The 57,671-nt window shown below is 36.1% G+C and carries 51 protein-coding genes (1 of these 51 running past the window's edge); 43 read left to right on the forward strand and 8 right to left on the reverse strand.

Annotation, left to right across the window (positions count from 1 at the left end; translation table 11 throughout):
• From BM157_RS13160 to BM157_RS00080, 14 genes are all read left to right on the forward strand, one after another.
• On the forward strand, window positions 1-162 hold a 162-nt coding region (locus BM157_RS13160; protein ID WP_456361685.1), incomplete at its 5' end, for a GDP-mannose 4,6-dehydratase.
• A gap of 77 nt (window positions 163-239) precedes the next feature.
• Window positions 240-1,178: a GDP-mannose 4,6-dehydratase gene (locus BM157_RS00020; RefSeq protein WP_090139433.1), complete on the forward strand. Its 939-nt coding sequence runs from the start codon at window positions 240-242 to the stop codon at window positions 1,176-1,178.
• Between the two features lie 52 nt (window positions 1,179-1,230).
• A complete protein-coding gene (gene rfbF / locus BM157_RS00025; protein ID WP_022502956.1) occupies window positions 1,231-2,007 on the forward strand; it encodes a glucose-1-phosphate cytidylyltransferase in 777 nt (258 codons plus the stop codon).
• 29 nt (window positions 2,008-2,036) lie between these two features.
• Window positions 2,037-3,086, forward strand: a complete 1,050-nt coding sequence (rfbG, locus tag BM157_RS00030; RefSeq protein WP_022502955.1) for a CDP-glucose 4,6-dehydratase — start codon at window positions 2,037-2,039, stop codon at window positions 3,084-3,086.
• 20 nt (window positions 3,087-3,106) lie between these two features.
• Entirely contained in the window at window positions 3,107-4,444 is a 1,338-nt protein-coding gene (gene rfbH, locus BM157_RS00035) for a lipopolysaccharide biosynthesis protein RfbH (RefSeq protein WP_022502954.1), read from the forward strand.
• A gap of 28 nt (window positions 4,445-4,472) precedes the next feature.
• Window positions 4,473-4,979: a GtrA family protein gene (locus BM157_RS00040; RefSeq protein WP_022502953.1), complete on the forward strand. Its 507-nt coding sequence runs from the start codon at window positions 4,473-4,475 to the stop codon at window positions 4,977-4,979.
• Window positions 4,980-5,008: 29 nt separating this feature from the next.
• Window positions 5,009-6,520, forward strand: coding sequence for an aldolase catalytic domain-containing protein (locus BM157_RS00045; RefSeq protein WP_022502952.1), 1,512 nt, complete (start codon window positions 5,009-5,011; stop codon window positions 6,518-6,520).
• 25 nt (window positions 6,521-6,545) lie between these two features.
• Window positions 6,546-7,196 carry an HAD hydrolase-like protein gene (locus BM157_RS00050; RefSeq protein ID WP_022502951.1) on the forward strand — a complete coding sequence of 217 codons (651 nt, stop codon included), beginning with the start codon at window positions 6,546-6,548 and terminating at the stop codon, window positions 7,194-7,196.
• Between the two features lie 34 nt (window positions 7,197-7,230).
• Complete coding sequence (locus tag BM157_RS00055) at window positions 7,231-9,048, forward strand: thiamine pyrophosphate-binding protein (protein ID WP_090139435.1); 1,818 nt, start codon at window positions 7,231-7,233, stop codon at window positions 9,046-9,048.
• Between the two features lie 115 nt (window positions 9,049-9,163).
• Window positions 9,164-10,084, forward strand: coding sequence for an NAD-dependent epimerase/dehydratase family protein (locus BM157_RS00060; RefSeq protein ID WP_022502949.1), 921 nt, complete (start codon window positions 9,164-9,166; stop codon window positions 10,082-10,084).
• 39 nt (window positions 10,085-10,123) lie between these two features.
• The gene (locus BM157_RS00065) at window positions 10,124-11,080 is read left to right on the forward strand and encodes a glycosyltransferase family 2 protein (RefSeq protein WP_022502948.1); all 957 of its coding nucleotides are present in this window, start codon (window positions 10,124-10,126) and stop codon (window positions 11,078-11,080) included.
• Between the two features lie 206 nt (window positions 11,081-11,286).
• Complete coding sequence (gene pap / locus BM157_RS00070; protein WP_055175622.1) at window positions 11,287-12,759, forward strand: polyphosphate:AMP phosphotransferase; 1,473 nt, start codon at window positions 11,287-11,289, stop codon at window positions 12,757-12,759.
• Window positions 12,760-13,119: 360 nt separating this feature from the next.
• Entirely contained in the window at window positions 13,120-14,340 is a 1,221-nt protein-coding gene (locus BM157_RS00075; RefSeq protein ID WP_090139437.1) for an aspartate aminotransferase family protein, read from the forward strand.
• A gap of 83 nt (window positions 14,341-14,423) precedes the next feature.
• Window positions 14,424-15,590 carry an iron-containing alcohol dehydrogenase gene (locus BM157_RS00080; RefSeq protein ID WP_318255692.1) on the forward strand — a complete coding sequence of 389 codons (1,167 nt, stop codon included), beginning with the start codon at window positions 14,424-14,426 and terminating at the stop codon, window positions 15,588-15,590.
• A gap of 157 nt (window positions 15,591-15,747) precedes the next feature.
• Here the strand turns inward: BM157_RS00080 and BM157_RS00085 are convergent, their stop codons facing one another.
• The 3 genes from BM157_RS00085 to BM157_RS00095 all read right to left on the reverse strand — a co-directional run bounded on the left by BM157_RS00085 (window position 15,748) and on the right by BM157_RS00095 (window position 18,339).
• Window positions 15,748-16,236, reverse strand: a complete 489-nt coding sequence (locus BM157_RS00085; protein ID WP_022502944.1) for a GNAT family protein — start codon at window positions 16,234-16,236, stop codon at window positions 15,748-15,750.
• Between the two features lie 26 nt (window positions 16,237-16,262).
• Window positions 16,263-17,357, reverse strand: coding sequence for a PTS transporter subunit IIC (locus tag BM157_RS00090; RefSeq protein ID WP_022502943.1), 1,095 nt, complete (start codon window positions 17,355-17,357; stop codon window positions 16,263-16,265).
• Window positions 17,358-17,463: 106 nt separating this feature from the next.
• The gene (locus BM157_RS00095) at window positions 17,464-18,339 is read right to left on the reverse strand and encodes a LysR family transcriptional regulator (protein WP_055175613.1); all 876 of its coding nucleotides are present in this window, start codon (window positions 18,337-18,339) and stop codon (window positions 17,464-17,466) included.
• Between the two features lie 309 nt (window positions 18,340-18,648).
• Between BM157_RS00095 and BM157_RS00100 the strand changes: the two genes are divergently transcribed.
• The 8 genes from BM157_RS00100 to BM157_RS00135 all read left to right on the forward strand — a co-directional run bounded on the left by BM157_RS00100 (window position 18,649) and on the right by BM157_RS00135 (window position 28,853).
• Window positions 18,649-19,914, forward strand: coding sequence for an SLC13 family permease (locus BM157_RS00100; protein ID WP_022502941.1), 1,266 nt, complete (start codon window positions 18,649-18,651; stop codon window positions 19,912-19,914).
• A 174-nt stretch (window positions 19,915-20,088) separates the two neighbouring features.
• Window positions 20,089-20,988 carry a L(+)-tartrate dehydratase subunit alpha gene (gene ttdA, locus BM157_RS00105; protein ID WP_090139439.1) on the forward strand — a complete coding sequence of 300 codons (900 nt, stop codon included), beginning with the start codon at window positions 20,089-20,091 and terminating at the stop codon, window positions 20,986-20,988.
• Window positions 20,988-21,614: a L(+)-tartrate dehydratase subunit beta gene (ttdB, locus tag BM157_RS00110; RefSeq protein ID WP_022502939.1), complete on the forward strand. Its 627-nt coding sequence runs from the start codon at window positions 20,988-20,990 to the stop codon at window positions 21,612-21,614. The genes ttdA and ttdB overlap by 1 nt, the downstream gene beginning before the upstream one ends.
• Window positions 21,615-22,071: 457 nt before the next feature.
• A complete protein-coding gene (locus BM157_RS00115; protein ID WP_090139441.1) occupies window positions 22,072-23,088 on the forward strand; it encodes an aromatic acid exporter family protein in 1,017 nt (338 codons plus the stop codon).
• 6 nt (window positions 23,089-23,094) lie between these two features.
• Complete coding sequence (locus tag BM157_RS00120) at window positions 23,095-23,805, forward strand: response regulator transcription factor (protein WP_090139443.1); 711 nt, start codon at window positions 23,095-23,097, stop codon at window positions 23,803-23,805.
• Window positions 23,790-25,013: a sensor histidine kinase gene (locus tag BM157_RS00125; RefSeq protein WP_090139444.1), complete on the forward strand. Its 1,224-nt coding sequence runs from the start codon at window positions 23,790-23,792 to the stop codon at window positions 25,011-25,013. Before BM157_RS00120 ends, BM157_RS00125 begins: the two co-directional genes overlap by 16 nt.
• A gap of 108 nt (window positions 25,014-25,121) precedes the next feature.
• Window positions 25,122-28,037 carry an ABC transporter permease gene (locus tag BM157_RS00130; protein ID WP_090139446.1) on the forward strand — a complete coding sequence of 972 codons (2,916 nt, stop codon included), beginning with the start codon at window positions 25,122-25,124 and terminating at the stop codon, window positions 28,035-28,037.
• Between the two features lie 150 nt (window positions 28,038-28,187).
• A complete protein-coding gene (locus BM157_RS00135; protein ID WP_022502935.1) occupies window positions 28,188-28,853 on the forward strand; it encodes an ABC transporter ATP-binding protein in 666 nt (221 codons plus the stop codon).
• Window positions 28,854-29,059: 206 nt separating this feature from the next.
• Here BM157_RS00135 and BM157_RS00140 read toward each other — a convergent pair whose 3' ends face one another.
• The gene (locus BM157_RS00140) at window positions 29,060-29,611 is read right to left on the reverse strand and encodes a prolyl-tRNA synthetase associated domain-containing protein (protein ID WP_090139448.1); all 552 of its coding nucleotides are present in this window, start codon (window positions 29,609-29,611) and stop codon (window positions 29,060-29,062) included.
• 264 nt (window positions 29,612-29,875) lie between these two features.
• Between BM157_RS00140 and BM157_RS00145 the strand changes: the two genes are divergently transcribed.
• Together BM157_RS00145 and BM157_RS00150 are read left to right on the forward strand one after the other, a co-directional pair.
• A complete protein-coding gene (locus BM157_RS00145) occupies window positions 29,876-30,193 on the forward strand; it encodes a type II toxin-antitoxin system RelB/DinJ family antitoxin (RefSeq protein ID WP_022502933.1) in 318 nt (105 codons plus the stop codon).
• Complete coding sequence (locus tag BM157_RS00150; protein ID WP_022502932.1) at window positions 30,190-30,525, forward strand: type II toxin-antitoxin system PemK/MazF family toxin; 336 nt, start codon at window positions 30,190-30,192, stop codon at window positions 30,523-30,525. The genes BM157_RS00145 and BM157_RS00150 overlap by 4 nt, the downstream gene beginning before the upstream one ends.
• A gap of 135 nt (window positions 30,526-30,660) precedes the next feature.
• Here the strand turns inward: BM157_RS00150 and BM157_RS00155 are convergent, their stop codons facing one another.
• The gene (locus tag BM157_RS00155; protein ID WP_318255694.1) at window positions 30,661-31,416 is read right to left on the reverse strand and encodes a phosphotransferase family protein; all 756 of its coding nucleotides are present in this window, start codon (window positions 31,414-31,416) and stop codon (window positions 30,661-30,663) included.
• A gap of 237 nt (window positions 31,417-31,653) precedes the next feature.
• Window positions 31,654-34,290: a bifunctional acetaldehyde-CoA/alcohol dehydrogenase gene (gene adhE, locus BM157_RS00160; RefSeq protein WP_090139451.1), complete on the reverse strand. Its 2,637-nt coding sequence runs from the start codon at window positions 34,288-34,290 to the stop codon at window positions 31,654-31,656.
• Window positions 34,291-34,606: 316 nt separating this feature from the next.
• On the opposite strand from adhE, the gene BM157_RS00165 reads away from it, so the two are divergent.
• The 9 genes from BM157_RS00165 (at window position 34,607) to BM157_RS00205 (ending at window position 44,326) form a co-directional block, all read left to right on the forward strand.
• On the forward strand, window positions 34,607-36,334 hold the full coding sequence (locus tag BM157_RS00165; RefSeq protein ID WP_090139453.1) for an ABC transporter ATP-binding protein: 1,728 nt from the start codon (window positions 34,607-34,609) through the stop codon (window positions 36,332-36,334).
• Entirely contained in the window at window positions 36,334-38,196 is a 1,863-nt protein-coding gene (locus tag BM157_RS00170) for an ABC transporter ATP-binding protein (RefSeq protein WP_090139455.1), read from the forward strand. The genes BM157_RS00165 and BM157_RS00170 overlap by 1 nt, the downstream gene beginning before the upstream one ends.
• A 97-nt stretch (window positions 38,197-38,293) precedes the next feature.
• A complete protein-coding gene (locus BM157_RS00175) occupies window positions 38,294-39,214 on the forward strand; it encodes an AAA family ATPase (RefSeq protein ID WP_022502928.1) in 921 nt (306 codons plus the stop codon).
• Window positions 39,214-40,968, forward strand: a complete 1,755-nt coding sequence (locus BM157_RS00180; RefSeq protein ID WP_090139456.1) for a vWA domain-containing protein — start codon at window positions 39,214-39,216, stop codon at window positions 40,966-40,968. Before BM157_RS00175 ends, BM157_RS00180 begins: the two co-directional genes overlap by 1 nt.
• 136 nt (window positions 40,969-41,104) lie before the next feature.
• Complete coding sequence (locus tag BM157_RS00185) at window positions 41,105-41,197, forward strand: zinc-ribbon domain-containing protein (protein WP_022502926.1); 93 nt, start codon at window positions 41,105-41,107, stop codon at window positions 41,195-41,197.
• A gap of 51 nt (window positions 41,198-41,248) precedes the next feature.
• Window positions 41,249-41,710 carry a MarR family winged helix-turn-helix transcriptional regulator gene (locus BM157_RS00190; RefSeq protein WP_022502925.1) on the forward strand — a complete coding sequence of 154 codons (462 nt, stop codon included), beginning with the start codon at window positions 41,249-41,251 and terminating at the stop codon, window positions 41,708-41,710.
• Window positions 41,711-41,933: 223 nt separating this feature from the next.
• The gene (locus BM157_RS00195) at window positions 41,934-42,335 is read left to right on the forward strand and encodes a GntR family transcriptional regulator (RefSeq protein ID WP_090139459.1); all 402 of its coding nucleotides are present in this window, start codon (window positions 41,934-41,936) and stop codon (window positions 42,333-42,335) included.
• A gap of 47 nt (window positions 42,336-42,382) precedes the next feature.
• A complete protein-coding gene (locus BM157_RS00200) occupies window positions 42,383-43,789 on the forward strand; it encodes a hypothetical protein (RefSeq protein WP_090139461.1) in 1,407 nt (468 codons plus the stop codon).
• A 195-nt stretch (window positions 43,790-43,984) separates the two neighbouring features.
• The gene (locus BM157_RS00205; RefSeq protein ID WP_022502922.1) at window positions 43,985-44,326 is read left to right on the forward strand and encodes a HEAT repeat domain-containing protein; all 342 of its coding nucleotides are present in this window, start codon (window positions 43,985-43,987) and stop codon (window positions 44,324-44,326) included.
• Window positions 44,327-44,574: 248 nt separating this feature from the next.
• Here the strand turns inward: BM157_RS00205 and BM157_RS00210 are convergent, their stop codons facing one another.
• The gene (locus BM157_RS00210) at window positions 44,575-45,375 is read right to left on the reverse strand and encodes an SDR family NAD(P)-dependent oxidoreductase (RefSeq protein ID WP_090139463.1); all 801 of its coding nucleotides are present in this window, start codon (window positions 45,373-45,375) and stop codon (window positions 44,575-44,577) included.
• A 674-nt stretch (window positions 45,376-46,049) separates the two neighbouring features.
• Here BM157_RS00210 and pflA point away from each other — a divergent pair.
• The 7 genes from pflA (at window position 46,050) to BM157_RS00245 (ending at window position 53,996) form a co-directional block, all read left to right on the forward strand.
• Window positions 46,050-46,808: a pyruvate formate-lyase-activating protein gene (gene pflA, locus BM157_RS00215; RefSeq protein ID WP_022502920.1), complete on the forward strand. Its 759-nt coding sequence runs from the start codon at window positions 46,050-46,052 to the stop codon at window positions 46,806-46,808.
• 10 nt (window positions 46,809-46,818) lie between these two features.
• Window positions 46,819-47,565, forward strand: coding sequence for a nickel pincer cofactor biosynthesis protein LarB (larB, locus tag BM157_RS00220; RefSeq protein ID WP_055175578.1), 747 nt, complete (start codon window positions 46,819-46,821; stop codon window positions 47,563-47,565).
• A 618-nt stretch (window positions 47,566-48,183) separates the two neighbouring features.
• Entirely contained in the window at window positions 48,184-49,098 is a 915-nt protein-coding gene (pfkB, locus tag BM157_RS00225; protein ID WP_022502918.1) for a 1-phosphofructokinase, read from the forward strand.
• Window positions 49,099-49,143: 45 nt separating this feature from the next.
• Window positions 49,144-51,099: a PTS fructose transporter subunit IIABC gene (locus BM157_RS00230; protein ID WP_055175576.1), complete on the forward strand. Its 1,956-nt coding sequence runs from the start codon at window positions 49,144-49,146 to the stop codon at window positions 51,097-51,099.
• Window positions 51,100-51,256: 157 nt separating this feature from the next.
• On the forward strand, window positions 51,257-51,514 hold the full coding sequence (locus BM157_RS00235; protein WP_022502916.1) for an HPr family phosphocarrier protein: 258 nt from the start codon (window positions 51,257-51,259) through the stop codon (window positions 51,512-51,514).
• Between the two features lie 77 nt (window positions 51,515-51,591).
• Entirely contained in the window at window positions 51,592-53,223 is a 1,632-nt protein-coding gene (gene ptsP, locus BM157_RS00240) for a phosphoenolpyruvate--protein phosphotransferase (protein ID WP_022502915.1), read from the forward strand.
• A 26-nt stretch (window positions 53,224-53,249) separates the two neighbouring features.
• Window positions 53,250-53,996: a DeoR/GlpR family DNA-binding transcription regulator gene (locus BM157_RS00245; RefSeq protein WP_022502914.1), complete on the forward strand. Its 747-nt coding sequence runs from the start codon at window positions 53,250-53,252 to the stop codon at window positions 53,994-53,996.
• Window positions 53,997-54,056: 60 nt separating this feature from the next.
• Here the strand turns inward: BM157_RS00245 and BM157_RS00250 are convergent, their stop codons facing one another.
• Window positions 54,057-54,440 carry a metal-dependent transcriptional regulator gene (locus BM157_RS00250; protein WP_022502913.1) on the reverse strand — a complete coding sequence of 128 codons (384 nt, stop codon included), beginning with the start codon at window positions 54,438-54,440 and terminating at the stop codon, window positions 54,057-54,059.
• A gap of 213 nt (window positions 54,441-54,653) precedes the next feature.
• Here BM157_RS00250 and add point away from each other — a divergent pair, with 213 nt between their 5' ends.
• The 3 genes in view from add to BM157_RS00265 are tightly spaced (at most 21 nt apart) and all read left to right on the forward strand, a layout consistent with a single transcriptional unit that may run on beyond the window.
• On the forward strand, window positions 54,654-55,742 hold the full coding sequence (add, locus tag BM157_RS00255; RefSeq protein WP_318255696.1) for an adenosine deaminase: 1,089 nt from the start codon (window positions 54,654-54,656) through the stop codon (window positions 55,740-55,742).
• Complete coding sequence (locus tag BM157_RS00260) at window positions 55,711-57,573, forward strand: hypothetical protein (RefSeq protein ID WP_318255697.1); 1,863 nt, start codon at window positions 55,711-55,713, stop codon at window positions 57,571-57,573. Before add ends, BM157_RS00260 begins: the two co-directional genes overlap by 32 nt.
• 21 nt (window positions 57,574-57,594) lie before the next feature.
• Window positions 57,595-57,671 carry the 5' end (the start) of an ATP-binding protein gene (locus BM157_RS00265; protein WP_022502910.1) on the forward strand. It continues 1,582 nt past the right edge of the window, so 77 of the gene's 1,659 nt are visible here — the first part of the coding sequence; it begins with the start codon at window positions 57,595-57,597; its stop codon lies off the right edge, out of view.

Consider the following 57,671-nt stretch of genomic DNA (forward strand, 5'->3'; position numbering starts at 1 on the left):
GACTTCTTCAGACCAGCAGAGGTTGAACTTCTTATTGGTAACCCAGCTAAGGCAGAAGCAAAGCTTGGCTGGAAGAGAGAGATTTCTTTCCAGGAATTAGTTGAGAGAATGGTTAAGAATGACCTTGAATTAGTAAAGAAAGAAGCAGAAGCTAATAACTAATAAATGTTAAATGTTACGAGGAGTCAGGGCAGAGATTCTGTCCTGACAATATTTGATTATCAGAAATGAGGTAATATATGAAAGCATTAGTAATTGGCGGAGGCGGTTTTGTCGGTCCATATCTTGTAAGACATCTTACTGATGATTGTGGATACGAGGTTACAGTTACTAAGACAGAGAAAGAACAGCTTGTTATGGATAATGCAGTTGTTAAGAATCTTGATATTCTTGACATTGGACAGATAGTAGAATTGCTTAAGGCTGAACAGCCTGATTATATATTTCATCTTGCTGCACAGTCATCAGTTGCATATTCGTGGAAGAATCCAACGCTTACAATTGATGTTAATATAAAAGGCTGTGTTAATCTTCTTGATGCTGTAAGACAGCTTGATAAAAAGCCAAGAGTACTTCTTATAGGTTCGGGTGAAGAATACGGACATATCAAAGAGGGTGAATGTCCGATTGTTGAAGATAATACAGTTCGTCCAGGCAATATATATGCCGCTACAAAGGCATGCCAGAATATGTTGGGAAAGATATATTCTGATGCTTATGGCCTTGATATAATGATGGTAAGGGCATTTAACCATATAGGTCCTAACCAGACACCTATGTTTGTTGTAGCTGATTTCTGCAAGCAGGTTGCAGATATTGAGAAAGGCAGACAGGAGCCAGTTATATATGTTGGTAATCTAAGTGCCAAGAGAGATTTTACAGATGTAAGAGATGTAGTAAAGGCCTATGCACTTCTTGTTGAACATGGCAGACGTGGAGAGACATATAATGTAGGAACTGGACACGCAATTGCAATCAGTCAGATACTTGATGAGATAGTAGCAATGTCTGATACAGCCATTGAGGTTAAGGTTGATGAGAATAAGCTACGCCCTGTAGATGTTCCAATTATAGAACCTGACATAGACAAGATTAAGAGTGAAGTCGGCTGGCAGCCGGTTATTTCATTAGAGCAGACTCTTAAAGAAACACTTGAGCATTGGAGAAGTGTGGATTGATGAAAAATATAAAAGAATATTAAATATACTTAAAAAAGACTGGAGGAACAGTATGAAGGTTGTATTATTAGCTGGTGGTTTCGGAACAAGAATAAGTGAAGAAAGCCAGTTTAAGCCAAAGCCAATGATTGAGATTGGCGGTAAGCCAATTCTTTGGCATATTATGAAAGAATATGAATATTATGGATTTAATGAATTTATTATATGTGCTGGTTATAAGCAGTATGTAATAAAGGAATGGTTCGCTGATTATTTCCTTCATAATAGTGATATTACATTTGACTTTACTAAAGGTTCTAATGATATGATAATCCACGAACAGCATTGTGAGCCTTGGAAGGTAACTGTAGTTGATACAGGACTTAATACTATGACAGGTGGAAGAATTAAGAGAGTACAGAAGTATGTAGGTAATGAACCTTTCCTTATGACTTATGGTGATGGCGTATGTGATGTTGATATATCAAAGCTTGTAGAGTTCCATAAGGAACACGGAAAGATTGCTACTCTTACATCAGTTATGCTTGAACAGCAGAAGGGTGTTCTTGATATTGGCGGAGATAATGCTGTTAAGTCTTTCAGAGAGAAGAGTGTTATGGATGGTGCACCAATCAATGCTGGTTATATGGTACTTAATCCTGAAATATTTGATTATATTGAAGGTGATAACACAGTATTTGAGAAAGATCCACTTGAGAAGCTTGCTAAGGAAGGACAACTTATGTCTTATATGCACAATGGCTTCTGGCAGTGTATGGATAACAAGAGAGAAATGGATATGCTTGAGAAGTATCTTAGCACAGGAACAGCTCCTTGGAAAAAATGGTAATTATTATCAGGAAGGGATAAGATATAAAGATGGATTTAAGTTTTTATAAAGGCAAAAAAGTTCTTGTTACAGGACATACAGGATTTAAGGGTTCTTGGCTTTGCAGAATTCTTGTAAAAGCAGGAGCAGAGGTTACAGGATATTCACTTGAAGCACCTACGGATCCTAATCTTTTTTCAATGGCAGACGTTGAGAACAATATTAATTCTGTTATAGGTGATATAAGAGATTTAGCACATTTAAAGGAAGTGTTTAAGGAAGTACAGCCTGAGATAGTATTACATCTTGCTGCACAGCCTATTGTAAGGGATTCATATAAAGACCCTGTATACACTTATGAAACTAATGTTATGGGTACAGTTAATATATGTGAATGTGTAAGACTTAACCCTTGTGTTAAATCATTCCTTAATGTAACTACTGATAAGGTATACCATAATAATGAATGGGCATGGGGTTATAGGGAAAATGAACCACTTGACGGATATGATCCATATTCTAACAGTAAATCCTGCTCAGAGCTTGTTACACACAGTTATATCAATTCATTCTTCAATGATATGGATGTATCTGTATCAACAGCAAGAGCTGGTAATGTAATCGGCGGCGGTGATTTTGCCAATGACAGAATTGTGCCAGATTGTGTAAGAGCAGCTATTAAGAAGGAAGATATAGTTGTACGTAACCCACATTCAACAAGACCATACCAGCACGTATTAGAACCACTTGCAGCTTATCTTATGATAGCTATGGAACAGTTCAAAGATAAGAAGTATGCTGATTTCTATAACGTAGGTCCAGATGAAAGCGATTGTATAACAACAGGAGTTCTTGTAGACACATTTTGTAATAAATGGGGCGAAGGACTTAAATGGGTTAACAAGTATGACGGAGGTCCACACGAGGCTAATTTCTTAAAGCTTGACTGCTCTAAGTTAAAGACAACATTTGGCTGGAAACCACGCTGGAACTTTGATACAGCTATTGAAAAGTCAGTTGAATGGTCAAAGGTATATGCGGCTAATGGCGATGTAGTTAAATGTATGGATATGCAGATAGACGAATTCTTTGCAGAATAATTAATTATGGAGGATAAATAATGTTTGATAATAAGAATGAATTAGAAGCAAGAGAAGAAATTCTTGCAATGGTAGATGAGTACTGCAAGAAGTATCATAACCAGAAACAGTACAAAGAGGGAGACAGAATATCATACGCAAGCCGTGTGTATGACAGCAAGGAAATGATGAATCTTGTTGATTCAGCACTTGAATTCTGGCTTACATCAGGACGTTATACAGATGAGTTTGAAAAGAAGCTCGGTGAATACCTTAATGTAAAGTATGTATCAGTTGTCAACTCAGGTTCATCAGCTAACCTTAACGCATTTATGGCACTTACATCACCACTTCTTGGTGAGAGAAGAATTAACAGAGGTGATGAGATTATCACTGTTGCTGCTGGTTTCCCAACTACAGTTACTCCAGCTATCCAGTATGGTGCAGTTCCTGTATTTGTAGACGTTACAATTCCACAGTACAATATTGATGTAACAAAGCTTGAAGAAGCATATTCAGATAAGACAAAAGCTGTTATGATTGCACATACACTTGGTAATCCATTTGATTTATCAGCAGTTAAGGAATTCTGTGATAAGCACAATCTCTGGTTAGTAGAAGATAACTGTGATGCACTTGGTTCAAAATATACAATTAATGGAGAAGAGAAGTTCACAGGTACAATCGGTGATATAGGAACAAGCAGCTTCTATCCTCCACACCATATGACAATGGGTGAAGGTGGTGCCGTATATACTAACAACCCACTTCTTAACAAGTGTATCCGTTCATTCAGAGACTGGGGACGTGACTGCGTATGTCCTTCTGGTAAGGATAATCTCTGTGGACACAGATTTGATAAGCAGTATGGCGAGCTTCCATTAGGATATGACCATAAGTATGTATATTCACATTTTGGTTATAATCTCAAGGCAACAGATATGCAGACAGCAGTAGGCTGTGCACAGCTTGAGAAGTTCCCTTCATTTGTTGAGAGAAGAAGACATAACTTTGACAGATTAAGAGCAGCACTTGCTGATATTGAAGATAAGGTAATTCTTCCAGTTCCTTGTGATAATTCAAGACCAAGCTGGTTTGGTTTCCTTATTACAGTAAGAGAAGGTCTTGACAGAAAGGCAATCGTAGAATATATCGAAAGCCACGGTGTCCAGACAAGAAACCTCTTTGCTGGTAACCTTATAAAGCACCCTTGCTTTGATGAGATGAGAGCAACAGGAGAAGGCTACAGAGTAGTAGGAACTCTTGACAACACAGACAGAATTATGAGAGATACATTCTGGGTAGGTGTATATCCAGGAATGACAGATGAGATGATTGATTATATGGCTAAGACAATCAAGGAAGCTGTTAATCAGTAATTTATGGTCATAAGGAAAGTACATTAATATGGGTAAGACAATATACGGTTTTATTGAAAAAATTTATATGTTTTTTGTTGAGCTGCTTTTTAAGATTATCAAAAAGGACTTAACAGACAAGAAAAGACAGACATTCAAGGAATTCTTACAGTTTGGATTAGTAGGTGTGTCTAATACAATTATTTCTTATTTACTTTATGTTGTAACACTTTTGCTTGTATCTAAGAGCGGTGTAAAGTTTGATTATATCATTGCGAACATTGTTTCCTGGTTACTTAGTGTTCTTTGGTCATTTTACTGGAATAACAAGTTTGTATTTAAGAAAGAAGAAGGCGAAAAAAGAAATATATGGGCAGCATTATTTAAGACATATGTTTCTTATGGATTTACAGGATTGATTCTTAATAATATATTATCAGTATTGTGGGTATCAGTTCTTCATATAAGCAAGATGTTAGCACCTATTATTAATCTTGTTATAAGTATTCCTATCAACTTCTTTATGAATAAGCTTTGGGCATTTGGCAAAAAGTAATTAACTAATTATGATGGAAGGTAAGTAACTTGGGTAGAATTCAGCTATTAGATTGTACATTACGAGATGGTGGATATGTTAATGACTGGAATTTCGGTCATAATAATTTAATAAGTATATTTGAAAGGCTTGTAAATGCCAGAATTGATATAGTAGAAGTTGGATTTATTGATGAAAGAAGAAAGTTCGACATCAATAGAAGTATCCTTCCTGATACCAGAAGCTTTGAAGAAGTATATGGTAAATGTAACCATAAAGATACTATGGTTGTAGGTATGATAGACTACGGTACTTGTAGTCTGTCTAACCTTCAGCCTTGTAATGAGTCCATATTAGATGGAATAAGGGTAATATTTAAAAAAGATAAGAGAAAAGAAGCTGTTGAATACTGTGCCAAGGTAAAAGCACTTGGTTATAAGGTATTTGTACAGCTTGTTTCAATTACAAGCTATAATGATGAAGAATTGCAGGATTTAATAAAGCTTGCTAATGATATAGAGCCATATGCAGTATCAATGGTTGACACATATGGTCTGTTGCAGAAGGATAGTCTTTTGCATTATTTTTATATGCTTGATGAGGGGTTAAAGGAAAATATAAGTCTTGGATACCATTCGCACAATAATTTCCAGAGAGCATTTGCTAATTGTCAGGAAATGCTTCTATGTAATACGAAAAGAGATGTACTTGTAGATGCTACAGTATATGGGATGGGGAAAAGTGCAGGTAATTGTCCGATAGAGCTTCTGGCTATGCACCTTAATGATTATTATAATAAGAATTATGATATAAGCCAGATTTTGGAAGCCTTGAACTGTAATATTATGGATATTTACAGAACTAAGCCTTGGGGCTATAATATGTTCTTTTATATGGCGGCATTTAACAGCTGTCATCCAAGCTATGTTTCATATCTTATGGATAAGGAAAACTTATCAATAAGGCAGATTAATGAAATATTATCTGAACTTGCTAAGAGTGAAGATAAGCAGCTTATGTATGATGAGCAGTTTATAAAGCAGTTATATGATAATTACAAGAAAATAATTACAGATATTTCAGATGAATCATATAATAATTTAAAGAAAGATTTATATAATCAGAATATCATTATAAAAAGTGCTGGGGTTAATCAGGATATTATGGTTAAGCCTGATGTAGATGACAGCAAAGTAACAGTATCAGATGATAACAGAATTTATAAGGGAACGGTAATATGGGTTAACAGTCTTGCTAAAGATATTACGATATCGTTTGACAGTCTGACTGATAAAGGCATAGATGATAAATCAGACCAGCTGGATGAGTATGTATTTATCAGTGACAGTAAAAGCTATGTTAATCTGTCAGCACAGTTATCAGACAGACCAGATACAGTAAAGATTATTACATTAAGTGATGTTACGCCTAATAATGGTGACCATTTTGATTATGTATTTGATAAAGAAGAATTCAAGAATACTACTGGCTCAGATGAAGCTGGTGATAATTCATTATATATATTAAAGTTGATTTTAGGAAAATGCGGTTTTATCATATAAATATCACAAGAAAAAGGAAATAACTATGGGAAAATATGAGATAGCGGTATTTGATGTAGACGGAACACTTCTTGATACAACAGAAGGAGTTCTTGCATCAGTAAAATATACAATAGATAAGATGGGATTTGAGCCATTAAGTGAGGATGTTTTAAAGACATTTATCGGACCACCAATTCAGGACTCATTCGCTAAAGCATATAATCTTAGTGGAGATATATTACAGGACATTGCAACCTGCTTTAGAAACAGATATAAGGATTATGAGCTTCTTAAGGCAGTTCCATATGATGGAATATATGAAGTGTTTGACAAGCTTATGGAAAGAAATGTAAAGCTTGCGGTAGCAACTTATAAAAGACAGGATTATGCTGAGGCAATTTTAAAGCATTTTGGATTTGATAAGTATACTAATATATTATATGGTGCTGACCATAATAATAAGTTAAAAAAGGTTGATATTATCGAGAAATGTATGGTTGACTTAGGAGTTACTGATTATTCTAATGCAGTTATGATTGGTGACAGCAGTCACGATGCTATCGGTGCAGAAAAGATTGGTATGGATTTCATAGGTGTAACCTATGGATTTGATTTCAGGGCACCAGAAGATGTATACAAGTTCAAGGCAGTAGGAGCGGCGGCAATGCCTTTAGACCTGCTTAATTTAATATAAAGATAGAATATTATTAAAAGGATGGATAAACATTATGAGAATGAAAGTTGCAAAATATATATCAGAATTCTTTGTTAAGCAGGGTGTAACCGATATGTTTATGATAACTGGTGGAGCAGCTATGCACCTTAATGATGCATTTGGACATCAGGAAGGCTTAAAGATTACTTATAATCATCACGAACAGGCTTGTACAATTGCTGCAGAAGGTTATACAAGACAGACAGGAAAAATTGCTCCTGTATGTGTAACTGGTGGTCCTGGCGGAACTAATGCAATTACAGGTGTATTCGGTGCATATGTTGATTCTATTCCAATGTTTGTTGTTACCGGACAGGCTAAAAGAGAGACAACAGTATGGTCAACTAACCTTCCGCTTCGTCAGCTTGGTGATCAGGAAGTTAATATTACATCAGCAGTATCTACTATGACTAAGTATGCCAAGATGATTACAGATCCTATGAGTATAAGAAAAGAAGTTGAGAAGGCTTGGTTTCTTATGCTTAATGGACGTCCGGGTCCGGTATGGCTCGATATTCCTGGCGATGTTGCCTCAACATTTATTGAAACAGACGATTTAGAGGGCTTTGACAAGCAGGGTTATATTGATGAGCACTGGGCATCATTTAATCAGGATAATCCGGTATATGATGAACAGTATACTAAGGATGTGCTTGCGAAGATTAAAGAAGCTAAAAGACCTGTAATACTTGCAGGAACAGCTATAAGACACGCTAACCAGCAGAATGAATTCATTAAATGTATAGATAAGCTTGGAATTCCAGTTGTTACAGCGTGGGACGCACACGATATTATATGGGATGAGCACCCATTATATTGTGGAAGACCTGGTACAGTAGGTACAAGGGCAGGTAATTTCATAGTTCAGAACGCAGATTTACTTATTGTATTAGGCTGTAGAATGAATATCCGTATGATAGGATATAATTTTGGCGATTTTGGCAAAAATGCTTATAAGATAGTTGTTGATATAGATGATGCAGAGCTTAATAAGCCAACAGTGAAGGTTGATTATCCTGTTCACGCAGATTTAAGGGATTTCTTCAAGTCTGTTAACGAGGCAGAATATGAGAAGAATAACAGCCATAAGGAATGGGTTGACTGGTGCAGACAATTAGATAAGAAGTATCCAGCCACACTTCCAGAATATTATGAAGATAAAGACGGCTTAAATCCATATGTGTTCACAACAAAGTTATTTGAGGAATTAAATGAAGATGACAGTGTTGTGTGCAGTAATGGTGCGGCGTGTGTTATAACATTTCAGGCGGCTGATATTAAGAAGGGTCAGAGATTATATACTAATTCGGGTTGTGCGGCAATGGGTTATGGACTTCCAGCAGCAGTAGGAGCAAGCGTGTCAGAACCAGATAAGAGAATTATCTGTGTTGAGGGTGATGGAAGCTTTATGATGAATATGCAGGAGTTACAGACTATTGTATACAATAATCTTGATATCAAGATATTCCTTATTAATAATAATGGATATCATTCTATCAGACAGACACAGACTAATCTGTTTAAGGGACAGCCATATGTAGGAATTGGTGGAGGATATGGTCTTAGCACACCAGACTTCTCAAGAGTAATACCAGCTTTTGATATTCCTTATTACAGAATAGACAGACTTGATGGCATTAATGAAACTATAGATGAAGTTATTAACCATAAGGGTCCTGTATTCTGTGAGGTAGTTGTAGACTGGCACCAGAATTTTGCACCAAAGTCAAGTTCAAAGGTACTTCCAGACGGAAAGATAGTATCAGCGGCAGTTGATGATATGGCACCATTCCTTGACAGGGAAGAATATGAAAGCAATCATCTTGCATAACTGTAATTGATAATTTATAATCATTCATTGGGACAGCGTAAATATCAGTAATGATAGTCTTGCTGTCCCATATCAGGATAAATATAGAAACCAGTATATAGAAATGGGGATTTTAATGAAAAGAGCGGTAATTACAGGACCTACAGGTTCTATTGGATTAGCACTGATTAATGAACTTGTATCTAACGGAGTAGAGGTTGTTGCTGTTGTAAGACCGGGTTCAAGACGTGCAGACAGAATTAAGACAAGTGATATGGTAAAGCGTGTTGACTGCGATTTGTCAGAGCTTAATAAACTGCCAGAGCTTATTCGAGAGGGAGCTGATGTGTTCTATCATTTTGGCTGGGACGGAACATTTGGCAACAGCAGAAATAATATGTATGGACAAAATCTTAATGTAAAATATGCACTTGATGCGGTTGAAGCTGCTTTTGCACTTGGCTGTGATACTTTTATAGGTGCTGGTTCACAGGCTGAATATGGCAGATATGAAGGCTCTTTGAATGAGAGTGTTCCTGCATTTCCTGAAAATGGTTATGGGATTGCCAAGTTATGTGCTGGACAGATGACAAGAATTGCCTGTAAGCAGAAGGGAATGCGTCATATATGGACAAGGATACTTAGCATATATGGTCCTTATGATGGTGAGAATACAATGGTTATGAGCACTATTTACAAGCTTCTTAATTCAGAAAAGCCATCTTGTACTAAGGGTGAGCAGATGTGGGATTTCCTTTATTCAAAGGATGCAGCATTAGCAATGAGATTACTTGGTGAGAAAGGTACAGACGGTAGAACATACTGCATAGGAAGCGGTAAAGCAAGACCATTAAAAGAATATATTGATATTATAGGACAAAATGCCAATAAAAATGTCACAATAGGATATGGAGATATTCCATATGGTCCTTTACAGGTAATGTACTTGTGTGCAGATATTACAGCGTTAAGAGAAGACACTGGATTTGAGCCAAGGTATTCTTTTGAAGATGGTATAAAAGAGACAATAGAATGGTGTAGAACACAGAATTTATAATATCTTAGATGTAATAAAGAAGTAAGAATGGAGATTAAGATGAAGAAGATTAGTATTATGGTACCTTGTTATAATGAGGAAGAAAATGTTATACCTCTCAGCGAAGCGTTGATAGAGATGTTTGCAAAGGATCTGCCACAGTATGATTATGACATAACATTTATTGATAACGACTCAACTGATACAACAAGAGTTAAGTTAAGACAGTTATGTGAGGGTAATAAGAAGATTAAGGCAATATTTAATGCTAAGAATTTTGGACAGTTTAATTCTCCATATTATGGTATTATTAATACAGATGGCGATTGTACAATACCAGTATGTGCAGACTTTCAGGACCCTATTGATGTAATTCCAAGACTTGTAGCAGAATGGGAAAAGGGCTATAAGATAGTATGTGCAGTAAAGTCAAGCAGTAAAGAAAGCAAGATAATGTATTTCTTAAGAACCTGTTATTACAAGCTTATTAAAAAAATGTCTTCTGTTGAACAGATAGAGCATTTTACAGGTTTTGGTTTATATGACAAGTCATTTGTACAGGTTATGAGGGACTTGAAAGATCCAATCCCATTTTTAAGAGGTGTTGTTGGAGAATTAGGGTTTAAGAGAACTGAGATTGAGTATACACAGGCACAGAGAAGAGCAGGAAAGACACATAATAATTTCTTTACCCTTTATGATGCTGCAATGTTAAGCTTTACATCATATACTAAGCTTGGATTAAGACTTGCAACATTTGTTGGTGGATTCTTTGGTCTTGTCAGCATAATTGTTGGAATTGTATACCTTGTTCTTAAGCTTGTATACTGGAACAGATTTACAGCTGGGATGGTTCCTCTTATTCTCCTTGTCAGCATATTAGGTTCATTACAGCTTATATTCATAGGTCTTATGGGAGAATATATATTAAGTATGAACCAGCGACTTATGAACAGACCATTAGTTGTTGAGGAAGAAAGATTAAATTTTGATGATGCTGATAAGTCAGATAAGTAATAGCTGATTAACAAGATAAGCAGTATCATCTAAATTACTGGATATATAGTAGGAATAATATCAGATAATATATTAAATAATTAAGCCACGTCAGAGGAAATGTTCCTGATTACAGGAATAGCTTTGATGTGGCTTTTATACTGTTAATTTGTCTTATATTCTGTTATAATACTTATAAAAAGTGGGTTAGATTGGAGGATTTGATTATGTTAAAAGATTGGAACAAGGTAGAACAGCCAACAGCAGAGGAAGTGGATAAAAGACTTGCCAATGCAAAGAACAGCCTTTTACAACAGCAGATTGCTATGAAAGAAAAGAAGCTTCCAGTAATCGTACTGCTTGAGGGCTGGGGTGCGGCAGGAAAAGGAAGTGTGCTTGGAAAGTTAATTAAGAATATAGATCCACGTTTTTTCAAGGTTGCAGTTATGGACGAACCGACAGAGGAGGAGAAAAGAAAGCCGTTCCTTTACAGACATTTTGTAAAAATTCCAGAGGCAGGAAAGTTCGTGTTTATGGACAGCGGCTGGATGTCAGAGGTTACAAGCCAGAAGTTAAGCGGCGAGCTTTCAGAGGAAGAATATAAGAAGAGGATAGAGAGTATTAAAAGATTTGAACGACAGCTTACGGATAATGGATATCTCCTGCTTAAGTTCTTCTTTAATATTGATAAGAAGGAGCAGAAGAAGCGATTAAAGAAGTTAGTGGAAGATAAGAATACAGCATGGAGAGTAAGTAAGCACGACAGATGGCAGAATAAGCATTATGATGAATGTATGGAAGTGTATGACCAGTTTCTGTGTGATACCAATCATTCGACAGCACCCTGGTATATAGTAGATGCGAAGGATAAGAAGTGGGCACAGTTACAGATACTAGAGACTATAGTACAGGGCATTGACACAGCATTTGCCAACAGTGCACTGTCAGTTCCGCTTCTTCAGAATGCATTCCCATTAAAGCCAATAAGCAGGTTAGATGAGGTTAGCCTTGATAAAAGCCTTACAGATGAGGAATACGAAAGGCTTCTTGACCTTTATCAGAAGCGTTTAAAGGAGCTTCATAATGAATTATATAGAAAGAAGATACCAGTTATAATTGCATATGAAGGCTGGGACGCGGCAGGAAAAGGCGGCAATATCAAGAGAATAACAGAAGCACTTGACCCAAGAGGTTATGAAGTGCACCCAATAGCAAGTCCTGAACCACACGAGAAATCAAGACATTACCTTTGGAGATTCTGGAACCGGCTTCCAAAGACAGGACACGTTGCAATATTTGACAGGACCTGGTATGGACGGGTTATGGTTGAACGTCTTGAGGGTTTTTGCAGTAAGAATGACTGGCAGAGAGCCTATGTTGAGATTAATGAATTTGAGAAAGAACTTTCCGACTGGGGAGCAATTATTGTAAAGTTCTGGGTTCAGATAGATAAGGATACACAGCTTGCCAGATTTAAGGAAAGAGAGAATACACCAGAGAAACGTTGGAAAATCACTGATGAGGACTGGCGTAACAGGGAGAAATGGGACAGCTATGAGGAAGCCGTTAATGAGATGTTAGAAAAGACTAACACGTCATATGCTCCGTGGCACATACTTGAGTCTAACGATAAGAAGTATGCAAGAATAAAAGCACTTAAGACAGTAATTGAGGCAATTGAAAAGTATGAAGCTAAATAAGAAAAGATTATAACAGGCATATTAATAGCAGTATTAGTATGTATAATAGCAGGAAGTGCAATGTATGTTAATGATTGTTATCACACAGATACAGATAACTGCACAGCATATATACGATTGTATTTCTTGTAAATAATTCACTTTTTGATAGTTAATATAATTAAGTAAAAGTTAATATAATTGTAAGATTATAATGTTGACATACAATATATTGTGTGTTATTTTATCAGTGTTAAATAAATATACGAATTAATTAAAGGCAAAGGCGCCGTTACAACGAAAGTTGTTCGAGCCTTTGCCTTTTTGATTTGTAAAAAACGTATATGTGCCATACCAATGACACAGGAATGGAGGATTATTATGAAGTTAAAGGATACAGGATTGACAGCACAGGATATTAAGGACAAGGTTAACAAGTATATGATTGAAACTTATGAGCGTTTCGATTTTCTTGCTGAAACCGCAAAAGATATGTATCTTTATGATGAGAATAAGACACCATATCTTGACTTTTACGCAGGTATTGCAGTTAATAATGCAGGAAGCTGTAATGAAAAGGTTGTTGCCGCAGTTAAGGATCAGGTTGAGGACATAATGCATACATTTAATTATCCTTATACAATTCCACAGGCATTACTTGCTGAGAAGGTATGTAAGACAATTGGTATGGATAAAATATTTTACCAGAACTCAGGTACAGAGGCTAATGAGGCAATGATTAAGATGGCTCGTAAGTATGGTGTTGAAAAATACGGACCAAACCGTTATCATATAGTAACAGCTAAGGACGGTTTCCACGGAAGAACATTCGGTGCTATGTCTGCAACAGGTCAGCCAGGCAATGCTTGTCAGGTAGGTTTCGGACCTATGACTTATGGATTTTCATATGCACCATACAATGATCTTAAGGCATTTGAAGATGCCTGCACAGAGAATACAATCGCTATAATGATTGAACCTGTACAGGGCGAGGGCGGTGTACACCCGGCAACTAAGGAATTTATGACAGGTCTTAGAAAGTTCTGTGATGAACACGATATGCTTCTTCTTATCGATGAGGTTCAGACAGGCTGGTGCAGAACAGGTGCAGTAATGTCATATATGAATTATGGCATTAAGCCAGATATTGTATCTATGGCAAAAGGTCTTGGCGGTGGTATGCCAATAGGTGCTATATGTGCAACAGAAGAAGTATCAAAGGCATTTACAGCAGGTTCACACGGAACAACATTTGGTGGACATCCTGTATCATGCGCAGCAGCTTTAGCAGAGGTTAATGAGCTTCTTGACAGAAATCTTGCTGACAATGCCAAGAAAATGGGTGATTACTTCAGTGCAAAGTTAGAGAAGCTTCCACACGTTAAGGAAGTAAGACATCAGGGACTTCTTGTTGGTGTGGAATTCGATGATACAATAAGCGGCGTAGATGTAAAGCACGGTTGTTTTGACAGAAAGCTTCTTATAACAGCTATCGGATCACATATAATCCGTATGGTACCACCTCTTATTCTTACAGAGGCAGACTGCGATAAAGCATATGAAATCATCAAGGAAACAGTAGAAAGCCTTAGCACAAAATAGGCACAGATTAATATAACAGCCACAATTATATAATTGTAATTGTGGCTGTTAATAGTAATTACTTGAAAGAATGGAGAATGATAATGGAAAATGTAATTACACAGGAAAGCAGTAAAGCTATAGAATTTAATTACTACCTTCCAGTTAATATTGTATTTGGTTCAGGAAAAGTTAATAAGGCCGGCGAACTTGCTAAGCCTTATGGCAAAAAGGCTCTTATTGTAACAGGAAAAAGCAGTGCCAAGAAGTCGGGGCTTTATGATAAGGTTAATGACAGCTTAAAGAAGGCAGGGCTTGAAACAGAGCTTTTTGATAAGGTATCTCAAAATCCACTTACAACAACAGCCGGTGAAGGAGCAGCTTACGCTAAAGAAAAAGGCTGTGATGTTGTAGTTGCAATAGGCGGCGGAAGCATAATGGACTGTGCTAAGGCAATAGCATTTCTTGCAGTAAATGACGGCGATGTAAGTGATTATATATTTGGAAAGAAGTCAGGTGATAAGGCACTTCCATTAATACTTATACCAACAACATGCGGTACAGGTTCAGAAGGCAACGGATTTGCAGTTCTTACCAATCCTGATAATGGTGATAAAAAGTCACTTAGATGTAATGCAATTGTTGCCAAAGTATCAATTGTAGACCCTGAATGTATGATGACAATGCCTAAATCAGTGCTTGCTTCTGTAGGCTTTGATGCTCTGTGTCATTGTATGGAAGCATATACTTCAAGGATTGCACAGCCATTTACAGATGCACTTAGTCTTTATGCAATAGGGCTTATAGCTGGTAATCTGGTAAATGTATACAGTGATAATGCAGGTAAAGATGGCTGGGAGAAGATAACACTTGCCAGCACAATAGGCGGAATGGTTATTAATACAGCAGGAGTTACTCTTGCACACGGAATGGAACACCCTGCAAGCGGACTTCGTGATATCGTACACGGAAAAGGTCTTGCGGCTCTTACTCCGGCAATTATTGAAGCATCTTATACTGGCAATGAAAGCAAATTTGCTGATATTGCAAAGTTATTTGGCGGTAAGGAAGCTAAGGATCTGGCCTTGAAGATAAGAGAGCTTCTTAAGAGTATTAATCTTAATTGTACACTTTCAGATTTAGGAATAGAAGAAAAGGATATTCCTTGGATGGCAGAGAACTGTATGAAGGTATCTGCTGCAAGTGTTGCGAATAATCCAGTTGTATTCACGCAGGAACAGATAGCAGATATTTATAAGAAAGCATTATAAGGATATTACAATAAATAATATTGAGTATGTAATCTAAACGGATATAGTACAGCTATAACTGGATAGAATTTGTTATCCCCCACCGGTATAAAAGCTTACAGGTGGGGGATTTCTTATTTTTCTTATTTTTAAAATTTTTTATTGTTTTCTTGTATTATTATATTAATTCATAAGCGATTCTTTCAGAACCGTCTTTAACATATATAATTCCACACTTTTTAAAGCCATTTTTCTCTATAACGTGCTGCATAATTTTATTGTCGTGGTGAGTATCTATTCTTAAGTGAGGTATCTGGTCCTTGCAGTAATTAACAGCGATTTCAAGTACGCCGTGAATAGTTCCGTCACCAGCAATTCTGTGGATTGTGCCGTAAGATTCATCAGACAACCAGTGTCCGTTGTCAATTATATGATATGTAGAATCATCACCAATATGGAAATAAAATACTGCGTGAACGCCGCCGTCTGCTTCAATTACATACATTTGCCGGTTGGCAATATCGTTGTCGATTGTTTCCTCAGAAGGATTGTTATTCTTCCACTGGTTAGGATTGCCGTGTTCAGCCATAAATTGTCTTGCGTAAGCGTAGATTTCCATAATGCGTGTTTTATCATTGACCGTAGCTTTTCTTATAGTTGTCAGCATAGTTAAACCTCATTTCCTGTATTATTTTATGAAAGTTTCATATCTCCATCTTTTACCCAGCCTAATTTCTTTAAGAACATATTAATAAGTGGACATATAACTGCTGGAAGTACGAATGATATAAGTATAAGTCCAGCCCAGTCCATAGCGGTAATAGAGGCTTTAGTCCCTGCTGCCACATCATTTACCCAGCCGGAATATACACCAATCTGTCCGACAAGACCACAAGTTCCCATACCGGAAGATACGGCAGTTCCATTCATATTAAGCTTGAAGATGCAGGTTGCAAGAGGTCCAGTAATTGCTGATGTTATAATAGGGGCTATCCATATTCTAGGATTCTTGATTATGTTGCCCATCTGTAACATAGAAGTTCCTATTCCCTGCGATACAAGTCCGCCCCAGCGGTTTTCCTTAAATGACATTACAGCAAAGCCAACCATCTGTGCACAACATCCAGCCACGGCAGCACCGCCTGCAAGACCAGTAAGTCCAAATGCGGCACATATGGCAGCAGATGATATTGGAAGTGTAAGTGCAATACCGACTAATACTGATACAGCAATACCCATAAGGAAAGGCTGTAAGTTAGTTGCAAGCATTATAAGTTCGCCGATTTTCATTGCAGCTTTTCCAAGGGCAGGTGCAATAAGTGCGGCAACGCCTGTTCCAACACCTATAGTTATTAGAGGTGTTACAAGTATATCTACTTTGGTTTCCTTTGAAATCATCTTGCCAGCCTCGGCGGCAATAATTGCTACAAAATATACAGCCAGAGGTCCGCCGGCACCGCCAAGTGCATTGGAGGCAAAACCAACTGTTATAAGCGAGAACAGTACAAGAGGTGGGCATTTGAGTGCATAACCGATTGCAACAGCCATAGCAGGACCACTCATAGCAGAGGCAAGTCCTCCGACAGTATAACTAACGCCGCTTACAGTAGCAACAGTGTCTGTAAGGAAGCCAAGATGAAGCTGTGTACCGAGCGTATTAAGTATTGTTCCGATAAGAAGAGAGCAGAACAGACCCTGTGCCATAGCACCAAGTGCATCAATTCCGTATCTTTTTACAGATACTTCAATGTCTTTTTTCTTTAGAAATGCTTTTAATTTGTCTTTCATTGATTAACTCCTTGTTATTTTATATTTGTATTTTTAATAATACTAATAAGTGATTAATTATATAAAATAATAACTATATAATTAATGTCATATAAATCTATTGTATTTAATTACTATATTTATTAATGATATAAGTTATAAACTTTTCTGCACTGTCGGTTGTATAACTGCCTTTCTTCCATACTATGCCTATATTCTGGTTAATAACAGGACTTATAGGAATTCCTGTAGTACCAGAAAGATTTTTTTGCAGTGATGAATAAAGAAATGCACCACCAAGATTATTACATATAAAGTTCCTTATTGTATATAGCTGACTTGCATGAAGAATGACATTCGGATTCACTCCAGCCCGCTTAAATGCGGTATCAAGTGTTTCATTCTGTACGGAGTCAGTATTATACATAATAAGAGGTTCGTTCTTAATCATCTCAATTGTCACCTCGTGGCATTTGGCAAGCGGGTGGCTTTTGGACACACAGAATACTATTTTGTCATTCATAACAGTGAAGGAATTAAGTTTGTCTATCTCATAAAAGTGCATATTAACAAGGGCAAGGTCAAGTTTACCCTCCTGAACCATATTAGCAGCTCTTATAGAACCATACTCAAATAATTCAAATGATATATCTGGATATAATTCTTTAAAATCTGTTATTAACTGCGGAAAGAATATTGTGCTTAATAGCGGTGGTATTCCAATCTTTACAGTTGCTTTGCACTGTCCTAAGTCGTATAGCTGTTCTAAAGTATTATTATATTGTTCTAAAAGCACAACTGCCTTCTGGTAGAATAATTCCCCTTCTTTAGTAAGGGTTAAATGGTTCTTGGTCCTGTTAAACAGATTAATGGAAAACTCTTTCTCTAATTCTTTGATTGCACTTGATATGGCAGGCTGAGTCACATAAAGCTCAGCTGCTGCCTTTGTTATGCTGTGAAGTCTTGTAACAGCACAGAAATATTGTAACTGTACGATTTTCATAGAATTTTGCTCCTGTTAAATGTATTAATAAGCTCATATAGCTCATATAAGGTAATATTTATTTATAGTGTATACAGAACACATTTGTTAAGTATATATAAAATTATAATTAATTTGTTAAATATTATAGCATATATTTGGTGGTTTTGTCTAAAATTGGTTAAAAGTTATAAATTTTACTTATGAAAGTATTTCTTTTTGTAAATTTACAACAAGAAAATGTCTTTATATAATAAAATCAAGCAAAGGAAATAGAAAAGCCGGTAATAATATTTCTTAAGTAAATATATAGTAAATGGAGGAATTTTGATGAGTCACGCAACAATAACGTTAATATTTTTGTTGTTTGCAATCATAATGTTCATATGGGAGAAACTTCCACTTGGAGTAACATCAATGATAGTCTGCGTGGGGCTGGTTATCACAGGGGTTCTTGATTGGAAAACAGCTTTTTCAGGATTTATAGACAGTAATGTAATATTATTTGTAGCAATGTTTATAGTAGGTGGAGCATTATTTGAAACAGGAATGGCTAATAAGATAGGTGGAGTTGTAACACATTTTGCTAAGTCAGAGAAACAGCTCATAATTGCAATTATGGTAATTGTAGGTGTTATGAGCGGGGTGTTATCAAACACTGGAACAGCAGCAGTTCTTATTCCGGTAGTAATCGGAATAGCAGCAAAGTCAGGTTATTCAAGGTCTAAACTTTTAATGCCGCTTGTATTTGCAGCTGCTATGGGAGGTAATCTCTCACTTATAGGTGCACCGGGTAATCTTATCGCACAGTCAACTATGCAGGAGATTGGCAAGTCGTTTGGATTTTTCGATTATGCCAAGGTAGGCGTTCCAATATTAATAGCTGGAATAATATTCTTCGCATTAGTAGGATACAAATTATTACCAGATACAAAGCCAAGTGAGGACTCAGGTTATGGTAATAAGACAGATTTCAGTGATGTTCAAAAATGGAAGCAGTGGTTATCGCTTATAATACTTATCCTTACATTACTGGGGATGATATTTGAGGACAAGATTGGAATAAAGCTTTGCATAACAGGATGTATCGGAGCTTTAGCATTGATAGTAACTGGTGTAATATCAGAAAAGCAGGCATTAAAGTCAATTGATTTAAAGACAATATTCTTATTCGGTGGAACACTTTCATTAGCATCTGCACTTTCCAAATCAGGTGCAGGTGAGATGATAGCCAATAAGGTAATAGGACTTTTAGGAGATAATCCATCGCCATACCTTTTAACATTTGTAGTATTTATGCTCTGCTGTGTATTAACTAACTTTATGAGTAACACAGCAACAACAGCACTTATGGCTCCTATATGTTTATCAATTGCCACAGGAATAGGTGCTGACCCAAGTGCAGTGCTTATGGCTTGTGTAATCGGCGGCTCTTGTGCATATGCAACACCTATTGGAATGCCAGCTAACACAATGGTAATAGGTGCAGGAGGTTATACATTTAAAGATTATGCCAAGGCAGGAATACCACTTATAGTAGTATCAACAATAGTAAGTATGATATTACTCCCAATTATGTATCCATTCTTCCCTTAAGCTTAGCAGATTAAGTCAGGTATTATGCAAATTAAGATAAGCATAAAGCTGATTGAACTGAATATAATAATCAGGTTTAAAGCAAGAGAAGATTGATAAATATTACAACATAAAAGATAAAAAGACTAATTAAATTAACAAAATATTTTATAAGGATTTGAAGGAGGAATTAATATGTCAAAAGAAGCACAGGTAAAACAGCTTACAGATTATATGGCAAAGTTTATTGCCTATACAGCTAAGAAATTACCAGATGATGTAATTGCAAAGCTTGAGGAGTTAAGAGATAAGGAAGATAGTCCGTTATCGAAGACAATCTACAACACAATGTTTGAGAACCAGAAGTTAGCAGTAGAGCTTAACAGGCCAAGCTGTCAGGATACAGGTGTGTTACAGTTCTGGGTAAAATGTGGAACTAAGTTCCCACTTATAGATGAACTTGAGGGACTTCTTAAAGAAGCAGTTGTACAGGCAACATTTGAAGCACCATTAAGACATAATAGTGTAGAAACATTTGATGAATATAATACAGGTAAGAATGTTGGTAAGGGAACACCTACAGTATTCTGGGATATTGTTCCTGACAGCGACCAGTGTGAAATCTATACATATATGGCTGGCGGTGGCTGTACACTTCCAGGTAAGGCTATGGTACTTATGCCAGGTGAAGGTTACGAAGGTGTTACTAAATTCGTATTAGATGTAATGACAAGCTATGGACTTAATGCATGTCCTCCACTTTTAGTTGGTGTTGGTGTTGCAACTTCTGTAGAGACAGCTGCATTACTTTCAAAGAAAGCACTTATGAGACCAATTGGATCACATAATGATAATGAGAGAGCTGCCAAGATGGAAAGACTTCTTGAAGATGGAATTAACTCTATAGGCTTAGGACCTCAGGGTATGGGCGGAAAATATTCTGTTATGGGTGTTAATATTGAAAATACAGCACGCCACCCATCAGCAATAGGTGTAGCCGTTAATGTTGGCTGCTGGAGCCATAGAAGAGGCCATATTATCTTTGATAAAGACCTTAATTATACAATTACAACACATTCGGAGGTGACTTTATAATGGTAGAGATGAGAAATGGTAAAAAGGTACTTATTACTCCTGTATCTGCAGAGGATTTAAAGGATATTAAAGTTGGTGACATCGTATATCTTGATGGCAGTATGACAACCTGCCGTGATGTTGCACACAGAAGATTGGTGGAAGAAGGAAGAGAACTTCCTGTAGATGTAAGAAATAATGCTATATTCCACGCAGGTCCAATTATCAGACCATTAGAGAATGACAAGTTCGAGATGGTATCTGTAGGACCAACAACAAGTATGAGAATGGAGAAGTTCGAGTACGAATTTGTTAAGCTTACAGGAGTAAGAGTTATTATTGGAAAAGGAGGTATGAAAGAGAACACAGAGAGAGCCTGCAAAGAATTCGGTGCTATTCATTGTGTATTTCCAGCAGGAAATGCAGTTGTGGCAGCTACAGAAGTAGAAGAAATTGTAAGAGCAGAATGGCGTGATTTGGGAATGCCTGAAACACTCTGGAACTGCCGAGTTAAGGAATTTGGCCCACTTATCGTATCAATAGATACACAGGGCAACAATATGTTCGAGGAGAACAAAGTTATATTCAACCAGAAGAAAGATAAAGCTATAGAGGAAATCTCTAAGCAGGTTGGATTTATTAAATAATTCAGCTGAATAACAGCGATATCTGACAAATAATCAAACTGATTATGAAGGATATATACGTTGTGTATAATGTGCAATACACAATGTTTATATATAGAACGAGCATAGGTTATATAGCAATGTGATTATTTATATAACATATGTTTGTTCAAAATATAATAATGCTGGTGCAAACAACTTCTAACCAGTAATAAATGGTGTATAATCATCGGTAAATTATGGTTTGTAATTGCCAATAAACCATAATTTATAAAAACACAATACAAAAGATAAAGTATTAATCTATATTTATACTTACATTAAACCTAAACCTAATATTAAAGGCAGAGGGCTGTTGCATCAAAGTCAAAAGATGTAACAGTCCTTTGTTTTATATAATGTATATAAAATGATTAAGATTAATAGTGTATACAAAAATGCATAAAAAAGATGGATAGAAAAAGAACAATAAAAAAGAATGGGGGTATGTTATATTAATAGATATAGGAAAATAATATTATTATCTCTTAAAATAGGAATAGGCAGCAGTCTTTCACTTTATACGGCACAGAAATTGGGACTTAATTACGCAGTATCGGCTGGAACTATAACGTTGCTTTCACTTATGAATTCAAAGTGGGAAACAATAAGACTTTCTGGAAGCAGGATAGCTTCATTTTTAATAACAGTACTTGCAGGATGGATTTTATTTACCAATATTAGCAGTATGTGGATAGCATATGGAATATTGCTGATATTTAGTGTGTTTATGGCGGAGATACTTAACTGGAGAGCGACAATATCCGTTAATGGTGTTATAGCGGCACACCTTGTTACTTATGAGAATTTTAATGATATGGCGGTATGGAACGAACTGGGGATTGTTCTTGTTGGAGTTGGTTTTGCAATAGTGTTTAATCTTTTTAATGGCAATTATGAGCATAAAAAGCATATTGTTGTTAATATGAGGGAGATTGAAAATAAAATGCAGATGTTTATATACGCACTTTCAGCTTATTTATCAAATAAAAAAATGGAGATAAATGTATGGGACAATATAAAAACATTGGAAGAGGATATACAGGATTGCATAAAAGAAGCATATGAGTACCAGAATAATACATTTTATTCACATCCGGAATATTATATATCATACTTTGAATTAAGAAAGAACCAGTGTCAGATATTACATAATCTTCATTATGAAATGAAAAAGATGCGAACTATGCCGAAAAATGCTAAAATAGTTGCAGAGTATTTATTGTATCTGGCTGATAACATAACAGAATTTAATAATCCAGAGGAACAGCTTGTTAGGTTAAAAGGCTTGATTTCGCATTTAAAGAATGAAGAACTGCCAGTGACAAGAGAAGAATTTGAAAGTGGTGCGTTGTTATATCATGTGTTAATGGATATAGAAGATTTTCTGTTATACAAACAGCATTTTATAAATAATCTTGATAAGATACAAAGAAAACATTACTGGAAAGGTTAAGGGATAATGGCAGTAATAAATATATTAGAAGATGATGAAGTTATAAGAGGACAGTTATCACAGCTTCTGCGTGATAAAGGATATGAGGTTATAGAAAGTGCTGATATCAGTAGTTTTAATAAAATTGATAGGGAGAATACAGACTTATACCTTTTAGATGTGTATTTACCAGACGGAGATGGATTTAGTGTATGCGAAAAGCTTCGCAGTGAAGGCTGTGTGACACCGGTTATATTCTTAACTTCGTGCGATGATGAGGACAGCATAACAAAAGGGCTTGATATAGGCGGTGATGATTATATAACGAAGCCTTTCAGGGTATCTGAGCTTTTATCAAGAATAAGTGCCAATTTAAGAAGACAGGCTATGCTTGATAAAAGTATTTCCAATATGGATAAAAGCAATTCTAATATATATACATTAGGTTCGCTTGTTATTAATTTTGATAATCTTACAATAAAGAAAGCTGCGAAGGATATACAGTTATCACCTACAGAATTTGCATTATTAGAGATACTTGTATGTAACCGCGGCCTTATTGTGAGAAGAGAAGTATTTTTTCAGAAATTATGGGACAGGACGGGAACATTTGTTGAGGATAATACTTTGACAGTAACAGTGAGCAGGTTAAAGACCAAGCTTGGGAAAATGGATAATTCGGACAAGAATTATATAGATACTATAAGAGGAGTGGGATACAGATGGAGAGAGCGTTAAAAAAGAGATTATATGTGTATACAATAGGTATGTTTCTTGCAACTGTGGTGGTAGTATCAGTTATCACAATATATTATGAATACAGGGTAAGATATATGGCGACAACCCTGTATGGTGTCAATAAAGAAGCAGGCAAACAGCTTCTGTACATATTATTTTATGGAAGACAAGGCAACACAGTTACAGCAGATTATTCGGCTATATTGCAGGAGGCAGGTTATACAAGAAATGGTGCGTGGTATATGTTCTTATATGGTGGGGAATATATTCCATTTGCTGTAATTATTGGAATTATGGTTATACTGCTTGCTTTTACAATATATAATATTGTAAAAATCGGATATAATGATGTGTACTCATATATGAATAAATTAAAGGAAGATAATGAGAATATATCAAAAGAACTTGGTGCGTACAGAACATATATGGAGAAGCGTAGCAGACAGTTACAGGATTTTACGGAAAATATAGCACATCAGATAAAGACACCGCTTACAGCGTTAAGCCTGTCGCTTGATATGATGGAGGAACAGCTTAACGCCAATATGTCACAGTTACAGATTAATTCCGATATGTCAGGGGAAAAGTCAGAAGCGGAGACTGGAAAAGGGTTTACAGATACAGGTCTGTCCAATAATGAAAAGCTTATTAATAATCTGAATGAATGTTTCAGGCAGACATACAGGATAAGGGATTTTATCACAAGGCTGTTGAAATTAAGCCGAATGGAGTCGGGGAAGATTGTATTAACAGAAGATGATATTAATGTTAATGAATTTATTAATGAAGTCATATCAGAAGTGCCTGTTGTTAATAATTGTAATATAACTTCATATTGTAATGATGAATATTACTTTATTAATGCAGATGAGGAGTGGCTGTTGGAAGCATTTATTAATATAGTACAGAATTGCAGTGAAGAAGCAGAAAATGTGGATATAAATGCCGTATGCAATGCTGATAAGTGCATTATAACAATAAAAGATGATGGAAATGGAATTGCTAAGGATAAGCTTGATAATATATTTAACAGGTTCGAGAGTGGAAAAAGCTATAATTCCCTGCATACAGGAATAGGCCTTAATCTTTCAAAGCTTATAATTGAGGCACATCACGGAAGCGTAAGTGTCAATAATAATGAAGACGGCAGGGGAGTAAGCTTCAGGATAATTATACCTAAATATAATATGAAAAGAAAAGCAAAATAATAACTATACCAATATAATAACGATTGTAAGATTGCTGTAAGATTCATAGGGTATTCTAGTTATAACCTAAAAGAAAGGAGTGGCTGGTATTAATATCAGAGTAATGACGTGAATATTCTAAAAATAACATTTAAAAGCGTAAAAAGAAGATACAGGCAGATTATAAGAGCTGCACTTACAACATTATTTGCAGTATTTTTTGTAACAGCAGTTCTTATATTTCAGGAAAATATGTATCAGTGGCAGATGCAGTCCAATAAAGACAGATTTGGCGACTGGTTTATTATGGATATAGGAAGCAGGCAGCCAGATAGTAATCTTACAGACCACATTTATATTGAACAGCCGGTAAAGGTGTCAAGAAGCGTTAATGTTCTTAACGATGACTGGCAGAGTACAGGCTTTTATGTAGGAAGCTTTTCATCAGAGTTTCTTGCACAGTCACATATAAAGCTTGATGAAGGAAGACAGCCAGAAAATAGTGGTGAGATAGCAATGGACTGGAACACCCTTCTGACACTCGGTTATAACGGTGAGATTGGTGAGAGCATTAATCTTAAATATTGTGACAATAACAGCATAGGCAACAAAGAGAAAAGAAACACAAAGACTTATACACTTGTTGGTATATACAGAAATTATACTAATATATGGAATAATGGAAAGCAGATACCATCAGCAGTTGTAGTGAACAGTGAATTATCACAATTTAATTATGATATACGTTCGGTGTTCTTATATCCTATAAAGCCTTCAATAAAAACTGATGACTACAAAGCAGTATTTGACTCTATAAAGGAGAAGACATCAAAAAGTTATACATATAATTCAGGTGTATATGATTATAAGCCTTGGGGTTCAACAAGCATATACCTTTATATGTATTTAATAGTTATGGCAATAGGAATAACAGCACTTTCTTACCAGCTTATTGAGTATAAGAATACAAGAAAGTCATCTTATAAGAAATATGCTTCCTTAGGTGCAGACAGTTCACAGCTTAGAAGAATGTATATTATTGAAAATGCTTTGATAATAGTTCCAGCAGCATTGATAGGAATAATTGCAGCATTTTTGGCTGGAGGAATTGCAGGAGGCATACTTGAAGGCAAGGCAGGATTTTCATTTTATACAATTAATGTTTCTATTGTGTTAAAAAGTATTGCTTCTGTTGTAATAGCAGTTGTAGTTGAGGAGATAGTAGGACTGTTATCTAATGTTATGGATACAGTTAAAGAGAAGCGTCTTAAGGCAAGAAGCAAAAAGCAGATAGTTAATATTGAGGTTCGTAATAAGAATACATCAGGCAGAAAATCCAACCTTAAGGTATCTAATCTAAGCCGTGTAATTACAAGCAGGCTTATGAAGCGTGATGGTGTAGGAATGATAATAGGTGTAAGATTATTTTCACTGTTTATCTGTGTTGTACTTGTATTCAGCGTTATGAAGATAGCTACATCATTTGATAAATATAAGAAAAATAATTCACTTCCTGATATATATGGATATCTGGACATACCATCATCTAATTATAGAACTGATATGATATATATATCTTACCTTAAAGATTTTGATAACTATCCAGCTAAGTCGTTAAATATGGACGAATTTACACAGGTTGATCTTATCAATAAAGAATACAACAGCAGGAATAGATATAATATTCCGTATGATGAATTACGCCAGTTGATATTAGATAATGGTATGACAGCATTATTTACATCTATACCATATAATTCACCAGATAGAATTATAAAGTCTAATTGTGCAATAATGAATTCGCCTTTGGCTAAAGATGGTAATAATAGCATTATAGAAGGTGTGTCATCTGATGTTATAGATGGTTTAAATGAAATACCGGGTATAATTTCAATTGATTATTCTATATTTGAGTCAGAAAGAACATGGTACTGGGATAACCAGGACTATCATAAGATGGGAATTGACAAGATTATAGCTGCACAGAAGGCTTCATCTATAGCTAAAACTATGAAAGATCCGACTTATGGAAGCCGGTATTTATTTGCAACAGAATATGTAAATCCAACAAAGGAAATATATGATATAGCCAGCAAATATATTGATAAATCCAATATTAATTATGATGACTTTGCAAGTGGAAAACAGGTTATAGTATTTATACAGGATAACTGTGAGGGTGATTATGATGATACATTAAAAGCTGGTGATACATTATATTATAATTATTATAACGTTCCATTTGGACAGTGTAATAAAGGAGGGTATATTACATCAAGCAATGCAGTGTATCCATATGATATTCCATTTTTCAATAAATATAATAATAGTGGAAAAATAGATTTACAGGTAGAACTGAAAGATGACGATAATCCTAATACAGCAAGTACAACATATAGTTTCACACAGACTGATTTAGAGGTAGAAACGATGTTTGGTGCCTGTGTAGCACCTCAGGTGGCAGCAGTTATTAAAGTTACAGATGAAGTTAAGGAAGATTTTAATGGTATAATGCCAGATTATGGTTATTATACAGCACTTGCAAGTACGCAACTTGCTAAGCAGGCGGTTGATAACCAGAAAGATCTTATGCTAAGAATTACGGGAGAAGGACTGACAGACGGAATAGATTTTGAATTACAGTATAATCAGATAAAGATAGATTACGACCTGTCATCAACATTTTCTGCTACTAACAACAAAGTTGCACTTTATCTTAAGAGTAATAATATAACTTATAAGTCAAATGTTGACAGCAAGAATGTATACAGAACGCAGCTTGTCAATAATATACTGCAATATGGAATAACTATAATGGCGGTAATAATTATCCAGCTTCTTATAATGGCAATAATTATAAGAAACAGGATAGAAAGCAGACACGGCAAGTTCATTCTCTTTAGAAAAATGGGGATGACAAGAGGGAAATTACTTGGAATATGTATGCGTGAAGCACTTAGGGAATCACTGTGGTGCATAGTAACACTTCCGCTTATGCTTATATTGGAAGTGCTGATATATTCAAGTAATATAAGGAAATTATAGTTATATAGGCGCTAAGTAGCTTGATAATGAATAGTTATTATTGAACAAAGTATGCAGCTTATAAATATATATTTGATTAGGTAATATTTAAAAATAATAATATATGGAATTACATATATGCAATTAGAGATATAGAAATGGAGGATAAGTATGGAGGCTATATTACAGGCTAAAGAGATATCCAAGACATATCATACAGGAAGTGTAGATGTTCCTGCATTAAAGCAGTGTTCCCTTGAATTCGGGAAAGGCGAATTTACAGCTATTATAGGAAAGAGTGGTTCGGGAAAATCTACATTATTAAGAATACTTGGAAGTATGGATACACCAGATACAGGCAGTATATTAATAAAAGGCGAGGACATAACACATATGAAGGACAAGAAGCTGTCAGGTTTCAGAAGAAGAAATATAGGCTTTATATATCAGGATTACAGCCTGTTTCCAGAATTTACATCATATGAAAATATAGTTATGCCAATTCTACTTGATGGAAAAAAGCCAGATGATGCAAAGGTTGACGAGATATTATCAGAATTAGAGATAAGCCATTGCAAGAATAAATATCCATCAGAAATGTCAGGTGGAGAACAGCAGAGAGTGGCAATTGCCAGAGCACTTATTACAAGTCCGGCGGTTATATTTGCTGATGAGCCTACAGGAAATCTTGATGCGGGAAGTGCAGAAACAGTTGCAAAGATGTTATCAAAAGCAAGTCAGAAATACGAGCAGACAATAATAATGGTAACACACGACAGACAGATGGCTGATTACGCAGACAGGATAATTACTATTTCAGATGGACAGATACAGTAATATTACATAGCAATAATAAATTGTGGCAGTATATTTCAAGCTGTAGCTCATATAGGATTGTGAATTGCTGTTGTATGATTTGCTATTGATTATATATTATAAGTATATTTCACAATGGTATGAAAATAAGTGCTTAGTGTTAATCTATTCGGGGGAATGATAGATAACGCTAAGCACTTTATTTTAAGTGTTAGAGATTAATATACTTAAATATTTTCGTATCGTGGAAGTTCAACTATTATGGTTTCGTGGTGGACAGCCGGGAGAAACTTATCCATAACTTCGCTTGTCTTTAACTTAAGGCTTGAAGTATTGATACAAGGGTGACAGCCAAGAGAAGCTTCTTCAAGTACTTCCTTGTCAATAAGTAACTGGACGTGGTTGTCAGTATCATTCATAAGCCCCATAATAGATACTGAACCCGGTGTTATATCAAGATATTCTTTCATATATTCCTCATCGGCGAATGAAAGTCGTGCAGAGTTAATCTGCTGGCTTAAATCTTTAGTCTTAAATACTTTATCTCCCGGCATCATAAGAAGATAGAATTGTGTTTTCTGTCGGTTGCATAAGAAAAGGTTCTTGCATATAAGTGTGCCAAGAATTTTATCAATATCGTTGCATACTTCCATTGTTGTTGCTGGTTCGTGGTCGGTTCTGTAATATTCCATTCCTAACTGGTCAAGTAAATCATATACTCTGATTTCTTTATCAAGTCTGTCAGCTTCATTGGCTGGTCTGCCTTTTATTAGTTCCATAGTGTTCTTGTAGTCCTTTCTTATGATTATAGTGTATATAATTGATTATAATGTATATAATAATTTATTTTAGTATATTGATTTATTGTGGGGAATGCAAGTTATATAGTGAGGTATTAGTTGTCTGCAATATAATATAGAGTATGGTGTTTGATGTAGATAAGGTTAAAAATAATACATTGTTATAACAATGTATTGACAAAACAACAGGAAAGGCATATTCTAATATTAGAGTAAATTTATAATTTGAAAGGGATGGTAATTATGGCTAATACTAATGTGACTATGAGAATAGACGAGAATTTAAAAAGTCAGTTGCAGGAGTTAGTATCAAATCTTGGAATGGATATGACAACATTTTTTACTATGGCGGCTAAACAGGCAGTAAGAGAGCAGGCTTTACCATTTCACCCGGATATGAATGTTGGGAGATATAGCGATAAAGCATATCAAATGGCAATGGCAAATACTAATTATAATGCTGATGGTAAAGCTGTAATAGCATCAGATGATGAATGGGTAGAAGAAACTGAATGGGATGATATGTTTGAGCAAATGAAAAAAGAAAGAGAGGCAGAATGAGAAAAGGAGAAGTATGGTTTGTAGAATTTCCGTTGGAGGAAGATGCGAGTAGAATAATAAATAGACCAGTTATTGTACTTGATGAAAATGTATTAGGGGTATTATCAGTGAAGATAACTAAACATAAAGTAAGAAAGGAAGACCCTTATGATATTCCAATTATATATTGGAGTGAAGCAGGGCTGAGATTAGCTTCAACTGCTAGAGTATCAAAGGTTACAGTGCTTAATAAAGACAGCTTTATATTTAAAATAGGAAATCTTCACAATGATGATATGGATAGAATAGAAGCTATGTATAGCAAATTTCTTGAAGATAATAATATTATATAAAATATAATAAAACCAGCCATATGATGTCATTTCCCATAAAGGAGGCAGGGGTATCATATGGCTGGTTTTATAAAGTTGAACAATGAAGAATATTAATACATTTGATTAACAGATGTATCGTAAGTTAATATCTGATTACTGGAAATCACATATGTCAATCATAGCCTCAAGCATTTCCTTTTCTTCTGGCTTTTTCTTAGTAAGTCTTGCGGCGGCTACGATAGGTATCCACTTATCAACGTAACGCTTATCAGTAGAAGTCTTTTCACAGAACATTGATATGTACTTATCGGCAAGGGCTTCATCGCTAAGCTTAAGTGTAAGGTAAGTATTAGCCGCATCGGCAGAAGCATTACCTTTAGTAGCGTGTACCCAGTCAACAGCGGTAATTGCAATTATCTGGTTGTTGTCATCAGTCTGTACGATAATATTTTCTGGACAATAATCACCGTGGCATAATTTAGTATGATAAGGAAGCTCTGAAAGTCTTGAGTCCAGCTCATATTTCGTGTCAGCAGGAATATTAAGCTCATTAATCTGTCGCTCAAGCTTACTTTTCATATCGACTAAAAGAGGGTTGCTGTGCTTATTAATAGCTATCTGGTAGTCAACCATAGCCTCTATGTAAGCATCTGCATTTTCAGGGTGTTTAGCTAACAGCTCTTTTAAAGTTTCTCCTTTGGCATATTCGCTTGTGATAGTCCATTTGCCATCTACTACAGATACATTAAGAAGTCGTGGTATATCAAGTCCTGTATCTTCAACTCTTGCAGTGTTAAGTGCTTCATATAATACATCGGATTTGCTGTAAGATAGTGCAAATACTTTCTCAGCCTTATCCTTATCAACGTATACAGATTTTAGAGTTCCTTTATATATACATTTTTTCATAATAACCTCCATTCCTGCCTATTACTATGTAGGCATTCAAGTTCATACGCAGATGTCAATTCTGCGAGAGGGCAATCTTTATAAAGATTGCCACATATCCATTCATATCTTTATATAACGGGACAAGTGGTATTGTACATATCACAAGCCCGTTGTGTCTGTCAGTGAGAATAATGTTATCTGACATTGACAATATATCATCATAATAATATATATAATTTATATTGATTATTTATATTACTTAGTCTTTATATCCTCTGGATTAACCTCTTTTCCATAGTAAGCCTTAAGATACATAGCCTTTATCTCACTCATAAGAGGATATCTTGGGTTAGCACCTGTGCACTGGTCATCAAATGCATTTTCAACCATCTCATCAAGTGTAGCAAGGAAGTCTTTCTCATCAATGCCGTAGTCTTTGATAGTCTTCTTAATTCCAACCTTATCCTTAAGCTCCTCGATAGCCTTTAAGAAGTTCTCAAACTTCTCATCATCGTTCTTGCCGGCAATACCAAGGAAGTTAGCACATTCAACATATCGTTCCTTGCAGTGAGGATAAGCATACTGTGAGAATGTTCCCATCTTAGCTGGGACTTCTGCGGCATTAAAGCGCATTACATCTGTAATAAGAAGTGCGTTAGCAATGCCGTGAGGTATATGGTGGTAAGCACCAAGCTTGTGAGCCATAGAGTGGCATACACCAAGGAATGCGTTGGCAAATGCCATACCAGCCATAGTAGAAGCGGTAGCCATCTGTTCTCTTGCCTTGGCATCGTGAGGTCCATTCTCATATGCCGCTGGAAGATATTCAAATATATTCTTCATAGCCTTAAGTGCAAGACCATCAGTATAATCTGTAGCCATAATAGAAGCATATGCTTCAAGAGCATGTGTTAATGCATCTATACCAGAAGCGGCTGTAAGTCCCTTAGGCTGATCCATACACATATCAGCATCAATAATAGCCATCTTAGGGAGCAGTTCGTAATCGGCAAGAGGATACTTTATGCCAGTCTTTTCATCAGTGATAACTGCGAAAGGTGTAACCTCTGAACCAGTACCAGAAGAAGTAGGAATAGCTATAAAGTAAGCCTTTTCGCCCATCTTAGGGAATGTGTAGATACGTTTTCTTATATCCATAAATCTCATAGCCATATCCATAAAGTCAACTTCAGGATGTTCATACATAACCCACATAATCTTGGCAGCATCCATAGCAGAACCACCACCGATAGCGATGATACAGTCAGGCTCAAAGCTGTTAATAGCTTTAGTTCCTTCGATAGCACATTGTAATGTAGGGTCTGGTGCAACATTGAAGAAGGTTGTGTGTGTTATGCCAAGTTCATCAAGCTTGTCGGTAACGCACTTAGTGTAGCCATTCTTATATAAGAACTGGTCTGTAACAATAAATGCTTTCTTCTTGCCTAATACAGTCTTTACCTCGTTAAGTGCAACAGGAAGGCAGCCTTTCTTAAAGTATACCTTTTCAGGTGCTCTGAACCACAGCATATTTTCTCTCCTCTCAGCAACAGTCTTAATATTAATAAGGTGCTTTACGCCTACATTTTCAGATACAGAGTTACCGCCCCACGAACCACAGCCAAGTGTAAGAGAAGGTGCTAACTTAAAGTTATAAAGGTCACCGATACCGCCTTGTGAAGAAGGTGTATTAATAAGAATACGGCAGGTCTTCATAGCTTCCTCGAACTTAGCAAGCTTGTAGTTTTCAGTTGCAGAATTAATATATATAGAAGAAGTATGACCAAATCCGCCATCAGCTATTAGACGCTCAGCTTTACTTATGGCATCATCAAAATCCTTTGCTTTATACATAGCAAGAACTGGAGATAACTTCTCGTGTGCGAATTCTTCTGAAAGGTCAACAGAAGTAACTTCACCAATGAGAATCTTTGTGCTTTCAGGTACTTCTATGCCGGAAAGCTTTCCGATATTATAAGCACTCTGACCGACAATCTTGGCATTTAACGAGCCATTGATAATGATAGTCTTTCTTACTTTATCAAGTTCAGTCTTATTAAGGAAGTGACAGCCACGCTTAGTGAATTCCTCTTTAACCTGCTTATATATAGATGAGTCAACAATTACTGACTGCTCAGAAGCACATATCATACCATTATCAAATGTCTTAGAATGGATAATAGAGTTGACGGCAAGTATAACATCGGCAGTACTGTCGATAATAGCTGGAGTGTTACCAGCACCTACGCCAAGTGCAGGCTTTCCAGATGAATAAGCTGCCTTAACCATACCAGGACCACCAGTTGCAAGTATAATGTCGGCTTCTTTCATAAGAGTGTTGGTAAGTTCAAGGCTTGGAACATCAACCCAGCCGATTATGCCTTCTGGTGCACCAGCGGCAACAGCAGCCTCAAGTACAACCTTAGCAGCAGCTATTGTGCTTTCCTTAGCACGGGGATGTGGACTTATGATAATGCCATTACGTGTCTTTAATGAAATAAGAGTCTTGAATATAGCAGTAGAAGTTGGATTAGTTGTAGGAATAACAGCGGCAACAACACCGATAGGCTCTGCGATCTTCTTAATGCCATAGGCTTTATCTTCCTCGATAACACCGCAGGTTCTGGTATCACGGTATGCGTTGTAAATGTATTCAGCGGCATAGTGATTTTTGATTACCTTGTCTTCAACAATTCCCATACCAGTTTCTTTGACAGCCATCTTGGCAAGAGGTATTCTTGCCTTATTAGCAGCAAGGGCAGCAGCGGTAAATATCTTATCAACCTGTTCCTGCGAATATGCTGAGAAGATACGCTGTGCCTCTTTTACAGAGCTTATAAGCTCTTCAAGAGACTGGATGTTGTTAACTACTAAAGATTTTTCTTTGCTCATAACTAGTTCCCCTTTTCTTAGATAATCATACATATACTTTGTTAGTGATGTATAGTGTTACACGAAGTAACTATCTTAATAAAAATAAGATTGATAATTAATTAACAATCATTATGGTCACACTTTAACACTTATATATGCAGATGTCAATAAATTATTGCCGTTTTATAGAAAGTTTAGAAGTTAATAATTTATCAGTTCCCAATTTAGATATGGATAATCAGGTATTTGAAGTCTGAAGGCTGAAAATATAAGTTGACAGTGCAAAAATTGATGTTACAATAGTTGCAGATACAACAATTGGAGGTGCATTTTAATGCTTAAAAGAATATTTTCTTATATGAAACAGTATAAGAAATATGCCTGTCTGGCACTTTTATGTATTGCTGTTGAGGCAGTGCTTGAACTTATGGTGCCTATGATTATGGCTGATTTAATTGATAATGGTGTTGCTAATGGCGACACAGCTTATATTTATACTAAGGGCTTGCAGATGGCAGGATGTGCGGTTCTGGCACTTATCCTTGGCATTGGAAGTGCAAGATTTTCAGCACTTGCAGGACAGGGACTTGGCGCTAATATAAGGCAGGCAGAATATGAGAAATTACAATCATATTCATTTGCCAATATAGACCATTTCAGGGTTTCTTCGCTGGTTACTCGTCTGACAAGTGATGTTACGAATATACAGAATTCGGTATCAACAGGTATGAGACCATTTGGCAGAAGCCCGGTTATGCTTATATTTGCATCGTCAGTAGCATTTACAATTAACAGAACACTTGCATTCGTGTTTTTCGTGGCACTGCCTATACTTGCCGTGCTTCTCATAATTATTATTTTGAATGTCCGTCCACTTTATGGACGTATGCAGAATGCAATAGATTTAGTCAACAGAAGCATTCAGGAAAATCTTACTGCGATAAGAGTAGTTAAAGCATATGTAAGAGGTGATTACGAGGTTTCTAAGTTTGAGGAAGTTAATGCTAATCTTAAGAAAGAGTCAGAGAAAGCATTCGGTATAGCAGTTCTTAATATGCCAGCTATGCAGTTTGTTATGTATGGAACGATTATATCAATTCTCTTTATCGGCGGACATCTTATTAATGCAGGACAGTTAAAGATTGGTGAGCTTACAAGCTTTTTAAGTTATGTTCTTCTTATACTTAATTCACTTATGATGATGTCAAATGTATTTCTTATGATGACACGTTCTTTAGCCTCAGCTTCAAGAATTGTCGAAGTTCTTGATGAAAAAATAGACATAACAGATGAACAGGCAGAGGATATAAGTGTTAAAAAGGGTTCAATTGAGTTTGACCACGTATGGTTTAAATACAAGAAAGAGGCAAAAGAATATGTTCTTTCTGATGTTTCATTTAATATAGAAGCAGGACAGACTATTGGAATAATAGGACAGACGGGTTCAGCCAAGACAACGCTTGTATCACTTATTCCAAGATTATACGATGCAACCAAAGGAACGGTGAGAATAGACGGAATAGATGTAAAAAAATATCCTATGAGACATTTAAGGGATGCTATTGCAGTTGTATTGCAGAAGAATACATTATTCTCAGGTTCACTTCTTTCTAACCTCTACTGGGGTAATGAGAATGCTTCTATGGGGGAGATAGATGAGGCCTGCCATATTGCCTGTGTAGACGAATTCTTAGACAGACTTCCACAGGGATATGATACTGATATGGGACAGGGTGGTGTCAATGTATCTGGTGGACAGAAGCAGAGAATATGTATTGCGAGAGCTATATTAAAAAAGCCAAAGGTGCTTATTCTTGATGACTCAACAAGTGCGGTAGATACAGCGACAGAAGCTAAGATAAGAGAGGAACTTGCTAATAAGCTTCCAGATATGACCAAGATTGTAATAGCACAGAGAATATCTTCGGTAAAGCACGCTGACCAGATTATCATACTGGACAGGGGAAAGGTAGCTGCGATAGGCACACACGAAACACTTCTTGCCAATAACAGGATATATCAGGAAATATATGAATCACAGAAGGAAGGAGTGGATTTATAATGGCTAAATATGTTGGATATAAAAGACCTAAAGATACCAAGAAGACATTGAAACAGTTATTCGTATATCTTGGACATTATAAATGGATGCTTATATTAGTAGCATTTCTTGTATTCATAAGTGCAGGAGCTAATGTTACAGGAACATATCTTATTAAGCCTGTTGTCAATAGATTTATTGTTCCGGGCAATATGACAGGGCTTTTAAAGGCTGTTATAGCAATGGGTGTGATGTATGCGTGCGGAGCGTTGTCAACACTTGGATATAACCGCATTATGGTGAAAATGTCACAGAAGGTTATACAGGATATAAGAAATGATTTATTTAAGCATACACAGAAGCTTCCATTAAAATATTTCGATGCACATACACACGGCGAACTTATGAGCCGTTTTACTAATGATGTTGATACAGTTCAGGAAGCTATGAATAACAGTTTTGCTATGATAATACAGAGTTTTATTATGCTGTTTGGTACACTTACGATGATGATGGTATTAAGCATACGTCTTTCTATGATAGTTGTCGTATTTCTTATTATAATGTTCTTCTTTATCAAATTTAACAGTAAGCACAGTAAGAAATATTTTAACAGACAGCAGGAAGAGCTTGGTAAAATCAATGGATTCGTTCAGGAGATGATGGCTGGACAGAAGGTTGAGAAGGTATTTAACCACGAGGAAAAGGATTACGGGAAATTCTGTGAAATGAATGAGAATTTCAGAAAAGAGTCAACTAATGCACTGGCATTTGCTGGAATGATGATTCCTACAATAGTAAGTCTTTCTTATCTTAATTATGCAATATCAGCCTGTGTTGGCGGTATATTTACATTAAAGGGACTTATGGATTTAGGTACGCTTTCGGCTTATCTTGTATATGTAAGACAAAGTGCAATGCCACTTAACCAGTTCACACAACAGGTTAATTTCCTGCTTTCAGCCTTATCAGGTGCAGAGCGTATATTTGATATGATGAACGAAGAACCTGAGGTTGATGAAGGCAGTGTTACATTATGTAATGTTACGAAAAATGAAGCGGGTGAACTTATGGAAGCTTCAGGTAATACAGGCATATACGCCTGGAAGGTTCCAGCGACGAAAGATAAAGCAGGCTATCTTGTTGAGTTAAAGGGAGATGTGCGATTTAAAGATGTTGTGTTTGGATATGTAAAAGAAAAGACTATTCTTAATGATGTAACTTTATATGCAAAGCCGGGACAGAAGATAGCATTTGTAGGCTCAACCGGTGCAGGAAAGACAACAATAGTTAATCTTATTAACAGATTTTATGATATCCAGTCAGGAACAATAACTTATGACGGAATAGACATTAAGGATATAAGTAAAGATGATTTAAGAAGGTCAATGGCAATGGTTATACAGGAAACACATCTGTTTACAGGAACTATTGCGGACAATATACGATATGGAAAGCTTGATGCAACAGATGAGGAAGTAAGGGAGGCAGCTGTAATAGCTAATGCAGATTCATTTATAAGAAGGCTTCCAGATGGTTATGATACAATGCTTTATTCCGATGGAAGCAATCTTTCACAGGGACAGCGCCAGCTTCTTGCCATTGCGAGGGCAGCAGTAGCCAAGCCACCTGTACTTATTCTTGATGAGGCGACAAGCTCAGTAGATACAAGAACAGAAAGACTTATCGAGAATGGTATGGATGCAATAATGGAAGGCAGAACAGTATTCGTTATTGCACACAGATTGTCAACTGTAAGAAATTCCAAGGCAATTATGGTACTTGAGAAAGGACAGATTACTGAGCGTGGAAGCCACGATGAGCTGATAGAGCAGAAAGGAAGATATTATCAGCTCTATACGGGACAGTTCGAGCTTGAATAAATCGGACATTAATATAGCTTGAATTATTGTAATTTGAAATAAATAAATAAAAAGAATATAATCAAAATATAAAAAAATAGTTAAAGAGGTGTTGGTATTGAATAATCTGATTGAGTTTTTGAAGCAGGAAGGTGTTTCTGCACAGCTTGTAGAAGAAGTCCGGCATTATTCAGAAGAACATACTGTAGATGAAGCATTAAAAAAACGTATTCCTGTACCACATTTTCATTATTATGGCAATAAGGTATGGGAAGAGGCTCTTGCAGTGCTTCTGTGTGGCAGAAATCTTTTGCTGGCAGGAGAGAAGGCAACGGGAAAAAATGTGCTTGCACAGAATCTTGCAGCAGTTTTTGAACGTCCGGCATGGGATATTTCCTTCCATGTTAATATGGATGCGGCTGCGCTGATAGGTTCTGATACATTTCACGATGGCAGGGTTACATTCAGACCCGGACCGGTGTATTGCTGTGCACAAAGTGGCGGCTTTGGGATTCTCGATGAAATCAATATGGCAAGGAATGAAGCACTTGCAGTCTTACATTCTGTACTTGATTTCAGACGTGTAATTGATGTTCCAGGATATGACAGGATAGAGGTTGCAGATGATACACGTTTTATTGCTACGATGAATTATAATTATGCAGGTACAAGGGAATTAAATGAGGCACTTGCCTCAAGATTTGTAGTTATACAGATGCCGCCACTGGCAAAGGAAGATCTTGAGAGACTGTTAAAGGATCAGTTCCCTTCACTGGTTACTAAGTATAACAAACAGTTTGCACTTTTATTTAATGAACTTCAGAAAAAATGTGAAAATGGTGAACTTACAGAGAAAGCTTTGGATCTGCGTGGATTAATTGATGCTGTAAGTCTTATAAAAAAGGGTATTCCAATCAGGGATGCATTGGATCTTGGAATTACCAATAAGATATTTGACAGTTATGAAAAAGAGCTTATACGTGATGTCATAGCTTCAAGGTTTCCCTTAAAGCTGCATAATACGGAGGTGTTTGAATAATGCGTACCATTTCTTATACTGCTAAGGAAAGACGGGCTGCTAATCAGGTATGGAATGCGGCGGAACGCTATAATTTTGATCCATTGTTTCTGGCTGTTGAAACAGGGGATTTAGATTCAGATTTATATATGAATCTTATAATTGGACTGGCATATAAGTATTATGGTGAAAAGGCAATCAGCACTTTATTTGGTTATTGGAACGGAGATATCAGTCAGGCTATGCTGGATGATCTGACATGGCTTTATCTGGAACATGTACTGTATACAGAGGAAGCATTAAAACGTCCGTCTATGACTGATTTACGGGTTTATTATGGAAAGGCTTTTTTTGCAGGTGAATATAAGCTGTCGAGGCAGGAGTGGATGAGTAAAAACCGGCTTGTATATAATATGCAGTCAGCCAGATGGAGCAGTGTGTCAGGGAAAAAGAAGGTTCTGCTGACACCAAATGAACAAAAGCTGTATGCAGAACTGACACCACAGATAATGCCTGAAACAGACCGGTTGATAGATGCTGTGCTGGCAATTTATCGCAAATTTAATCTTTTTGATGGCGTAAAACATGAAAAAAAAGCGTTGCGACTGCATTTTACAGGGGCATTTGCCCGGATAATGACAAGAATAATGCCTGTCAGCTCTGTAAGAAATAATCATGTAATGGTTATGCGTTCTTCTGCGGCGGACAATATGACTGGTGAAGCAGCTTACAGTAAAAAGAAAGATAATATAACATATAAGAAAGAAAATGATGACTGCTCTTATATTGAGAATTGTTTTGGAAGATCTGTTATATCAGAGCAGACTCTTATTAAAATAGAAAAAGAACTGTGTACAGGCAGTCATACAGGATGCCATTTATGGTTTACAGATGGAAAATATATAACAAATAAAAATATACCGAAGGAATTTCTTCATTTAAGAGAACAGTCACAGCTGCAGGTTGAAAGAAATCATTCATATTATAATAAAAATGTACGGCTTTATGATAGTCTTATTGCACATATAGTCGAACAAATCCGTAATAGCGAATATATAAGTCAGAAGACAGATGTAATATCAGGTCAGAGAGGAAGGCTTGATACAACCAAAGTATGGCGTGCAGAATATATAGAAGATAACAGGATTTTTCACACATATGAAGATGATAATCAACCGTCCTTTACAGTGGATCTGCTTCTTGATGCATCTGCTTCAAGGCTTCAGTATCAGGAAATGCTTGCTGCGCAGGGAGTAATTATTTCCAAAAGCCTCGTGAAATGTAATATACCGGTCAGGGTAACAAGATTTTGCAGTGTTAGAGGATATACAGTTTTTCATATATTGAAGTCTTTTAGGGATAAGAAGTGCGACAATATTTTCAATTATTATGCTGCCGGTTGGAATCGTGATGGTCTTGCTTTTCGGGGAATTGGTAAAATCCTTGATATGAACCCGGGGGTGGCTGACAGGCATCTTGTGATTATTTTAACAGATGCTGCGCCTAATGACAGCCAGCGTATTCTGCCATCACAGGACAGCCCGTTTGGACATGATTATAGCGACGATATTTCTGTTAATGATGCAGCCGAAGAGGTACGTGCACTGCGTGCTAAAGGAATACATGTATCAGCCGTTTTTATGGGAAATGATGCGGCGGCCAATAGCGCAGAAAAGATTTATGGAAAAGAATTTACAAGAATACGTCGTATTGATGAGCTGGCAAAGGCGGCAGGAAGACTTATACAAAAAGAGATTCAGTCGTTGACAAGATAATTGCAAATGTGTATGTGATTAGGAATGGAGATAATAGGGTGTTGGTATTTTATATTTTTATATAATTGTGAAAATGTATATATACATAAAATGACAACTAATATAAAATAAAAAAACAAAAGAAATGGAGAATGTAATGTACTGTAAAAATTGCGGAATGAAACTGGAGAATGGGACTAAGTTCTGCGGCGGATGTGGAATGCCAGTCGATAATGAGATTTTTGAATGAAAAAATACTTGATTATATGGAGAGGACAATAATTAAGAAAAGAGGGTCATTATGAAAAGTAAGCAGAATGTAAGACATTACCTGTTTGACGTGGAAATGCTAAGACGAAGATTATTAAGACCATATTTTATAGAACTTGGACTGACAGTTGGACAGGGGCAGCCACGCATATTATATGAGTTAAGAAAATGTGATGGAATGAGCCAGAAAGAATTGTCAGATGCCTGCCTTATAGAGGTGACTACGATGTCAAGAACGCTTGACAGATTAGAGAGTATGGGACTTATTAAAAGACAGAATAATCCAGAGTGTAGGCGTTCGTGGATTATATCTTTAACAGAAGAAGGAAAGGAAAAAGCTGACAGGGTATCTGATATATTTGATATGGCTGAGGAAGTGTTCCGCAAAGGTATAGGCGAAGAAGAGCTTAACAGTATGTGTGCAACGCTTGAAAAGATAGAGAATAATCTTAATGAAGCTATAGAGGAGCAAAGCACGGAGGGGAATAATTAACAGGTAATAGTATCTGATAATAGTATTCAATTATATTATTTTCAAATTATATTGCAAAGTAGTATTATTTGTATTACAATAACTAATACAAATAATACTACTTTTTTATTTGCCTTATTAATAAGATTGTGAAAAGGTTATATTTGTTTAATGTAAGGTTCATAAGATATCGGTTAGGTCAATTCTATGTTGTGAATATTGTGTCAGGAAAGGAGTTAATACAATGATTATTGAATTAGATATGAATAGCAGTACACCTATATATGTCCAGCTTCGTAATCAGATTGTAATGGGAATTGGGCGTGGTGAATTAAAGCTTGGTGAGAGCCTGCCAACGGTAAGACAGCTTGCACAGGATATTGGAGTTAATACAATGACGGTGAATAAAGCGTACCAGATATTAAAGACAGAAGGATATATTAAAATAGACCGCAGGCACGGAGCAATAGTATCAGACAATATTGATATGGATATTGTATTCAGGGAAAAGCTTGAAAATGAACTTGAATTATTATTAGCAGAAGCAGCTATCAATGGAATGGATAAGAACGATTTTCTTAGTATGTGCAATGAAATATATTCAAAAATGAAAGTGTCAGGTGACAGTGAACCAAAGACAACATAAATACAAAAGTAAAAGCATTTCGGTGACTGGACAGGGAGGATAATATTATGGGAATAGCATTGTTTGTGATAGCATTGGTAAGCAATATATTTATAATTTTAATTATGAGATACGGATTTACTGGTAATTATGAATATAAGCAGGGGATGCTTCTTGGTGTTCATATACCACAGGAGAATATTGGTGATGAAGAAGTAGTAAGCCTTATGGAAAAGGCAAAGCGTAATTATAAAATATTCCAGAATGTTAATGTGGTTCTTGGTATAGTGATATGTTTTGTGAATTTTCTTAATATGATAATATTTGTGCTTATCTGGTGTGTGTGGCTGATTGGTTATGCTGTAGGCATAGAATTACTGATTATTATGCCACATAGGAAAATGTATGATATAAAGATTAAGAATAAATGGGTTATAGAAAGCCAGAAAAGGATATATGCAGATACTTCCCTGTCAGCGGGCAGAGGAGAAGTTAAGCTGTATTATCATTTAATACCGATATGTTCTGAGATTGTTACAGGTATTATTCTGTGGGCAGTAAGTGGCAGAACAAAGGATTTTAATCAGGCACTTATATTATTACTTAATACGTTGCTGGTATCGCTGATATCATTTGTATTTAATGTGGCATTTAATAAAAGAGAAAGAAATGTATACAGTAAAGATACGGCTGTTAATCAGGCAGTCAATAAGATGGTTAAAAAATATATATTTAAAGGAGTGTTAATAACTAACATAATCAATGCTTTCTCGTGGCTATATATATTTATTGAATATATAGGACATAGCAGAATAACAGATGCCAACTATTATGTATATATAGGAATTCAATTTATGTATACACTTGCTATTTTATGGATGATTATTGTTATTGGAAAGAAGAAAGAGGAGATACTTAACAGAGATGACGAGCCGTTATATGTAGATGATGATGAGTATTGGAAAACTGGATTCTATAATAACCCTGCTGATCCTAAAGTATTAGTCAAGAACAGACTGAGTGATATGAATTATTCCTTCAATCTTGGTAATAAAGCTGGAAAAGCAATTATGTGGTCACTTGAGGCTGTCGTTGCTGGATTTATTATATGGTTTGTGGCTATTATGATACCATATATTAATGTCCATATAGATACAGAAATTAAAGATAATTACTTCACGGTAAAAGCTGTGGGATATGAGTTCTCAATCAATATTGATGATATTGAGGAAGTACAGCTTATGGATAAAATGCCTAAAGACAGCTTTACAAGAACTAATGGCGGGGCAACAGAAGAGTATAATATAGGTAATTATAAAGGCAATACATATGGAAAATGTATGCTTTTTATATGGAATGGCTATGGACCTGTGGTTATGATAAAGGGAGATAACAAGATAGTATTTGTTAATTATAAGGAAGATGGAGCGGCATTAAAGCTTTATGAGCAGTTGTCTGGTGCAGGCACAATATGACTACTTGGTAGTCACTTAGAAGTTTCTACGAAACTTCATATGTGCTGAAAAACGCGCAGAATATAATGAGCATATCAAAATAACATTTTACATTTAATGATAAAAGATGTATAATCTGTGTTAATGAAAACCTAATTAATAAATATCGCGATAGATTAGATTTCACTATTTATATTTATAAGGGAGGAATCTGATATGTTATTTAAGAAGGATATTAACAAAAAAATCGAACATCTTGTAAAGAAGAATGATTTCTATGCAGTTGCAGATTATGTGTATGGAACTAAGGAAGAGAAGCTTGACCTGGCTAAAGCCTTAGGAACTAACGATAATAACAGCAGTGTTGATTTATTGTTAAGACTTGTTGATGATAAAGATGATGATGTTGTATATGCGGCTTGTGAGGCATTAAGAAATGTCGGATCAGAACATAATACTGCGGATTTACTTGAGAAGCTTAATAATCTTCCAAAAGAAAAAGAGCATTTAAGGGAAGAAATCAGCAGGACTGTACAGGAATTACATCATAGAAATTAATATATATGATATATAAAACATATTTAAGTATATCAAAAGTATAAATTGCATAATAAAACATATGGAGAATGTATAATGAAGTGTATATATAGCTGGTATATTACTCTATAATAAAAAGGTACTGAAATTATGTTTTCAGTACCTTTTTTAATGAGTTCCTATTGTATAACCAGCTTTAATAATATGGCAAAGAACTTTTCAGGATTACCAGATATACTGGCTGACACTTTACCGCCAGCGGGCATTAACTATGGACGCTGTCCAAGTCCACCCTCAAGTGTGAGAGTTTCACCTGTCATATACTTAAAGTCTGGAGATGCAAGCTGTACGCATACACGTCCGATTTCAAGCTCAGCATCACCGAAATGGCCTGCTGGTGGAGTATGAACATTTTTATCAAATGCCTCTGGATAAGCGTTCTTGAACTGCTCAAGCTGTGATGTCCACGCAAGAGGGCATATAATATTAACATTAATTCCATCTTTAGCCCATTCAGTTGCAGCAACTCTTGTAAGACCTCTTATACCTTCCTTAGCGGCGGCATAGGCACACTGTCCAAAGTTACCAAAAAGTCCAGCACCAGAAGCAAAGTTAATTACAGAGCCATTACTTTCCTTAAGATAAGGATAGCAGGCTTTCATATAATAAAATGCGGCATAAAGACCTGAATACATAGCAAGATTGAACTGCTCTGTAGTATGTTCAGCAAGTGGAACGCCGGAAGCAGAGGCCTGTGCGTTATTGATAAGCACATCAATATGTCCAAATGTATCAATTGTCTGCTTAACGACATTAGCTACAACAGCTTCATTATCAGCAGAGGCATTAACATCTGCCTGAATTGTAAGAACCTTGATATTGTAAAGCTTTTCTAATTCTTCTTTAGCGGCGGCAAGCTTGCTTTCATTACGTCCTGTAATGACAATATTAGCACCCTCCTTAGCATAAGCTGTAGCAATTCCATATCCGATAGAACCACATCTTCCGTCACTTAATACGGCACGGCCAGCCCCTGTTATAATGGCGGTTTTACCTGTTAAAAATCCCATAAATCTAATCTCCCTGTCTGTGATATTTACGATAATCAGGAATAAGTTAAAGCACACAATGTACTTTCGATAAATTCCAGTCGTGGATTTATAATAACATAGTCAGACTAAACAAACAATATAATTATGCGAAAATTATTATCAAAAAGAAGAAAAATACTAAAAACTATTTAAAATAACAGCAATGTTAAAAAAATATCAAAATTATATCACAAAATACTGTTAATTGATAATTTGTTAACAAAAAGTAGTTCAGCACAAAACAATGTGCAAGATACAGTAATTAGCAGAGCTGATAGAGGAGTTACCTGATATTAATAATGTGTATACATAAAAATTAATGTTGAATTAATAAAGAGGATATTAAAGAAGTCAAGAATTGAATAATATAATTAAATGGCAGAATAATGAGGTAAAATAATTAATTGGTTTACTGAACACCGGATAATATTATGTGATTCATTAGATTTATGGAAAAGAGGATAATTTTAACAAAGATGGTGAATTCTTTTTGTTTTTGACACTTATATCATATTAATGTAGAATAAAATGGTTTATTATGATAATATCTTGTATACACTATTGTTGTATAATATTCCACGAAAGCTTCATACCGGCGCGCATAGGGTATGAATGATTATGGACAGAGGATATGCGCAGAAATGAGGATTATTATGTCAGATATAAAAGGAAGAATTCATTCAGTAGAAAGTTTTGGTTCAGTTGACGGACCTGGTGTAAGATATATAGTATTTCTTCAGGGATGTCATATGAGATGTAAATATTGCCATAATCCAGAGACCTGGAAGTTAGAGGATGGCGAACTCCAGACACCACAGGAAGTATTTGATAAGGCTTACAGATACCATAACTACTGGAAAGATAATGGAGGCATAACTGTGAGTGGTGGAGAAGCACTTCTTCAGATTGAATTTGTTACAGAGCTTTTTAAGATAGCCAAGAAAGAAGGAGTTCATACAACTCTTGATACATCAGGCAATCCATTTACATTTGAAGAACCATTTATAAGCAAGTTCAATGAGCTTATGGCAGTTACAGATCTTTTTATGCTCGATATTAAGCATATTGACGATGAAAAGCATAAGAAACTTACAGGCTGGACTAATAAGAATATATTAGATATGGCAAAATATCTTTCGGATAATAACAAGGATATGTGGATACGTCACGTACTTGTGCCAAAGGTTACAGATGATAAGGAAGATTTACAGGCACTTTCAGATTTCGTTAAGTCATTAAAGACAGTTAAGAGATTTGAAATTCTTCCATATCATACACTTGGTGTATTTAAGTGGCACGATCTTGGTGTGAAATATGAGCTTGAAGATATTATGCCTCCAACTAAGGAAGAAATACAGAGAGCTGATGATATACTTCATACAGGTGATTACAAGGGATATCTTGAAAAATGAGGAAAATGCCGTGAACAAAGAGGAACTTAACAATTTATTGGAAAATGTTGCCTCTGGTGCTATTTCTCCGAAAGAGGCGGCAGATAGTATTAAATTAGAATCATTTAAGGATTTAGGCTTTGCCAAGGTTGATACCAACAGGGAATTAAGACAGGGAATGTCGGAAGTTATATATGGCAAAAGCAAGACTAAAGAGCAGATTGCCGGTATAGTTGGTGCAATGCTTGAAGAAAAAGAAAAGACAATCCTTATAACCAGAATGAGCAGGGAAGCCGCTGATTATGTGGCACAGCAATATAACCTGAATTATGATGAATTATCGCAGATTGGAATAATTGGCGATATGCCAGAAAAGAATGGCAAGGGCAGGATTGTTGTAGCAACAGGCGGAACAAGTGATATACCAGTTGCCGAGGAAGCAGCCAGGACAGCAGAAGTATATGGCAATGAAGTTGTAAGGCTGTATGATGTTGGCGTTGCAGGAATGCACAGGCTTATGAACCATATTGATGCTATAATGAATGCAAGAGTTATAATTGCAATTGCTGGTATGGAGGGCGCACTTGCAAGTGTCATAGGCGGTATGGCTGACTGCCCTGTTATAGCTGTTCCAACAAGTGTTGGTTATGGAGCTAATTTTGGCGGTTTGTCAGCACTGCTTTCAATGCTTAATTCCTGTGCAAGCGGTGTAAGCGTTGTTAATATTGACAATGGCTTTGGTGCGGGATATCTGGCGAGTATGATAAATCATATGTGATGTGGATTATACAATGTAGATTATATGTGATGGCAAGTGGTATCGGTCGGTGCCGGTGTGATTGCAGGTAGTATTATATATTATTTTTGTAATTAATTATAATGCATATCATATAGTGAAACCGAGTTATATATTATATATAAGACATAATAACCCCCAGGCAGATTATGAAAATGTTTATTCATAATTTACTTGGGGGTTGTTTGATGAAAATATTAATATTTAAGCTTCAGAGTTTCTTCTGCTTTATTAAATATAAGATCGATGATCTCCGGGTCAACATCATCAGACTGATACTGAGAATAAATAGCTTCTATATTTTCTTTGTAAATGTTCTGGGTAATATTAAGTAGATTTTTTACATCATCATTATAAAATGTATATTTGTCGGAATCAAGTATCTGAATAAGATTTAGAAATTAAAACAATCATAAGTGTTAATATTAATTCAATTAAATGGTATAATTCTACATAAAATTCTGATAATAAATCTTATATATGTACAATCTGCACAAAATAGAATATGAATGTTTGTGAATGATAATAATTGATTATGGATGAATATGGAGTTATTATAATGATAACAAAAGCAACGTGACCAGAAGGGAGGGATATAAAGTGATATATACCGTAACATTTAATCCATCACTTGATTATATTGTATCTGTTAAAGATTTCAGACCAGGTATGACTAACAGGACGAGCAGTGAGTTAATGCTTGCCGGAGGTAAAGGAATTAATGTATCTATAGTTCTTGGCAATCTTGGAATAAAGAGTACAGCGTTAGGTTTTATTGCTGGATTTACTGGAGATGAGATTGTAAGAAGACTGCATAATGGTGGCATTAATTCAGAATTTATCAAAATTAATGACGGAATTTCAAGAATTAATATTAAGTTAAAGTCGATTGATGGAACGGAGATTAATGGACAAGGACCACATATAGATAGTTCTCATATTGAACAGCTTATGAACAGATTAAGAAGACTTGAAAGCGGTGATGTTCTTGTTCTTGCGGGTAGCATACCGGCAGGCATATCAGATAATATATATAAAGACATTATGGATATGTTAAAGGACAAAGGTGTTCAGATTGTGGTTGATGCAACAAGCAGGCTGTTGACTAATGTATTGGAATATAATCCATTTTTTATAAAGCCTAACCAGCACGAGCTTGGAGATATATTTAATGTGACACTTAATACACAGGAAGAAGTTATTCCGTATGCTTTGGAATTAAAGAAAATGGGTGCTGTTAATGTATGTGTATCAATGGGTGGAAAAGGTGCAATACTTGTAGCAGATGATGGCAATGTGTATAAAGCAAAGGCTCCGGACGGGATACTTAAGAATTCAGTGGGGGCAGGAGATTCACTTGTAGCGGGCTTCCTTTCAGGCTGGATTGAAAAGAAAGATTATGAGTATGCGTTCAGGAAAGGTGTTGCAACAGGAAGTGCCAGTGCATTTTCGGAAAGATTGGCAACTAACGGAGAAGTTAATGATCTTATAGGTAAAGTTACTATAATCAGATAATTATTACAGAGTGTTTAAACTTATTATAAATATGGAGGTATGTATATGAGGATTACCGATTTATTAAGTGCTTCAAGTATAGATCTTAATGCAAAGCCTTTAAATAAAAAAGAGGCAATAGAGCAGGCTGTGAAGCTTATGGCGGCCAGCGGTAATATTACAGATATTGAAGCGTATACGAAGCAGGTTATTGCAAGAGAAGAAGAAAGCACAACTGGTGTTGGAGAGGGAATTGCCATACCACACGGCAAATGCAGTGCGGTAAGCAGACCGGGACTTGCAGCTATGATTATAAGGGATGGAGTTGATTATGATTCATTAGATGGTGAACCTGTTAATGTATTGTTTCTTATAGCAGCTCCGGATAGTGAGGATAATGTTCATCTAGATGTATTAAGCAAGCTTTCGGTGCTTCTAATGGATGAAGAATTTATCAGAAAGTTAAAAGCAGCTAAGGATATTGGGGAATTTCTTGAAGTTATCGATAATGCAGACAGTGAAAGCAAGAGCATTGATGAAAGATTGCAGGATACAGGCACATATAATGCTGGCAATAGTGATACGAATCCGGCTGACAGGTATATAGTGGCTGTAACTTCGTGTCCTACAGGTATTGCACATACGTATATGGCAGCTGAGGGTCTGGAAAAAGCAGCTAAAAAGGCAGGCTGTACAATTAAGATAGAGACAAGAGGTTCAGCAGGTGCTAAAAATGTGCTTACAGATGAAGATATAGAAAAAGCGGAATGTATAATAGTTGCGGCAGATGCCAAAGTGCCAATGGCAAGGTTTGAAGGACATAAGGTTATAGAATGTCAGGTATCAGACGGAATTAATAAAGCTGATGAATTAATAAGTCAGGCACTTAGCGGTGATGTTCCCGAATATCAGGTACATGGGATGGGCAGATCTTCTGATGATAGTCAGGCAGCTGCGGTTAAGAAGAATAAATCAGGCGGAGTTGGACATCAGATATATACACAGCTTATGAATGGTGTTTCGCATATGCTTCCATTTGTAGTTGGCGGTGGTATTCTGATTGCCATAGCATTTCTTATTGATGGAATTAATGTTGATATGAACAGTCTTTCTGAAGCGGAAAGAGCTAATTTTGGTACTATAACACCAGTTGCAGCTTTGTTTAAGAATATAGGTGGAGCAGCATTTGGATTTATGCTTCCTGTGCTTGCAGGATATATTGCAATGGCGATAGGTGACAGACCGGCACTGGCACTGGGTTTTGTCGGAGGATATATTGCAGCTAATGGAAAGTCTGGATTTTTAGGTGCTTTAGTTGCAGGCTTTGCGGCTGGATACATTATTTTAGGTTTAAGAAAATTGTGTGACAAGCTTCCAGAAGCACTTGAAAAGATTGCACCTGTGCTTATATATCCGGTTGTGGGAATTCTTGTTATAGGACTTGGAATGAACTATGTAATAGAGCCTGTTATGGGGGCGATTAATACAGGGCTTAATTCATTCCTTGTTGGAATGGGAAGTTCAAGCCGTATAATTCTTGGATTTGTGCTTGCAGCAATGATGGCAATTGATATGGGTGGTCCATTTAATAAAGCAGCATATGTATTTGGAACAGCTTCAATTGCATATGGTAATTACGATATTATGGCAGCAGTTATGATTGGTGGTATGGTTCCACCTTGTGCTATTGCACTTGCTACAATGTTATTTAAGAATAAGTTCACTAAGGAAGAAAGAGAGGCAGGACCAACCAACTTTATTATGGGACTTGCATTTATAACAGAAGGTGCCATTCCATATGCGGCGGCAGATCCGCTTCACGTTATACCAGCATGCCTTATTGGTTCTGGAATAGCAGGAGCAATAAGTATGTTATTTAAGTGCACGTTAATGGCTCCACACGGTGGAATATTCGTGTTCCCGGTTGTCGGCAACCCATTATATTATCTTTTAGCATTAGTTGTTGGAACAATCGTTTCTTGTTTCCTTCTTGGAGTATTAAAGAAGAAGGTTAATGAATAGATTTGTTAATAAAATATAATTTTAAAATAAAGTATATGACTGTAGCCTGGCGTATCTGGTATGGTCCTGTTAAAAACACAATATATAAATATAAAAAACACAAAATATACCAAAACGAAACGTTTAAAATAAAAGATACGCAGAAAAGAGGTTTATTATGAAAGAATTTAATTATACAATTACAGACAAAGAAGGAATCCATATGAGACCAGCAGGTGAGCTTGTAAAAGCAGCTAAGCAGTTTGAGAGTAGTATATTAATTAAGAAAGACGGAAAGACTGCTGACTGCAAGAAGGTATTTACAATAATGTCATTAGCAGTAAAATGTGGACAGGAAGTAACAGTAAATGTAGAAGGTACAGACGAAGAACAGGCAGCTGCAAAGATTGAAGAATTTATGAAAGCTAATATGTAAATTAAAGTGCCAGGGTTAAAGTATATAAATTAAAATACCTAATTAAAGGGCTGAAATTAAAGAAAGGAGGGGCTGTTATGTATGAATATAAAGGAAAAAGCGTGTTTGGCGGGATAGCCATAGGCAGAATTAAAGTGTACAGTAAAGAACAACAGCAGGTTAAGCGGATGCATATTGATGATTGTGAGAGCGAGAAGCAAAGATATATTAATGCCGTTGATAAAGCAGTTGAACAGTTAGGTATGCTTTATGATAAGGCTTTAAAGGAAGTCGGTGAAGCCAATGCGGCAATATTTGAAATGCACCAGATAATGCTTGAAGATGACGATTATAAAGAGTCGGTTCTTAATATAATTGATAATCAGAATGTTAATGCTGAATATGCAGTTGCACAGACCTCGGATAACTTTTCATCAATGTTTGCGGCTATGGACGATGAATATATGAGAGGCAGGGCTTTAGATGTAAGAGATATTTCTGAAAGACTTATAACTATTCTTAGTGGTGGTAAAAGCAGTACAATAGAATCTGATGAGCCGTCAATAATCATTGCAGAAGATTTGGCACCATCGGAAACTGTACAGATGGATAAAGAAAAGATATTATCATTTGTAAGTGTTAAGGGTTCGGTTAATTCACATACAGCTATACTTGCAAGGACAATGGGGATACCAGCCCTTATAGGAACAAAAGGTGTTCTTGATGAAGATATAGACGGCTTAACAGGCATTGTTGACGGCTTTAATGGAGTTGTGTATATCAATCCTGATAGCGAGACACTTGACCGCTACAAGAAAGAACAGGCGAAGTATATAGAACAGAAGGAACTTTTAAACAGACTTAAGGGAAAAGAAGATGTAACGCTTGATGGAACAAAGATAAAGTTGTATGCTAATATTGGTAATGTTAAGGATATAGCGTTAGTTCTTGCTAATGATGCGGCAGGAATAGGATTGTTCAGGAGTGAATTCATCTATCTTGAGAGAACTGATTTTCCGACAGAAGAGGAACAGTTTAATATATATAAGACTGTTGCGGAAAATATGGCTGGAAAGCCGGCTATAATAAGAACACTTGATATAGGTGCAGACAAGCAGTGTGACTATTTTAATCTTGATAAAGAGGACAATCCGGCATTAGGTGTGAGAGCTATCAGAATATGCCTTACAAGAACGGATATATTTAAGACACAGTTAAGAGCTTTATACAGGGCGAGTGCATATGGCAATATTCATATTATGTATCCGATGATTGCTAATATGTGGGAGATAGACCGCATAAAAGAGATTGAAAATGAGGTGAAGGCTGAGCTTGCGGCTCAGGAGATTAAGATAGGAAGCCCAAAGACAGGAATAATGATAGAGACACCGGCGGCTGCAATGATTAGCGATGAGCTTGCAAAAAAGGTTGATTTCTTTAGTATTGGAACTAATGATTTGACACAGTACACATTGGCTGTTGACAGGCAGAATCCTAAGCTGGATACATTTTTTGATGCACATCACCCAGCAGTGCTAAAGATGATTAAAATGGTTGTCGATAATGCACATAGAGCCGGGATATGGGCAGGAATATGTGGAGAGCTTGGAGCTGATACAAGCCTTACACAGAAGTTTCTTGAAATGGGTGTTGATGAATTGTCGGTTTCGCCGGGGAGAATTCTTCCAATCAGAAAGATTATCCGTGACACTGATGTATCTGAATTATAATTGGTATATTGGAAAAGGTGATTGTTATGCTTGCAGAGAAAAGACACGAATATATACTTCAGGAGTTGAAACGCAAGGGAAGTATAACTGTCAATGAGATTAAAGAAGAACTTGGAATTTCAGAATCTACAATTAGAAGAGATTTGAATTTGCTTGATGAAGAAGGCAAGCTTGTCAAGGTATTTGGAGGTGCAGTATCAGCAGGTTTTGAAGTTTCAGGCAGTGAACCAAGCGTTACGCAGAAGCGTGAAATAAATATTAATGGCAAGAAGCTTATTGCAAAATATGCGGCAGGACTTATAGAACCTGATGATTTTGTATATATGGATGCAGGCACTACAACAGGTTGTATGATTGATTATATAACAGAAAAGCGGGCGGTATATGTGACTAATGCTGTTACACACGCAAGAAATCTTGCGGCGTTAGGTTTCAGGGTTATACTTATAGGTGGTGAGCTTAAGGGTTCAACAGAAGCAGTAGTAGGTGCTAATGCTATTGAAATGTTAAGAAATTATAATTTCAACAAAGGATTTTTTGGTACAAATGGCATAAGTATTAAATGTGGATTTACGACGCCTGATATTAATGAGGCAGAAGTTAAGAAAATGGCGATGTGCCATTGCAATCACAAAATAATTCTTGCAGACAGCACCAAATTCGATAATGTAAGTTCAGTGACATTTGCAAGGATTGATACAGCTAAGATAATAACTGATGAAGAAGTGCCTGCTGGTTATAGGGATTATAATATTTATAAGGTGAATGGATGATGTTATAATTAAAAAATGAACAATATTAAAAGGGACTTTTTAAGTCCCTTTTTTAGTAAGTTATTTCTGTCTGTTGCTAAGCTGTTCAGATATAGCCTGTTTAATGGCATTGAAAGACTCTTTGCTTATATCGTGTTCGATACGGCACGCATCCTCCTCGGCAGTCTGCTTATTGACACCAAGCTGTATTAACCAAGAAGAAAGTATCTGATGTCTTTCATAAATCATCTCGGCAATTTCCCTGCCAGAGTCTGTAAGGTATATATAACCTTCTTTAGTTACGCGTATATGTTCTGATTCACGAAGATTCTTCATAGCAATGCTGACGCTTGACTTCTTATAGCCCATTTCGTTGGCAATATCAATTGAACGCACAACAGGCAGTTTCTTGCTAAGCATAAGTATTGTTTCTAAATAATCTTCAGCTGATTCGTGGATGACCATAATTATTCCCCCTGACTAACATTTATGTGAATTAATAAATAATTGTAGATTATAAAGCAATTAATAAATAATTAATGTAAATATAATACTAATAAGTATAATAAGTATAACATAAACCTGGCAAATAATCAAACTTATAGTTAGTGCGAATTATCTATGCCTTTCAAAGCTGTATAAATATGTGCTATAATAAAGCTGTACATAGTGGGAGATTTGAAAAAAGCTAGAGCTGCCCTTACAAGGCACCAGATTGATATGCGTAAAATGTACGCAGAAAAGAGGATTATTATGAATATTAATATAGATAAATTACACTGCCTTATAGATTTACACGTTCACCTTGATGGTTCAGTCAGTATTCCAATGGCTAAGAGGCTGGCTCTTATCAATGGTATTGAACTTAATGAAAGTGAAGAAGACCTGAAAGAAAGATTACAGGTGTCCAAAGACTGCAGGGATTTGAATGAATATCTGGAAAAATTTGAATTTCCACTGACACTTTTGCAGAAAGCTGAAGCTATTACTGAATGTGTGAGAATGTTAATAGCTGGGCAGGATAGTCAGGGGATAATGTACAGTGAGATAAGATTTGCACCACAGCTTCATATGCAGAAGGGGTTGACACAGGAAGAGGTTGTGCAGGCGGCAATAAAAGGACTCGGTAATTCAGATTATCACAAGCTTATATTATGCTGTATGAGGGGAAGTGATAATGAGGAGCTTAATAAAGAAACGATAAGGATTGCCCATACATATCTTGGACGTGGAGTTGTGGCACTAGATCTTGCCGGTGCAGAAAAATTATATCCAACAAAGCAGTTTGTTGGAATATTTAAAGAAGCTTTGGCATATAATATTCCGTTTACAATACACGCAGGTGAAGCAGATGGAGAAGAAAGCATAAAGACGGCAATATATATGGGAGCTGAAAGAATAGGACACGGAATAATGGCAGCCTGGTCAGAGGATATGATTAAGGAGCTGGCAGATAAGAATATTCCGTTAGAATTGTGTCCTACAAGTAACCTTAATACGAAAGTTGTTGATAATATTGCTGATTATCCAATTATGAAACTTATTAATAATGGTGTTAAAGTTACCATAAATACGGACAATATGATGGTTTCAGGCACAAGTATTAAAAATGAGCTTAAATTACTTGTGCAAACATTTCCTATAAATGGTATAATATTAAAGAATTTGCTTATTAATTCAGCAGAAGCTGCATTTGCCAAGGATAGCATTAAAGAACAGCTTAAAAGAAAGATATATGAAGAATTGGATGGGGTTACTTATGAATGAAGTTAATGAGTTATTTACAAAGGAGAATGTTGAACAGATAGTTGTTCCACAGGTTGTAAAAGATGATTTACTAAGCATTATAGAGGAAAAGCTAAAAAGAGCAGGATTTTACTACAGAATTGCATACAGGGTCAAGGCAGTTGATTCTATGGTGAATAAGCTTATATTTAAAGATTACAGACGTCCGGGTACGGAGAATGAAGATAAGAAAATGCAGGATCTTGTAGGAATAAGAATAATCCTATATTTTGTTGATGATGTAGATATATGCAGAAAGCTTTTAGATACATTATTTATATCTCCAGGAATGTGGGAGACTACGGAGAATAATGAATATGAATTCAAGGCTATGAAGGTCAATGGAATATTCAAGCTTCCAGCATATCTTAGCAAGACAATTGTCAATCCATATCTGTCAGATTATGTTGACGATACATTTGAGGTTCAGGTAAGGACGAACTCATTTGAGGGCTGGCACGAGATTGAGCACGATATGAGATATAAAGGCTCGGCGTTTGGAATAGGTAACGAAGCACTGGCAAGAAAGATGAACAGTATTCTTGCTACATTTGAACTGTGTGATGATTCGATAGCAGGGCTGCTTGAAGATTTAGGACACCAGCATTACAAAGACAAGAAATGGAATGATATGTTAAGGTGTCACTACAGGTTAAAGTTTGAGAATGAACCACTGCATCCATACATAGAGGAGCTGTTTGACTCAGACACAGAGCTTGCAAAGATATTTTATAAGGCACCAAGACAAGGGGCTATTGAACAGTTATGGCTTGATACTTCAGAGAATGGAATAGAGCTTACACTTAATAATATAGTAAAGATTGTCAATCAGATAGGCCCTGATGATGAAAGGCTTAACGAGGCATTTAGAAAGATAGAGCAGGAGCATAAGAATAAACAGGAATTCGAGGCTGGCGGTAAAAGACGCCGCTTTGAGCCGTTTAAACCGCTTGGCAATTATAAGGTATTCCAGTCACATTCCTGCATTGATCTTACTAATCTTTCTATGGAGGACGCATTTAAAAAGGCAGTTAATTACATATATTCGTGGGTACATTCAAGATTTAATGAAGTATTTGATGATATGCCGGGCAGTGTGGATACATATGATAATGAAAGACCGGGGTATAAGGTATCGCTTGAATATGATAATGAGAATTTATATTTCAAGGAGATTACAACGCACCTTGATTCTAAGGTCGCTAACAGACTGTGGATATCGGTTGCTACTATTAAGAAAGATGGTGACAGGCTTTTATTTGACGTAAGTAATGAATATGCTGAGCCAGCAGATAAGTACAGAGATAATGAAAATGTATTGTTCAGCCGTCCTAACTTCTATGGAGAGATAGCAGATAATATTGGAATCTGTGATGTGGAGAGGTTAAGACAGAATGTAAGGGGTATTGATAATGAAGAAGAATACAATACATTAAAGGATCTTATTAAAGATGATAATAGGCAGTTCCCTGTAGTTGTATTTGTGGCATCAGATGATTATTGGATAGAAAAGTTTGATGTGGACTATTTTGCATATCTTGTGGGGTATTATGCACATATTAAGAGGATTACAACAGATGAACTTTCTGAGCAGTTTGCTAAAGATTATGATTTGGACGAAGACGAGTTTAGGGATTCGATCACTGTATTTTATCCAGGCAGAGAACCTAACACAAGTTATAAGTCGCATATCTTAAATACTACATTTGAGGTTATAAAGATAGAGAAAAGAAAATACTGGAATGAGAATGGGTGTAGGGCGTTCAGGCGACAACTTGTTTCAGATATAAGAGAGAATAATGTCATTATGTAGATAACAGAGGGGTAGAAAGTTATGAGTAGAGGGAATAATAAAAGCAGTATTGCTGCAGAAGGAACACAATGGTATGGAAATGTTGTATCAAGCACGCT

Source organism: [Lactobacillus] rogosae, assembly GCA_900112995.1.
Classification (GTDB): Bacteria; Bacillota; Clostridia; order Lachnospirales; family Lachnospiraceae; genus Lachnospira; species Lachnospira rogosae.

What these genes read in the sequence shown, in the direction of transcription:
- BM157_RS00135 (WP_022502935.1), top strand. Translation starts at nt 28,188, where the DNA reads ATGGAGGCTATATTACAGGCTAAAGAGATATCCAAGACATATCATACA.
- rfbF (WP_022502956.1), top strand. Translation starts at nt 1,231, where the DNA reads ATGAAGGTTGTATTATTAGCTGGTGGTTTCGGAACAAGAATAAGTGAA.
- BM157_RS00055 (WP_090139435.1), top strand. Translation starts at nt 7,231, where the DNA reads ATGAGAATGAAAGTTGCAAAATATATATCAGAATTCTTTGTTAAGCAG.
- BM157_RS00200 (WP_090139461.1), top strand. Translation starts at nt 42,383, where the DNA reads ATGGGAATAGCATTGTTTGTGATAGCATTGGTAAGCAATATATTTATA.
- BM157_RS00260 (WP_318255697.1), top strand. Translation starts at nt 55,711, where the DNA reads ATGAAGAATTGGATGGGGTTACTTATGAATGAAGTTAATGAGTTATTT.
- BM157_RS00080 (WP_318255692.1), top strand. Translation starts at nt 14,424, where the DNA reads ATGGAAAATGTAATTACACAGGAAAGCAGTAAAGCTATAGAATTTAAT.
- BM157_RS00180 (WP_090139456.1), top strand. Translation starts at nt 39,214, where the DNA reads ATGCGTACCATTTCTTATACTGCTAAGGAAAGACGGGCTGCTAATCAG.
- BM157_RS00120 (WP_090139443.1), top strand. Translation starts at nt 23,095, where the DNA reads ATGGCAGTAATAAATATATTAGAAGATGATGAAGTTATAAGAGGACAG.
- BM157_RS00065 (WP_022502948.1), top strand. Translation starts at nt 10,124, where the DNA reads ATGAAGAAGATTAGTATTATGGTACCTTGTTATAATGAGGAAGAAAAT.
- rfbH (WP_022502954.1), top strand. Translation starts at nt 3,107, where the DNA reads ATGTTTGATAATAAGAATGAATTAGAAGCAAGAGAAGAAATTCTTGCA.
- ttdA (WP_090139439.1), top strand. Translation starts at nt 20,089, where the DNA reads ATGTCAAAAGAAGCACAGGTAAAACAGCTTACAGATTATATGGCAAAG.
- BM157_RS00090 (WP_022502943.1), bottom strand. Translation starts at nt 17,357, where the DNA reads ATGAAAGACAAATTAAAAGCATTTCTAAAGAAAAAAGACATTGAAGTA.
- pflA (WP_022502920.1), top strand. Translation starts at nt 46,050, where the DNA reads ATGTCAGATATAAAAGGAAGAATTCATTCAGTAGAAAGTTTTGGTTCA.
- adhE (WP_090139451.1), bottom strand. Translation starts at nt 34,290, where the DNA reads ATGAGCAAAGAAAAATCTTTAGTAGTTAACAACATCCAGTCTCTTGAA.
- BM157_RS00095 (WP_055175613.1), bottom strand. Translation starts at nt 18,339, where the DNA reads ATGAAAATCGTACAGTTACAATATTTCTGTGCTGTTACAAGACTTCAC.
- ptsP (WP_022502915.1), top strand. Translation starts at nt 51,592, where the DNA reads ATGTATGAATATAAAGGAAAAAGCGTGTTTGGCGGGATAGCCATAGGC.
- rfbG (WP_022502955.1), top strand. Translation starts at nt 2,037, where the DNA reads ATGGATTTAAGTTTTTATAAAGGCAAAAAAGTTCTTGTTACAGGACAT.
- BM157_RS00190 (WP_022502925.1), top strand. Translation starts at nt 41,249, where the DNA reads ATGAAAAGTAAGCAGAATGTAAGACATTACCTGTTTGACGTGGAAATG.
- BM157_RS00125 (WP_090139444.1), top strand. Translation starts at nt 23,790, where the DNA reads ATGGAGAGAGCGTTAAAAAAGAGATTATATGTGTATACAATAGGTATG.
- BM157_RS00040 (WP_022502953.1), top strand. Translation starts at nt 4,473, where the DNA reads ATGGGTAAGACAATATACGGTTTTATTGAAAAAATTTATATGTTTTTT.
- BM157_RS00185 (WP_022502926.1), top strand. Translation starts at nt 41,105, where the DNA reads ATGTACTGTAAAAATTGCGGAATGAAACTGGAGAATGGGACTAAGTTC.
- BM157_RS00230 (WP_055175576.1), top strand. Translation starts at nt 49,144, where the DNA reads ATGAGGATTACCGATTTATTAAGTGCTTCAAGTATAGATCTTAATGCA.
- BM157_RS00210 (WP_090139463.1), bottom strand. Translation starts at nt 45,375, where the DNA reads ATGGGATTTTTAACAGGTAAAACCGCCATTATAACAGGGGCTGGCCGT.
- BM157_RS00020 (WP_090139433.1), top strand. Translation starts at nt 240, where the DNA reads ATGAAAGCATTAGTAATTGGCGGAGGCGGTTTTGTCGGTCCATATCTT.
- BM157_RS00235 (WP_022502916.1), top strand. Translation starts at nt 51,257, where the DNA reads ATGAAAGAATTTAATTATACAATTACAGACAAAGAAGGAATCCATATG.
- BM157_RS00075 (WP_090139437.1), top strand. Translation starts at nt 13,120, where the DNA reads ATGAAGTTAAAGGATACAGGATTGACAGCACAGGATATTAAGGACAAG.
- pap (WP_055175622.1), top strand. Translation starts at nt 11,287, where the DNA reads ATGTTAAAAGATTGGAACAAGGTAGAACAGCCAACAGCAGAGGAAGTG.
- BM157_RS00140 (WP_090139448.1), bottom strand. Translation starts at nt 29,611, where the DNA reads ATGGAACTAATAAAAGGCAGACCAGCCAATGAAGCTGACAGACTTGAT.
- BM157_RS00205 (WP_022502922.1), top strand. Translation starts at nt 43,985, where the DNA reads ATGTTATTTAAGAAGGATATTAACAAAAAAATCGAACATCTTGTAAAG.
- BM157_RS00245 (WP_022502914.1), top strand. Translation starts at nt 53,250, where the DNA reads ATGCTTGCAGAGAAAAGACACGAATATATACTTCAGGAGTTGAAACGC.
- BM157_RS00150 (WP_022502932.1), top strand. Translation starts at nt 30,190, where the DNA reads ATGAGAAAAGGAGAAGTATGGTTTGTAGAATTTCCGTTGGAGGAAGAT.
- BM157_RS00170 (WP_090139455.1), top strand. Translation starts at nt 36,334, where the DNA reads ATGGCTAAATATGTTGGATATAAAAGACCTAAAGATACCAAGAAGACA.
- BM157_RS00060 (WP_022502949.1), top strand. Translation starts at nt 9,164, where the DNA reads ATGAAAAGAGCGGTAATTACAGGACCTACAGGTTCTATTGGATTAGCA.
- BM157_RS00100 (WP_022502941.1), top strand. Translation starts at nt 18,649, where the DNA reads ATGAGTCACGCAACAATAACGTTAATATTTTTGTTGTTTGCAATCATA.
- BM157_RS00155 (WP_318255694.1), bottom strand. Translation starts at nt 31,416, where the DNA reads ATGAAAAAATGTATATATAAAGGAACTCTAAAATCTGTATACGTTGAT.
- BM157_RS00165 (WP_090139453.1), top strand. Translation starts at nt 34,607, where the DNA reads ATGCTTAAAAGAATATTTTCTTATATGAAACAGTATAAGAAATATGCC.
- BM157_RS00115 (WP_090139441.1), top strand. Translation starts at nt 22,072, where the DNA reads ATGGGGGTATGTTATATTAATAGATATAGGAAAATAATATTATTATCT.
- BM157_RS00145 (WP_022502933.1), top strand. Translation starts at nt 29,876, where the DNA reads ATGGCTAATACTAATGTGACTATGAGAATAGACGAGAATTTAAAAAGT.
- BM157_RS00085 (WP_022502944.1), bottom strand. Translation starts at nt 16,236, where the DNA reads ATGCTGACAACTATAAGAAAAGCTACGGTCAATGATAAAACACGCATT.
- BM157_RS00195 (WP_090139459.1), top strand. Translation starts at nt 41,934, where the DNA reads ATGATTATTGAATTAGATATGAATAGCAGTACACCTATATATGTCCAG.
- BM157_RS00250 (WP_022502913.1), bottom strand. Translation starts at nt 54,440, where the DNA reads ATGGTCATCCACGAATCAGCTGAAGATTATTTAGAAACAATACTTATG.
- ttdB (WP_022502939.1), top strand. Translation starts at nt 20,988, where the DNA reads ATGGTAGAGATGAGAAATGGTAAAAAGGTACTTATTACTCCTGTATCT.
- BM157_RS00050 (WP_022502951.1), top strand. Translation starts at nt 6,546, where the DNA reads ATGGGAAAATATGAGATAGCGGTATTTGATGTAGACGGAACACTTCTT.